Origin of the sequence: Acinetobacter sp. YH12027 (assembly GCF_013420085.1) — a bacterium.
GTDB classification, from domain to species: domain Bacteria; phylum Pseudomonadota; class Gammaproteobacteria; order Pseudomonadales; family Moraxellaceae; genus Acinetobacter; species Acinetobacter amyesii.
Genome location: NZ_VOYW01000028.1, coordinates 1 through 43310 on the forward strand (window position 1 = coordinate 1; position 43310 = coordinate 43310).

Here is a 43310-nt window from a genome sequence, read left to right on the forward strand (position 1 = left end):
TTCCTAAGCATTACTCACCCGTCCGCCGCTAGAAATCGGTAGCAAGCTACCTATTCCCGCTCGACTTGCATGTGTTAAGCCTGCCGCCAGCGTTCAATCTGAGCCATGATCAAACTCTTCAGTTTAATACTTTGTAGCACCTTAAAGGGTGCCAATCTTGGCTCATCAATTACTGACAAAAATTTGCTCAAATAAACTTCGAGTAATTTCTACCATTAATCAATGAAAATAATTTCGATCGATCAACCAGTAAAAATCCACACAAGTTGTTCTTCATAATCTCTTAATGATCTTTCTAACATCTCGTCAATGCTAGAAGCTGGACTTCGATAAACTCAACAACTCAACGCTTCGCGTTTCGTTCGTTTCCGTCTATCTCGTCGGTATGGTGCTCATTATAGGGCAATTTCTTACACGTGCAAGTGCTTTTCACTCACAAAGAACATGAGTGTTTCATTTTTATGCACCATTATGGTTCAAAAAACACACTTTATTCACATAAATACATGATATTTATTACAAATATCATGTAAAATATTTTTCCTATTTTGTGTGCTTAGTTTTTTACAGGTGCTGCTTTAATCACCACACTCTGTATAACCACTGGGTTTACAGGGACATTTTGGTGCATTCCATAGTTCGCAGTTGGAACTTTTACGATTTTATCGACGATATCCATCCCTTTAGTGACCTTACCAAAAACAGCATATCCCGCATTCATTGCACTTTTATTGAGAAAGTCATTGTCTGCAACATTAATAAAGAACTGACTACTTGCTGAATCAGGATGATTCATCCGTGCCATTGCCAATGTGCCGCGCTTATTGCTCAAGCCATTACTTGATTCATTCTTAATAGCCGCTTTTGTTGGCTTCTCCTGCATTTTGACATCCATGCCCCCACCCTGAACCATAAATCCAGGAATCACGCGATGAAAGATCGTGCCGTTATAAAATTTTTCTTTTGCATAGCTTTCAAAGTTTTTAGCTGAGATAGGTGCCTTGTCATTGAATAGCTCAATTTCAATATTGCCTTGAGAGGTTTTCATTTCGACAATAGTATTGGCAGCAAAACTGCTTAAGCTCACACAGCCAAGTGCTGCGGTAAATAAAATCTGTTTTAACATTTGCTAACTCTTCTGGTTGATCTCGTACTTGTTATTGACTGTATATTAGTCTTTGATGATTAAAAAGTAATTATTCTGCCATTATTAAAACGAGAACAATGATGACGCAAATAATACCGTCGGACACTCCATTGACACATTTACCGCCTTGGCAATTGCGTGGCGATGCTTTTATTTTGAATTATTGGATCTCCCCGAGTTTTATCAAACAAGCGCAGATGTTCCGTTTAGCAACATCTCCTTTGGGTCGTGTGGTGCAGGTGTTATTGGTCCGATACCATGATTCGCCTGTGGGCCCTTATGACGAATTGCTAATTTTAGATCACCCTTTATGGAGTAAGAAAAGGTTATGTTCGATTCCTAAGATTTATGTTTCGACAGATATCTCTGTTATTCATGGTCAAAAACTCTGGGGTATTCCTAAAGAGTTGGCAAAGTTTGAATGGCAACAACATGACAATGAAGTGGTCTGTACTATAGAAGTTGAACAACACAAAATGCAGATCCGTTTAAAAAAATCACGTTCACTGCGTTCCTTCTATATTAATAGTCATCATATCCCTGCAGCGATGTTGCAAATCAGACAAGCGTGGGAAGGTAAGCGCTATCAATTTTCACCAAAGTTTCGCGGACGGCTATCTAAACTGAAACAGGTAGAATGGCATAACACACAGGACATTTTTCCAAATTTTTCTGAAGCACGATTATTGCAAAGCTTTTATGTCCCCGAATTTAGCCTCGTATTTCCTGCTGCAAAAATCCAAGATAAATAACCCAATAAATAAAAACCCAGTGTTTCACGTGAAACACTGGGTTTACTTTATATAAAGGAATGATTAGCTACGTTTATCCCAAAATTTACGGAACTTCGTACTGATCTCGATCACGTATTTTTTAGCTCGGTGCGAAACCGGGGTTAAATTGATAAAACCATGGGTTTGATCGGTATATTCTTGATAAAACACTTTCACCCCTTGCTGACGGAGTTTATGCGAATAAATTTCACCTTCGTCATGTAAAACATCATGCCCTGCCGTCACGATATACGCGGGTGCGATACCTGCCAATTTTCCATAGGTCGGTGAAATTAATGGATCATCCAAGGCCACTGCATGTTGTTCCGCATATAAAGCGGTTACGACATCAATATCTTTTTCAGTCAGAACCAGACCATCTTTATACGCATAGAAAGATGGGTGGCGACTCTTAAAATCCACTACTGGGTAAATTAATAGCTGAGCTTGCGGGGCAAAAACTTTTTGAGCACTGCGCTGTGCAACCGCAGTAGCAATATTGCCGCCTGCACTATCCCCTGCCACCGCAATTCGATTTTTTAGAATTTTAAACTGACGACTATTTTGATAAGTCCAAGCCAATGCATCTTCACAACTTTGCATTAATTGAGCTGGGCTGGCTTCTGGTGTTAAAGGATAATCAATACTTAAAACTTGTGTTTTGGCATGCACAGCCAATAAACGACAAACTTCATCATGCGTGTCTAAACCACCCACCACAAAACCACCACCATGATAAAACACGATCATCGGTAATTTTTTATTTGGAGCAGGATGATAATGACGCGCAAACAGCGTTGCACTTTGTAAAGGTAGACGTATATCTTGCACTTGTTTCACAAAGGTCGGCTTGGTCTTGATCGACTCCATCTGTAAATCAAATAATTTACGAGACTTCACATAGTCTTCGGTCACAAAGCCTGACTTACCTTGCTTGAGTTGAGCCGCCATCATGCATTTCACCAGCGGATCTAATTCTGGAAAAATAAACGGATAATCGAGACGTTTTGCGAGGCTTTCTTTGGCAAAGTTAGGAAGACGATCAAGTAACCGAGCAGCCGTACCTTGGCCTTTATCTTTCATATTTTTAAGTGATTCATTCAATGCAAACATGCTCTATCCTTCGAATTATGCTCTTCATACTTTCTACATGATCTAGGTCAAATGTGACCATATTCACATATAAGTCTCAACATCGACATACATAGTACAAACCTAGTTAAGCTAATCTTCTTTTATAGAGTTGTCATTGACAATTTACCCAAGTTTTATGGGTTGATTATGCTAACCCATTCTCGATAAAGGATACTCACCATGGCTAAAAAGATCATCCTTCTGTCTTTTGCGACTGCTTTTTTGGCTGTAGGCTGCGTAGCATTCCCTGAAGATGGTTACTACGATGGACGTTATGATCAACGTTATGACCGCCGTTATGATAATAATGATCGACGCTATGACAATCGTTATGATCGCCGTTACGACAGTCGTTATGAACAAGACCGCCGTACATGGGAACGTCAGCAACAACAACGTAATCGTTTAGAGCTCGAACGTAGAAAGCAGCAACTTGACCAGCGTAACTGGGAACAGAATCGTAAAAATCAACAAGAGTGGGATCGTCGTAAAAACGAACTCGAACGTCAACGTCTAGAGCAACAGCGTAAATACTCTGAAGCTGAACGTCGTAAACGTGCTGAACAAGATCGTCAAAAAGTCAGCAAAGAGCGTCAGCGCTTAGAAGAACAGCGCCGTAAAGCCAGTCAAGATCGTAGAAAACAAATTGAGCAAGAGCGCAAAAAAAATTTTCAAGATTTAAGAAAGGCATCAGATCAACAACGTAAAGCGGCTGAAGAACGTCGTCGCGCGTGGGAAAATCGCCGTTAATTGTTGTTTTTGCAGATCGGTTAAAAGTAAAAAGCTCATCTACATGATGGGCTTTTTTTTCGTTCACTAAAAATAGAAAAGGTAAAAAAAGCAATAGAAAAAAAATAGACAGAAGAGGCATCCTATCTTCTGTCTATTCTTGACTGCCTGTTGTTACAGGTCAGAGAGCATTAAACAATCTTATTGCTGAACTGTAGGTTGCGGTGCAGGCGCAGATTGAACTTCAGCACCTTGAGCTGATGGATCTGCTTGAACCACAGCACCCGATTGCTCTGTCGTTACAGATGCTTCAGTTGCAGACGTTACTTGTGCGGTTTCTGGAGATTCTACAGTTTCTTGAGACGTACAACCTACCGCAGCTAAACCAAAACCTAAAACTGCAACAGCGAATAAACCAATTTTTTTCATCTTCATTATTTCCTTCATTGAATCATTAAAAGCAAAGCTCAACTTTGCCCGAGTCATAATGGAAAATAATTCTGTGAAGTTCCCACCTTCTGAGTTGTACTTTTTACGAGGCACGGTACAGCTTATGAAACGTTTTATTAATTAGGCAGTTTTCTTTCATTTTGAGGCTTTACATCATTTATTTAACTCAAGTGCTTTGTTTTTTATTAATAAAATAAATATAAATGGTTTTAAATAAAGCGTGATCAGAGCTTTTGAATACAATAAATTCCAACAAAACTTGCAACTCAGTTACTTAAGTGGCTGTTTTTATAAATTTCATGCAAAAAAAAGCCTGCTTATGAGAGAAGCAGGCCATGAAAAACACATTCGAAATAAATTCGGAAACTACAGCGATAGAATCTGAAACAAAGAATACTGTGCTGATCATTTTTTGTGAAATATTTAATAAAACTGATACTAAGAGTTTTTATGTATAAATATTAACCACTATTTTTGAGGCAAAAAAAATGCTGATTCTTGGGAAATCAGCATGGAAAAGTGTTTCTAAAATCTAGAGGTAGTCACCATATCCCTCTCTCCAGTGGATATGGTCACTTCCGATAGATAAATTATGCAAATTTTCAGGCACAAAGAGAAACCGTTAAAATTTATGATGAAAATCTATAAATCCGATCAAAATATGATTATACATTTAAATCAATAATTTATATTTTCATAGAATTTAATTTTGCAGTCGATATTTGGCTGAAAAACCATTTTTTTGAATAAAAAACTGCATTTAATCGCTGACTTCGCTTGAATTTTTATCCCCTGCCCCGATTTCTTCTATTAATCATGAATTCAAAACGCATGGCAGTTACGCATCGATGTCGTTTGAACGCACAGCTATAAGGACTGAACATGTTTAAGAACCCATTTAAACGGAGTAAATCAATGGCGACTGAGCAAAACCAAGACGCTCAAGATCTTCAACAAGAGCAAGCAGAACAGCAAACTCAAGCTGAAAACGAGCAAGCTGAAGTTTCAGTTGAAGATTTACAAGCACAAATCACCAATTTAGAAGAAAGCTTAAAACTTGAAAAAGCACGTACTGCAAATGCCGTATATGAAGCGCAAAAAAGTGTAGAGCGTATTCAACGCGAATCTGAAAAGCATAAAGACACTGTGCTGGAAAAATTTGCAAAACAATTGCTTGATTCGGTTGATAACCTTGAACGTGCCATCGCTGCGGCAGGTGATGAAAAATCAGGTTTATCTGAAGGTGTAGAACTTACACTGAAATCATTGCTCAGCACTTTAGAAAAATTTGGTGTGGTTGCTGTGGATACTGCAAATGGTTTCAATGCAGATCTTCACCAAGCTGTGGGCATCGATCCAAATGCCAAATCGAATGAAATCGGGACAGTATTGCAAAAAGGCTATAGCTTAAACGGTCGTCTATTACGTCCAGCTATGGTTATGGTTGGTGCATAAACCCAAATTTTCTGAGACGAATTAAAAATTTTAACTAATATTACTTGAAAATTTTTGATTGGCTCTCATATCGGATAACAAGTAAATCCCTTTTTATTTCCCTTTGAGAAAGGGAAGAGTTTGGGAATAAAAGAATTTTAGAGGAAACATCCAAATGGCGAAAATCATTGGTATTGACTTAGGTACTACAAACTCTTGCGTAGCAGTACTTGAAGGCGACAAAGTAAAAGTAATCGACAACGCTGAAGGCGCTCGTACAACCCCATCTATTATTGCGTATAAAGATGGCGAGATCCTTGTCGGTCAATCTGCTAAGCGTCAAGCAGTGACTAACCCTAAAAACACATTATTTGCAATCAAACGTTTGATCGGTCGTAAGTACCAAGACCAAGCTGTGCAAAAAGATATCGGCCTTGTACCTTACAAAATCATCAAAGCTGACAATGGCGATGCTTGGGTTGACGTAAACGACAAGAAACTTGCACCACAACAAATCTCTGCTGAAATCTTGAAAAAGATGAAAAAAACAGCTGAAGACTACCTTGGTGAAACAGTAACTGAAGCGGTAATTACTGTTCCTGCGTACTTTAACGATGCTCAACGTCAAGCAACGAAAGATGCAGGTAAAATTGCTGGTTTAGATGTTAAACGTATCATCAACGAACCAACGGCTGCTGCACTTGCGTTCGGTATGGACAAAAAAGAAGGCGACCGTAAAGTTGCGGTTTACGACTTAGGTGGTGGTACTTTCGACGTATCAATCATTGAAATCGCTGACCTTGATGGCGACCAACAAATCGAAGTATTGTCTACAAACGGTGATACATTCCTTGGTGGTGAAGACTTCGATAATGCATTAATTGAATACTTGGTTGAAGAGTTCAAGAAAGAACAAAGCGTAAACTTGAAACAAGATCCTCTTGCACTTCAACGTTTAAAAGAAGCTGCTGAAAAAGCAAAAATCGAGCTTTCTTCTTCGAATGCAACAGAAATCAACCTTCCATACATCACAGCAGATGCGACTGGTCCTAAACACTTAGTGATCAACGTGACTCGCTCTAAACTTGAAGGTTTAGTTGCTGAATTGGTTGCTCGTACAATTGAACCATGTAAGATTGCACTTAAAGATGCAGGTCTTTCAACCTCTGACATCTCTGACGTAATCTTGGTGGGTGGTCAGTCTCGTATGCCACTTGTACAACAAAAAGTACAAGAGTTCTTCGGCCGTGAGCCACGTAAAGACGTGAACCCAGATGAAGCTGTAGCGATGGGTGCTGCGATTCAAGGTGCAGTACTTTCAGGTGATAAAACTGACGTACTTCTTCTTGACGTAACTCCATTGACTCTTGGTATCGAAACAATGGGTGGCGTGTTAACAGCAATCATCGAGAAAAACACCACGATTCCTGCGAAGAAATCTCAAGTGTTCTCAACTGCTGCTGACAACCAACCTGCTGTAGACATTTCAGTTTACCAAGGTGAACGTAAAATGGCTCAACAAAACAAATTGTTAGGTAACTTCCAATTAGGCGATATCCCACCTGCTCCACGTGGTGTGCCACAAATTGAAGTATCTTTCGACATCAACGCTGATGGTATCTTGAAAGTATCTGCGAAAGACAAGAGCACTGGTAAAGAGCAATCAATTCAAATTAAAGCAAACTCAGGTTTGAGCGATGCTGAAATTGAAGCGATGATCAAAGATGCTGAAGCGAATGCTGAAGAAGACCGTAAATTTGAAGAATTAGCGAAAGCACGTAACGAAGCTGACGCGTTGATCTCTTCTGCTCAAAAAGCGGTGAAAGATCTTGGCGAACAAGTCACTGCAGACGAAAAAACTGCAATTGAAACTGCATCAGCTGAGCTTGAAGCGGCTACGAAAGAAAATGACGTAGAAGAAATCAAAGCGAAAACTGAAGCACTTCAAAACATCATCATGCCGATCACTCAACGTGCTTATGAAGCTGCACAAGGTCAAGGCGGTGCTGAAGGTTTTGATCCTAACGCTTTCCAAGGCGCTGAAGGTCAAGCTCAAAAAGCAGATGACGGCGTTGTAGATGCTGAGTTCACTGAAGTTAAAGATGACAAAAAATAATTTGTCGCTTTAACCGAGTTTTTCAAAGCTCAAAAAGACCGCGCGAAAGCGCGGTTTTTTTGTGGATGATTTTATCTGCATCAGGCAATATTCAAATAACACGCAAACGTTCAAACAGCCACATTCTTCTCGACTCACTATCAATCTAAACTTAGATTTGCATAGCGCTAAATTTCAGTTAAATTAATGCAAAATAATCAAGTTTTGCGACGCTATGCGTTTGATTTTAATTATTGTTGTCATCGTTTTGAGTACTTGGTGGATCTATCAAACCAAGCAGCATCCTCAACTGAAATTTAATTCAATTTCAGATCGACTTTTACACCCTCTCGATACCCGACTGCGTTATCGGGTTGCTGATGTCGATCCGCGTTTTGGATTAAGCCAGCAACAAGTCATTCAACTTAGCCAAGAAGCCGCAGAGATATGGCATAAAGGGACACTCAAACCGTTATTTATCTATGACCCAAATGCACAACTGGCGATCCATCTAATTTATGATGATCGCCAAGAACAATACAATGCCTATAAGCAAGTCCAAAAGACCTTAGCCGCAGATAAAGCCCGTAATGATTTATATGCCGAGAACTTAGCAAATTCGAGAAAAGGTCTGGAGATGAATGAGCAACAGCTCCGATCAAAACAAGCCATGATTCGTGCGGAAATCGCACAGCTGTCGCAAGAACGTATGAATTGGAGCCGAATAGAGCATGCACAAGGCCCCAATATGCAACGCGTTGAAAGAGAACTTGAGCAAGTTAAAGCACAAGCGATGCAATTAGACCAAGAAATAGATCGATTTAATCAGCAAAATGATCAATTTAACCAACAAGTCTTAAGCTATAACCAGCAAATCGATCAATATAATGCAGGCGTGATACAAGCCAGTCAGCGCTTTCCTGCTCAAGAGTTTCATAAAGGTGTCTTTATGGGCGATCAGATTCAGATTTATCAATTTGATGCCGAAGATGATTTACGCCTTACCCTTGCCCACGAACTCGGACATGCTCTCGGCTTATCTCACCATAATGACCCTGCTGCATTAATGTACCCAATCTTAGGCGCGCAACAATTAGAAAACTTTAAACTGATGCCAGCAGACCAAGGCTTACTATATTATCGTTAGAACACCCTGAGCAAAAAAAACCATACAATCTATAAGGATATTATAGGATTCACCAACAATAATTAGCATTTCATGTTATTGTTGATTTGCAATAATTCCCTTATATCAATGACATCTTACGTGGAGAGCAATGTGAGTTACTACCATATCTTAATTGAAGTGAATGACCACATCAGCACGATTGAACAAACCCGTGATATTGAGATTTTTGATATTACAGACATTCAACCTTATCTCCATGCGGTACTTTTACCCTTTTTTAATGAGCAATTAATTGAGCTCGAAGACGAAAATCTTGAGCTTAAAGATGTCTTGCATTTACAGGTCAAACAAACCCTATTGCCGATCCGTGACCTCATCGAAGAAGAACAACGCCTGCTTCCGAGTGATACCGATGTCACCATTACGGCATATGAAATTTTTAATAATTATCAATTGACTCAAGACGTGACTACCGTAATTTTAGATCTATTAGAAGCACTAAAATTTGAAGCCTAATATCGATTTTAAACATTAAAAAAGCCCTCTAAATGAGGGCTTTTTTATGGCTCAATTCATCATCGCGATTAGATCGAGAATGAAGATCCACATCCACACGTGGTTGTCGCATTCGGGTTTTGAACCACAAATCGAGAACCCTCTAAACCTTCAATATAGTCGACTGTTGAACCAACTAAATATTGATAGCTCAGTGAATCAACCAACATCTTCACATCACCATTGATAAATTCAGCATCATCTTCGTTTTGGCTTTCAGCAAAATTAAACCCATATGAGAAACCTGAACAACCACCACCAGTCACATATACACGTAACATAAGGTCTTGATTACCTTCACTCTCACGCAATTGGCGTACTTTATTGGCAGCATTGTCAGTCAGCACAAGTGCTTGAGCATTCATGATGGATTCCTCTGAGTCATTGGGGTGTCTTTAAAAAGAAAAGACCATATTTCAAGTATAACATACTCAATATATGGTCAGTCTTCACAGTTTAAAGTTAAATCAGAGTATTTTTCTCAAGATTCATTTAAAACTTATTTATAGTTTTCTTCCTGTAATGCGCATTCGAAGTTTTTAGGGTCTTGTTTACAGCGGAATTGCCATAATAGTTTCATCATTCGCTTGTCGTAGATACCACGTTTAGTCAAATCGATACGCGCTTCACGCATCATTTTTTGATAACCAGCTTTGTCTGCTGTTGGAACATCCATCCAATATTTGGCTGGAATTTCTGACTTCATTTTGCCTAATATCGTGAATGCACGAGGTAATTGTGTTTTGACCCAATCACGTGATTTTTGCCCATACCCCGCTGGGAATTTATCTGGGCGAATAATAATATTTCCCGTCACTTGTAAAATTGGATAATTAACAATTGCACCTTTACTACCTAAACCTTTATGTAACTCCAAGGGTTTAAACACCGCTGCAGGTGCACCAATAATATCCACCTGACCATTGTTAAATTTAGAGCCAAAATTGGTCACGTCAGCACTGACCGCTTGAGCCCCCACCTGTTGCACCATAATTTTCTGCGCTTCATCATAATCAAGCACCGCAATTTTTTTACCTGCTGCTTTAGCGACAGTATTGATACTACGGTCATTCACCAACAGGTAGGCATCACCTACAGGAATCACACCTACCACTTCATATTTACTATTGACCATGCTCTTTGCAAACGTTGGACTCGCAAGGCCTTGCATCACTTTAACCGCAAGTTTCAAATCTGGAATTGCACCAATCGCATCTAAAGAACCGGTAAAATTATTAAATTGACGACCACGCATACCTGTGACACTGATCCCATCACATTTACCGGCTTTAAAATCTTCCGCAATCACCGCTTCATTTTGACTGACGCGGAGCTCAATGTCTGCGCCCCAGTTTTTTGCCGCCAATTGGTAATCTCTCATCAGGGTAAAAACATCACCATTTTTACCAACCAAATCAAATACACACACCACTTGCTTTGCTTGAGCTACGCCATTCACCGCCATTAACGCAGCAGCAATACTCAATGCCTTTGTCCATTGTTTCATACTGACTTTCCTTGTTTTTTACTGTTTTTGTTTTAACCATTTTTTGATTTTTGGGTCATGCGGAGTATGATTAAATATACTCACAGCCCTCGATTTCAATTTAGATTACCTGAATATTTTGCTGACTCAATGGCGAAAATGACCTGTGCATTTGCGAAAAAAAGCCCGGATAAATCCAGGCTTTTTTCTTTAAATATCAGTTTATTCGCCGCTAAGTGAACATTCAAAATTGGCTTTATCGACAGAACAACGTGCCTTTTTCAATACTGACATCATGCCCGCATCATAAATGCCACGTTTCGTCATATCCATACGACCTTCACGCAATAATTTTTGATATTTGGTTTTATCTTCTGCACTTAAGTTAAGTTTATATTTCGCAGGAATACCCGCCTCTAAACGGTTAATCATCGCAATACTCTTCGGTAAATGTTTCACAAACCAATCACGAGATTTTTGACCAAAGCCTGCTGGGAACTGATCAGGACGAATAATAAAGTCCGCGGTCACTTGTAAAACTGGGAAGTTAAACATCGCACCATTGGTACCTAAACCTTTATAGATCTCTAATGGTTTGTAGGCATATGCAGGCGCACCCACCATATCCACCTGACCATTATTAAACTTCGCCACAAAGTTAGATACATCTGAAATCACAGCTTGAGCGCCGACACGTTGCACCATGATTTTTTGTGCTTCGTCATAGCCTAATACTGCAAACTTTTTACCTGCCGCTTTTTCAATTGAGTCAATTTTCTTGTCTTTGACAAAGATGAATGCTGAACCCAATGGGGCAATACCCGCCACTTCGTATTTCTTACCACCTAGATTGCTGACCATTTTTGCAGCATTACGTTGGTCTAATGCAAAGGTAATCGCACGTTGCGCAATCGCATTGCTCGGTGCGCCACCCAGCGCATCAATAGAGCCTGCAAATTTATTGTACTGACGGGCACGCATCGCCGTCATAAATACGCCGTCACATTTCCCTGCTTTAAAGTCATTATCAGCTACTGCTTCGTCTTGACGCGGAATTAAGTTAATTTCAGCACCCCAGCCTTTTGCTGCAAGCGCCCATTCCTGAGCCATTTGGTATGACTCACCTGACTTACCCAGTAAGTCAAATACACAGATATCTACTTTTGCTGCCTGAGCTGAACCAGCAAAGCCAATTGCAGCAAATGTAGCCAATGATAGGAGCGTTTTTTTCATTCTATTTTCCTTTCAAATCTTTTTATGGTTCAGAGGTGTCCTTACACAACGCCGATATTAAGCAAGTTAATTTAAAAAAAATAGAGCATTTACTCCATTTATTTATGTCATTTTGGCACATTCTGTTTTTTTGTGATTAATATCACTTTTTTATTTAAGGCAAAATTATAAATATAATCATCATGTTGTATGCAAAAAAGGCTTTTTGCATTTACAGCGTTTGCATCAAAATTTACAAAGAAATACAGAAAAAAGCTTATTCACCCGCCACTGAACACTCAAAATTGGTTCGCTCAATCGTACAACGGGCTTTTTTCAGTACCGTCATCATAGTGGAGTCATAGATCCCTTGTTTGGTTAAATCCATCCGTCCTTCACGCAATATTTTCTGATACTTCAACTGATCATCTTTGCTGAGATTCATCTTATATTTTGCAGGAATTTCAGCTTCCATGCGTTTTACCATGGCAAAACTTTTTGGTAATTGCTTAACGAACCATTGCCGAGAAGGCTCTGCAAAACCATCTGGGAATTTATTGTTACGAATAATCAGGTCTGCCGTGACATTCACCACAGGAAAATTAACCATCGCCCCAGTAGTGCCTAAGCCTTTTGAAATTTCGAGTGGCTTAAAGGCATAAGCCGGCGCAGCCACAATTTCAACTTCGGCCTGATTAAATTTGCGAATAAAATTGGAAATTTCCGACATGACTGGCACAGCGCCGACACGGTCGACCATCTCTTTTTGCGCATAGTCATAATGCAAAATGGCAAATTTTTTACCTTCAGCTTTTTCTAAATTATTGATATTGCGATCACGGACAAAAATATAGGCTGAACCAATTTGCCCAATCCCTGCCACTTCATAACTATCTTTACCTGAATTGGTAATCAGTCGCTTACTGTTCCGCTTATCTAAGACATAGGTAATGGCTTTTTGTGCGATGGTATTGTTCGGTACACCGCCAATGGCATCAATCGAACCAGCAAATTTGTTATACGCACGTGCCCGCATCGAGGTCATATAAAATGCGTCACATTTCCCTTCTTTAAAATCTTTATCGACTTTGGATTCATCTTGATATGAAATCAGTTGAACTTGTGCTCCCCATGCCTTACTGGCTAGAGACCACTCTTCCATTAGCTTATAAGATTCCCCTGCTTTTCCAAGTAAATCGAACACACAGACCTTCTGATTGGCATAGCTTTGTGCAGACATCACACCTGAAAGAAGCGATAAAATTAAAATCCCTTTTCTCATTTCTTATATTCCCAATATGTTTTATTAATCCATTTAAAACAACAACTTGAAATATTTTTTTAATACTAAAGCCCATTCAATATACCTAAATACGTGGAATCTGTCACATTTTTTCAGATGGTTGCGATGCTTTGTTTTTTCTTTTGCAAAGCCATCCATTAGAATAGCCTCACATTCTTCTTGTTTAGTTAGTTCCATGATTCAGTTAGACCAACTTTCCATTCGTCGCGGTGGGCGTGTTTTATTTCAAAAAGCATCTATGCAATTGCATCCAGGCTGGAAAATCGGCTTAACCGGTGTAAATGGTGCAGGTAAATCGACTCTTTTTTCTGCACTTTTAGGTGGAATGGAATCTGATGGTGGTTCATTAACTCGTCCTGCGGTATGGACCGTCGCGCATATGGCGCAAGAAATCAAAGCGCTCGATATGAAAGCGATTGATTTCGTTCTTTCAGGCGATGAAGAATATTGGGATATACAACATAAACTTGAACATCCAGAACAATTAGACAATGAAGCGCTGGCACACTTATATGGCCGATTTGATGAAATCCATGGCTATACAGCTCCATCAAAAGCCTCACAACTGATGGCCGGCCTGGGTTTCTTTGAACATCAGTCCCAGCTCAATGTTTCAAGCTTTTCAGGTGGTTGGCGTATGCGTTTAAACCTTGCGCGTACCCTAATGAGCCGTTCTGACCTGTTATTACTCGATGAGCCAACCAACCACTTAGACTTAGATGCGATTTTGTGGTTAGAAGATTGGTTAAAAGCTTACGAAGGCACACTGATCTTAATTTCACATGACCGTGATTTCTTAGATGCGGTGACTGATCATATTTTACACATCGAAAATCAAGAGCTGACGCTTTACACCGGTAACTATTCAACCTTTGAACGCACCCGTTCTGAGCGCTTGGCACAACAACAACAAGCCTATGAAAAACAACTTGAAACCCGTGCACATCTCCAAAAATTTATTGACCGTTTTAAAGCTAAAGCCACTAAAGCTAAGCAGGCTCAAAGTCGTATTAAACAATTAGAACGCATGCAGGAACTTTCTGCTGCACATGTCGATACGCCATTTACCTTTAGTTTCCGTGAGCCAACCAAAATGAGCTCACCACTGTTACAAATGGAACATGTCGACATTGGCTATGGTGACAAACTGATTGCCACCAATGTGAATTTACAGATTACCCCAAACAGTCGTATTGGTTTACTGGGAATGAATGGTGCTGGTAAATCAACCTTAATTAAATCCTTGGTTGGTGATCTTCCCTTATTACAAGGGACACGCAAAGCCTCGGAACTGTTGAATATTGGCTATTTTGCACAGCATCAAATGGATGCTTTAGATGGCAATGCCAGCCCAATGTTGCAATTATCTCGAATCGCTGACAAAAAAATCAGTGAAGCTGCATTACGTTCATTCTTAGGCAGCTTTGGTTTTAGTGGCGAACGCATGGATACACCAAGTAAAGGCTTTTCAGGCGGTGAACGAGCACGATTGGCTTTGGCTTTGATTGTTTGGCAACGTCCCAATGTTTTAATTCTAGATGAACCGACCAACCATTTAGACCTTGATATGCGTCATGCCCTAACAATGGCGCTGCAAGATTTTGAAGGTGCTGTGGTTTTGGTTTCGCATGAACGTCAATTGATTGCCAGCGTTTGTGACGAATTATTGTTGGTACATCATGGAAAATGTCGCGAATTTGATGGTGACCTCGTGGCTTATGCCGATTGGCTGCGTCAAGCACGGATTGACATGATGAAAAATAGTCAACAAGCCCCGACTCCCATCAAATCTCAAGTTGAAACTAAACCGACGATTTCCAAAGTCGATAAAGAAGCGCAGCGCAAAGAAGCTGCACGTCAGCGTGAATTGACCCGCCCGATTCGTAAAAACATTGAAAAAAATGAAGCGCAAATCAGCAAAATTCAGCCACGCTTAAACGAAATCGAGGAATTATTAGCAGACAGTGCTTTATATGAAGCCAGTCGTAAAGATGACTTACTAAAACTGATGAATGAGCAAACAGAGTTAAAAGCCAAACTCGAATCTGTCGAAGAGCAAATGCTTGAATTAATGATGGAATTAGAAGAAATGGAAAGTAGTTTTGAGGCTTAATTTAAAAAGCAAAACCCTAGATTTGCATTATTAAGAAAACCTAACTTAAGCTCAAAAAATCAATCGCCGTGAAATTTAAATGTTCCACGGCGATTTTTTATTTATACTTCATAATAATAATCACACTATAAATCTAAAAAATATTCAAAAAATCGAAAGTTCCTAGCCAGCTAGTTATTGCATCGTTAAGGCATTTTTATTCGGGAAGAAACTAAAAATTGAGCGATAGCTTTCCCCCTACTTACACAAATAAATTCAAAAGTCTACTTCACATCAAACACATTGCTATAGTTATCCACAAAAGCCACTTTTAAATTCAAATCTTGGTTTTAAATTCATTTTTATTTTTTAAATTCAAAACATCGAACCACTTTTTTGTGGATAAATATTTTTAAATGATATTATCCACAATTATAAATAACTTTGATGTTGAACACTATTAAATGTGAAAATTCACAAAACTTATCCACATTTATAAGATGGATGTGTTTTATCTCTACTGACTACATCAATTTAAACTTTTTATTGTTTAAGATAAGGCAGAAGGATGGGCTTTTTTTGCCTTTAAAAAGCGTAATTCTTGTATTTTCCAGCTTTGATCAAAATGCCAGATTTCCTGTATTTGCTGCTGTGTTTCAGCTAAACCAATTAAAATTTTGCACTCCGTTTGGTCACGATTAAACTCATATTCTTCAAATTCTACGTCTGGTTTTTGTGGTTTCCAAACCCCATTTTTCACTGCATGTGCAATACGTTCATAGCGGACATAATTACTTTCGACACGCCCGTCTTGCTCATAAACCACCTTAAAGTGCTCATCTTCGTATTCGGCTAAAACAGTATAATTTCCGGTAAAAAATGCATTTACCCAGATGTCACGAATGTGTTCAAGTTGATTGTCCATCATATATAGACCTCTTATTTTTAGCTGCTAAGTTCAAATAGATTTGAGCTTAGCATCAGAATAAGTCAATTTTATAAAACACAAATTGGCGATTTAATATTCAATTTTATTTAAGATAGCACAAAAAAAAGCACTCCGAAGAGTGCTTTTTTGAATGATTCTGTAATCAGAATTTAGGCATCAATATCCGCATTTAACGCATTTTCTTCAATGAAAGCACGACGTGGTTCCACATCATCACCCATCAAGCAAGAGAACATACGATCAGCTTCAATCGCATCCTGTACCGTTACTTGCAGCATGTTACGGTTCTCAGGATCCATCGTAGTTTCCCAAAGCTGTTCAGCATTCATCTCACCCAAACCTTTATAGCGCTGAATCATCATGCCACGGCGTGAGTCTTGTAAGATGTTTTGCCAAACCTGATGGAAGCTGCTCACTGGAATTTTGCGCTCGCCTTTTTGTAGGTAAGCACCTTCTTCCAATAAGGTGAACCAACTCTTCGAATTTTTGAGTAAACGCGCATATTCACCTGAACCCAATAGACCTGAATCTAACAAGTATTGGTGCGGTAAATTATGAACATAGATGGTAATACGCGGGAAATAGGTCGCTGACTTATTGCCTTCAGTATCTTCATGCTCAAACGTTTCTAAGCTTAATTCAGGACGTAAGCTTGGTTGAGTTTTCTCAATATTGGCACGTAGTTGCTCACCCCAAGTCTGTACATAGTCTTGGTTATTTGCTTGATCTAACTTAAAGCCTTCTACTGCCAATAAACCATCCAACACACTTGCAGGATAACGTACAGTCAGACGATGCAAACTCTTTTGAGAGGTTTGATAATCCGCAATCACACCCGCTAAAGCCTCACCACGAATGGCAGGTGCTTCTGCACTGATGTGTAATTCAAGCTCATCAATTGCATTTGAAATCAGGTAAGTCTCAAGTGCATCATTATCTTTAATGTACTGTTCTTGCTTGCCTTTTTTCAGCTTATACAACGGTGGCTGTGCAATATAAATATATCCACGTTCCACAAGTTCTGGCATTTGACGGAAGAAGAAGGTCAATAGTAGCGTACGAATGTGCGAACCATCGACGTCGGCATCGGTCATGATGATGATTTTGTGATAACGCAGTTTGTCTGGGTTATATTCCTCACGGCCAATACCACAGCCTAAAGCGGTAATCAATGTTCCCACTTCTTGAGAAGAAATCATCTTGTCAAAACGTGCACGTTCCACGTTGAGGATTTTACCTTTCAGCGGCAAAATCGCTTGCATCTTACGGTTACGGCCTTGTTTTGCAGAACCGCCCGCAGAGTCACCTTCGACTAAGTAAAGTTCAGACAATGCAGGATCTTTTTCCTGACAATCGGCCAATTTACCTGGCAAACCAGCAATATCCAGCGCACTCTTACGACGTGTCATTTCACGTGCTTTACGTGCTGCATCACGCGCACGTGCTGCATCAATAATCTTGCCTGCAATCGATTTAGCGGCTTGTGGGTTCTCTAAAAGATATTCAGAGAACGATTTATTCATGGCTTGCTCAACCGCAGTTTTCACTTCGCTCGACACCAATTTTTCTTTGGTTTGCGAAGAGAATTTTGGATCAGGCACTTTCACCGAAACAATCGCAGTTAAACCTTCACGTGCATCATCACCAGAAACCGCCACTTTCTCTTTTTTGAGTAAGTTTTCGCTTTCCATGTAGCTGTTTAAGCCACGGGTTAATGCAGCACGGAAACCCGCTAAATGCGTACCGCCATCTTTTTGTGGAATGTTGTTGGTAAAGCAACGAACATTTTCCTGATAAGAATCGTTCCACTGCAATGCAACTTCTACACCAATGCCATTATCCGCTTGAGTGGTAAAATGGAAGATATCATTCAGATGAGTTTTGCCTTGGTTGATATATTTCACAAACTCAGACAAACCACCTTCATAGTCATAAACGTGCTCTAAATTGATACGTTCGTCACGTAGCACAATTCGCACACCTGCATTCAGGAACGATAATTCACGTAAACGACGCGCCAAAATATCGACATTAAAAATCGTTTGACTGAAGGTTTCAGCACTTGGCCAGAAACGTACACGTGTACCTGTACGATCTGTCTCACCCACCACTTTTAATGGATACACGGAATCACCGTGTTTATATTCTTGCTGGTGGATTTGACCTGCACGATGAATGGTTAATTCGAGCTTGCTTGAAAGCGCATTCACCACGGATACACCTACACCGTGTAGACCGCCTGAAACTTTATAGCTGTTATCGTCAAATTTACCGCCCGCATGCAGAATCGTCAAAATCACTTCTGCTGCAGAAACACCTTCTTCTGGGTGAATGTCGGTAGGAATACCACGACCGTTATCCGATACGCTTACAGATTCATCTTCATGAATGGTTACATTGATCTCGTCACAATGACCTGCCAACGCTTCATCAATTGAGTTATCGACAACTTCAAACACCATGTGGTGTAGGCCAGTACCATCGTCAGTATCACCAATATACATGCCCGGACGCTTACGTACAGCGTCTAGACCACGTAATACTTTGATGCTAGAGGAATCATAAGCTTTTTCTATGGTTTGTTCTGTTTGAGAAGCAGCTTGATCTTCTGAACTCATGGTTTCTCCCTAGTGAAAAATAGGTCTATCCAAAGGTGGTATTTCATTGCACAACAGCCTGCACCGTACCATTTTCAACTTTGAATAATTGATAAGAAATAGATAAATCATGTAAGTGTTTTTGCACTGAATCATGGTCTAAAGTGGTAATAAAAACTTGACTACCAAGATGGCTTAAACGCTCAATTAAACGCTGTTGTGCGGTTAAATCTAATTCTGCTGTCAGATCATCTAATAATACCACAGTTTCCTTATTACAAGCATGTAGCATTGCAATCTGTGACAGTTTTAACGCCATGATCAATAACTTTTTTTGCCCACGAGAGAGTACAACATCTGCATCCCCCATAGCGGTTTTTAACCTTAAATCTGCACGGTGCGGACCATACTCGGTATAGCCACGCTCGCAGTCTTTAAAATGCTGATTGGTCAGATCATTCAACAGCCCTGTTTCGGCATGAAAGCCTGCATTGTATTCCAGTGTCACTGTTAAATCAGGCAATAAGGCTTCTAGATCTTGTTGAAAATATCGAATCCACTGTTCCACCACATTACTGCGCAGACTATGTAATATCTCACCATAATCACTGAGCATTTTGTTCCACGGTTCTAAGTCAGACAGACTCAAATGACGTCGTGATTTCAGCAAACTATTCCGCTGTTTTAATGCCCGTGCATAATATTGCCATGCATGGTAAAACTCCGGTTCCACGTGGAACATCAACCAATCTAAAAGTTGACGTCGTGGCTTCGCACCATGATCAATAATATCGGTACTTTGTGGATCGATGAGTTGTAGCGGTAAAATCTTGGCCAACTGCCCTTGTGTCCCCACAAGGTCGCCATTGATTTTTATCACTTGCTCGCCCGACTGCATTTTTTGCATACCAATGCGGTCTGTTGCAGACTGCGCAAAGACGACAGCGTCAGGGCTGTTATTTTGAATATAATTTTTCGGAATATGGGTTCGAAAAGAACGTCCAGTTGCCAGCAAATGTACTGCTTCTAATACAGAAGTTTTGCCTGAACCATTTTGCCCATAAAAGACATTAAACGGTTGCAACCCAGAGAGTGCAACCGTCTTTAAATTTCGAACACGTTCTACATGTAAACGCGTGATATGCATAATAATTGAGACGTCAGTCCGAATTAAACACGCATTGGCATCACAACATAGGTTTGATCTTGTTGTTGTGGATCTTGTACCAATACAGATTGGTTGGCTTCTGTCATGGTCATTGCAACATCATCACCATCCAATACATTCAGAACTTCCAATAAGTACTGTGCATTGAATGACATTTCCATCGGTGCATCAGCATATTGAATTGCGAGATCTTCGATAGCTTCATCTTGCTCAGGGTTATTGGCACGAAGTTGTAAAGTGTCCGCATCAAACTTCAAGAATACGCCGCGCAATTTTTCATTACTTAAAATCGCCACACGTTGTAGTGATTGTTTAAATACATCATGTGCAATGCGCACATTTTTATCACCACCACGTGGAATCACACGGCGGTAGTCAGGGAATTTACCATCGATCAATTTTGTGGTGAAACGTACGGTAATATCACCCTGCTCTTTATCACGGCTGGCAATGGTAATCGTTACATTTAATAATTCACGACCAATCAACAACGATAATTGCTCGTCTTCAACACTCAATAGACGCTGCAATTCACCTACAGCTTTACGTGGAACAATCGCTTGCATTGCTTGTGTCGCATTCGAGCTTGCCACTGTTTCACACATCGCTAAACGGTGACCATCGGTCGTTACTGCACGCAATTGATTTTCATCAATTTCAAGCAAAGTACCCGTCAAATAAAAACGCACATCTTGAACCGCCATGGCAAAAGACGTTTTTTCAAATAAACGCTTTAACTCACGTTGAGTCACACCGACTTGAGTGCCTTGAGTATTTTCAGTGGTTAATAATGGATAGTCTTCTGCAGGCAAAGTACCCAATACAAAACGACTGTTGCCAGATTTTAAAATACAACGTTGATCTTCAGTAATTTGCAAATCAATCAATGCCGCTGACGGTAATGATTTACAGATATCCATCAATTTACGTGCAGGAACAGTCGTCACTCCTGCTTGTAAACATGCACCTTCAGTAAGTGGTGTGCTTGCAACCAGTTCAACTTCAAGATCTGAACCGGTAATGGTCAAAGCTTGCTCAGTTACCTGTACTTTTACATTGGATAAAATATTTAAGGTATGGCGACGTTCAACCGCTCCTACGACATGTGATAGTACATTCAGTAAGCTTTCTTTCGCGATTTTTAAACGCACGATACATTCCTCTAAAAACTGAAGATAGACAAAATAAATTAATTTTTTAGCAGTGTACTATGCGGCAGAATATACCGCATTGCAAGAACAGAATTTGAACGAAAAGACTTAACTTTGCAGCAGACGTTGCAAGTTTTTATAGTCCTCATTGAAGATTGGATCTTCTTCACGCAGGCTTTGTACTTTTTCACAGGCATGCATCACAGTACTGTGGTCACGATTACCAAAAGCCATACCAATTTCAGGGAAACTATCCCCTGTCAGTTCACGTGCTAGCCCCATAGCCAACTGACGTGGACGTGCATAAATACGTGTACGTTTTGGACCAACCAATTCTTTCAATGGAATACGGAAATATTCACTCACCACACGCTGAATGTTTTCAGTACTGATGGTGCGCGCACGAATTGCCAACACATCTTTTAACGATTCACGCACCACATCTAGATCGATTGGGGTGCCTTTAAAACGAGAAATGGCTACGACTTTATTCAGCGCACCTTCTAGTTCACGGACATTGGCAACCACTTGTTGAGCAATAAACAGCGCACAATTCCGTGGAAGTTCCACCCCATTGCTTTCCGCTTTTTTCAGTAAAATTTCAATACGGGTTTCAATATCAGGTGGTTCCACACCCACCGATAAGCCCCACGAAAAACGTGAAACCAAACGTGGATCAAGTTCAGTCAGTTCTTTTGGATAACGATCTGAGGTTAAAATGATTTGCTTAGATTCATCTAATAACGCGTTGAAGGTATAGAAAAACTCAACCAAGCTGGCCTCTTTACCCGCCAACAAATGAATATCATCCACCAATAACAAATCTAATGAACGACAGTTTTTCTTAAATTCTTCGACCTTACCTTGCTGTAGCGAGCTCACAAAGTCTTGTACAAAACTTTCAGCCGTCATGTACATCACACGTGCATTCGGCTTCGCTTGCAATAATGCATTACCTACGGCTTGCATTAAATGGGTTTTACCTAAACCAGTCGGTCCATATAAAAATAACGGGTTATGCTGCGAAGCACCGGGCTGCGTCAAGACTTTACGACAGGTTTCTGCCGCCATCTGATTGGAACGGCCTTCAACAAACAAGGAAAAGGTAAATAATGGGTTAAGCTGACGCTTACGGTTATTTTTTGAAGACGTCTCTTCTTTTTCTTTTTTAGGACGAGTCGGTACCAATACTTGTGGTGTTGACTCTAATGCTGCGGTGGTTGTTGCTGGTTGTTCAGCTGCAGATAAAATTGCACCAGGCCGTGAATCAACCAAAATCTCAACTTTACGTACCCGACCTTCAGACAACTGTTCCGCTAAAATTGAAATCAGTTCTAAATGGTGCTCTTGAATATAGCGCGTCCAATACGGATTCGGTGCATAGAGTTTTAGACTATCACCTGCATCTTCTGCCACCAGTGGGCGTATCCACATTGTATAGACATTTCCTGAAAGCTCTTGTCGCAAGCGAGTTAAGCAGTCTGTCCAAAGCATGTGAAACCCCTATTTCAGTCCATTGTACGTAAAAAAATAATTCAACCCCGCCTAAGCGGGCAGCCATTCTAACCATCTTATCCACATCTGTCATGAACAAATCAGTCGAAATCGATCAAAAAAACGCAAATTGAGTTTAAATTTAAATTTAAATCACGTGTGGATAAGTTTATCCGCAAGCTGTGGATAAATTGTAGCACAAAGTTATCCACAAACTATCAAAATTATAAAAACATCGTTATCCACAATATAATTATTTGTTTTTTAAATCTAAAAATGCGTTTTCCACAGAAAATATCAACACTAATAGTAATAAATTTAAATTTTAAAATTTGAATTTATTTATAAGATCGACCCATTCTGGGGATAACTCGAGGGTTGGTTTAAATTCAAATTTAAATTCATAAAAACCAATTCACAAATTTGAGGTTGTGGATAAATCTGTGAGTAAACTTGAAGATAACTTAAATAATTAATATATACAATGATTTAGTTTGTGGATATTTTAATTTAAAACTTTCTGACTGATTTCTAATCCTTATATTATCTTGATATATCACAGCCTAGATTTTGAAAGAAAGCGTGTTTTTCATTGACAGCTCAAGCAATGAGCACTAAAATCGCGAACCTTTACTGAAAGATCATTTGTGGAGTTTCGATATGAAACGTACTTTCCAACCTTCTGAGTTGAAACGTAAACGCGTTCATGGTTTCCGTGCTCGCATGGCTACTAAAGCTGGCCGTCAAGTATTAGCGCGTCGTCGTGCAAAAGGTCGTCACAGCTTAACTGTTTAATTTCAGTTAAGACTGTCAAGACTTGGGTGTTATGACAACACTTTACGGCTTTAGCACAGATGTGCGAATACACTGTGCTGCCGATTATAAAAGTGTGTTCGATGGTGCGCTTTTTAAAGTGCATCAACCCCATTTCTTATTTCTAGCAAAAATCTCCGAACAGCCGAATAGCCGTTTGGGTATTGTTGTTGCTAAGAAAAAAGTGCGCCGCGCACATGAAAGAAATCGAGTAAAACGACTTGCACGCGAAAGTTTTCGCCTGCATCAACAGCAGTCTAATGTATTAGATATTGTCGTTATGCCAAAAATGGGCATAGAGGCGGTACCGAATGCAGAGTTGCATCAGCAATTACAATTTGCTTGGCAAAAATTGCAGCGCCTTGCAAATAAGCATAAAAAAATAGCTACCTCCCCACAAGCGTAGAGATGACCAATGGTTCGTTTACTGCATTGGCTTATTCGTTTCTATCAGATTGCGATTAGTCCTTTATTGGGACCACGCTGTCGTTATATTCCAACATGTTCTCAATATTCTTTGGAAGCAGTCCATCAACATGGTGCTGTACGTGGAGTGTGTCTAGCTGTTCAGCGTATTTGCCGTTGTCATCCTTGGGGCGGTTCAGGCTATGATCCTGTTCCATCAAAAGCAATTCGTTTTATTTCATTTCAGCAAATAGATTCTCAAACGCTTCACGTTGCTGTACCCTTTCGTGAACGTTTATTGAACCAAAATCACTCTAACCATTTGGGGTAATACCTATGCAACAATGGGCCAGGATTGCAATTCTAGGGGCCATGTTTGTTGTCGCATATTTGCTCATTTTGGCTTGGCAGAAAGATTATGGAAATGCGGAACAAAAACCTCAGCAAAATGCTGCGGTGGTAACGCATGAAGTATCTGCCGATTTACCAAATGGCCAGACAGCTACGGCTGCTACTGATGTGCCGCAAGCAAATAATGCTGCTACACAACAAACAACAGATGCCACTGCACCTGTTAGTCAACAGTTAATTTCAGTACAAACTGACCTTTACCATCTTTGGATTAATCCAAAGGGTGGCGATATTGTTCGTATTGAATTACTCAATCATGACAAAAATAAAGACAGCGACGAACCGTTTGTAATGCTTGAAAGCGATGCAAAACGTACTTATGTTGCTCAGTCTGGCTTAATTGGTCTTAATGGCCCTGACAGCAATCCGAAAGGACGTCCAACCTATGAGATTGAAAAATCTTCATATACGTTGAATGACGCAAAAGCTGTGAAGGGTAAAGATGGCCAAACAGCAAAAGTTTTGTCAGTACCAATGGTTTATAAAACAGCAGATGGTGTAGAGGTTATTAAAACCTTTAACTTCACTGAAGGTGAATACCCTGTTGTCGTGAATCATAAAATCGTGAACCGCAGTGCTCAGAACTGGCAAGGTCAGATGTTTGGTCAGCTTAAACGCGACAACTCTGAAGATCCAGGTAAATCTGATCAAGGTATTTTCACTTTAGGTACATTCCTTGGTGGTGCATGGGGTTCGCCTGAAGAACATTACAACAAACTTAAATTTGCTAACTTCAATGAAGAAAAATTGAATGTTGAAGCAACTGGCGGTTGGGTTGCAATGGTTCAGCATTACTTCGTGAGTGCGTGGATTCCTGGACAGATCAAATTAACGCAAGCCAATGGTCAACCTTATGCTGCGAAACTTGAGTCACGTAAATCTACCGATGATATGAACATTATTCAGTTCACTTCACCTGCAATCAATGTTCCTGCAGGAACTGTGGCAGAAGTAGATGCAACGTTCTATTCAGGTCCAAAAATCCAATCTGAATTAAAAGAATTGGCGGTTGGTTTAAACCAAACTGTAGACTACGGTTGGTTATGGCCTATTGCGAAATTATTGTTTGTCGGTCTTGAGTTTTTCCACGGTTTAGTGGGTAACTGGGGTTGGTCAATTATTCTATTGACGATTCTGGTGAAACTGATCTTGTGGCCATTGTCGTCGAAGAGCTACCGCTCTATGGCGAAAATGCGTGTGATTGCACCTGAAATGCAACGCATGAAAGAAGAGTTCGGTGAAGACCGTATGCGCTTCTCGCAAGAAATGATGGCATTGTATAAACGTGAACAAGTGAACCCACTATCAGGTTGCTTGCCGTTATTGCTCCAAATGCCGATCTTCCTTGCTTTGTACTGGGTATTGATGGAGTCTGTTGAACTACGTCATGCGCCATGGTTAGGTTGGATTCAAGATTTATCTGCGATGGATCCATGGTTTATTTTGCCGCTATTAATGGGCTTGACCATGTTCATTCAGCAAAGTTTGAACCCACAACCGGCTGATCCAATGCAGGCGAAAGTCTTCAAAATCATGCCAGTGATCTTTACGGTATTTATGTTGTTCTTCCCTGCGGGCCTTGTGCTTTACTGGATCTGTAACAACAGTATTACTATTCTTCAACAAGGTTTGATTAACAAATCAGTTGAAAAAGACCGTTTAAAACGAGAAGCGGCTGACTCAGCAAACTAAGCATTGCTGATGGGCTGAATAAATCCGCTTAAGATGGTAATCTTAAGCGGATTTTTCTTTATCTGTCGTTTGAAAATTTTTAGGTGAATTTTATGTTAAACCGAACCACCATCGCAGCAATTGCCACACCGCCGGGTCGTGGTGGTGTCGGCGTGATTCGCCTGTCTGGTCCCAAATCTTATGCCATTGCAGAAGCATTAACGCAGAAATCCCTGCCTCAAGCTCGTTTTGCTGGTTTCCGTAAGTTTTATGATGCATCCAATGAAATCATGGATGAAGGTTTGGTGATTTGCTTTCCGAATCCGCACTCTTTTACGGGGGAGGATGTGGTGGAACTTCAAGGTCATGGCGGACCCGTTATTCAAAATGCATTATTGGCGCGGTTGCTAGAATTAGGTGCTATTGCTGCGAAAGCGGGCGAATTTTCGATGCGCGCCTTTGAAAATGGCAAAATGGACTTGGTGCAAGCCGAGGCGATTGCCGACTTGATTGATGCTACCTCGCAAGCGGCGGCACGTTCTGCGGTACGTTCATTACAAGGTGCCTTTTCGAGCAAGGTCAATACGGTGCTAGAAAAACTTATCCATTTGCGTTTGCATGTGGAAGCAGCGATTGATTTTCCTGAAGAAGAAATCGATTTTTTGGCAGATGGTAAGATTTTGGGCTTATTAGATGAAGTTGCAAGCTCGGTCCATGCTGTGCAGCAGTCTGCCCGTCAAGGTCAGCTACTGCGTGAAGGTCTACAAGTGGTGATTGCCGGCAAACCTAATGCAGGTAAGTCTTCTCTACTCAATGCTTTGGCGGGTGTGGAACGTGCGATTGTGACGGATATTGCCGGTACGACACGTGATGTCTTACATGAAAAAATCAGCCTCAATGGTTTGCCGATTACCTTGACCGATACCGCTGGTTTACGTGAAACCGGTGATATCGTCGAAAAAGAAGGGATTCGCCGCGCAATTAAAGAAATTGAGCAAGCTGACTTGTTACTTTTGGTCTATGACTTAAGTCAGGGTGAAGATCCACTACAATTGGCTCAAGCGTACTTCGCCGATCATATTGAACCGAAGCGTTTGATGCTGATTGGTAATAAATGCGATTTGACGGGATCTACCGCAGAAATGACCGATTTAAACGGTTTTCGACATATTCGTGTTTCGGCTAAACAAGAAACCGGCGTTCAAGCGCTTATTGATGCGATTACAGCGCATGCAGGCTTTCAACCAGAAGAAGATACCTTTATTGCTCGAACACGCCATTTAGACGCAATGAAGCGCACGCAGCGCTATCTTGCAGAAGCACGTGAGCAGTTGGTGGTTTATCATGCGGGTGAGTTGGTAGCCGAGTCTCTACGTTTGGCGCAAAATGCCTTAGGTGAAATTACGGGCGATTTCAGTGCGGATGATTTGCTAGGGAAGATTTTTGGATCGTTCTGTATTGGCAAGTAATAAAACGATTGAGCTCCTCATTTCACCTATGGATAGATCCATCCAAAGCACGATATTCGAAAACATCGTGCTTTTTTTACATCGTTTAGCGTGGGTTTGAGCCAAAAATGATTTTAAAGATTGTTCTCAGCACATCTTTTATTTTCATCCCATAAAAAGGATTGATTGCTGCTCTTTTTGAAGCTGCTTCAACTTTGACTTTGAGTGTTGCATAGTCTGGAAATTGTTGCTGTTGCGAGGATTTTTCGACCGCTGACAAAATATCAATTAAAAAAGCACGATTGATTATTGAACTTAATGGAATGGATTGATACCACTGTTTTTCAAAGCGACGATCTAAAAAGATATCGGGAATTTCGGGGCTAGTGGCATAAAACATGGCTTTGGTGCGCATACATTTACTGCATTGACCACAATTTTTTGGTCGAGCCCTATAGTCCACACAAATCGACAGGGTTTGTAAATCTAAGTCAGATTGGCTTAAAAATGCGGTTTTTGTGATCGCGTGACATCATCGTCGAGGGTGATTAAGACCCCAGATCGGTTCTTCATCAATCGGTTGGATGCCGTATTTGAGCCATAGGGATGAACGAATAATTGTTGATCTAAACGGTAATCGGCTGAAATTCGATATTGCTGGTAATGTTCAAAAATCGAAGCGCAGGAAAACAGCGAAAAGATATGTGTGACATGCGAACCTTTAGGGTTACAGCCATATTTACTGTACAGCGTGTAAGCATCGGTTTTTACCACGCGACTTTGCTTAAAAACTTGGCTTCTAAAGTCATGGGTCTGATCCATTAAGGCCTGAAATTTTTCATGGTCATCAAATTTATAATCCATTCCATGCACAGTGAGACAATCAGAGTCTTGCCCATTTTCAAGAAAAGCTTTGTATGTACTATATGTGGAGTCAATTCCACCGCTAAAAAAGCTTAAATTTTGAGTGGTTTGGTATGCCGGTGGTGTTTGGATAATTGATGCAGCACTGAGCATGACTGGTTGATATAAATCAGGTAACCAAGCGGCCCAGACAGTTGAAACCTCCCGTGCGGAGTGGAGGGTTTGTATTGAAATAGGTCCTTCTATATGCAGCGGGATGCCAAGGCGCATGGCAATGGGTAAAAAGCCCCAAACGATAAAATCATAAGTTTCTAATTGCGGTAAGGATTCAAAGGGTAAAATATAGTGAATATTCCCGTATTCGCTGCTGGCGATGATTTGATTTTCCGCAGTGTTAATTTGACATTGAATTTTTAGCATTTTTTAAATTATTGAATCACATCACACAAGATCTTAATTTAATTTGATTGATTTTTATAGGGTTTCTTAATTGTTTTTGGGTTTAAGAAGCACCTAATACAAGATGCTTCTTGAATACGATCCGTGGTTAATTGGTGTTCAGACTACGGTGCCAAAGCAATAAGCCGATACACAATAAACCTACGCCAATACAAAAACCTAAAACACCGACCATCAAGCCAAAATGATCAGATAAATAACCAGCCGCAATAATTGGAATAATGGTTCCTAAATATCCGATAAACAAATAGGTCGAGATCACCGCAGCACGGTTTTGATTGTTGGTCATTTGATGAACTAAGCCAAATGCGCCTAAAAGCCCTAGACCATGCCCTACACCGACTAAAATATCGCTAATAAAAAACAATGCACTCCAGTGTTGGGTCATACATAGCGCAAGGAGCGCATAGCTCAGTATTAACACTATTAAGCCGGCATTGACACATTTTGCAGAAGGAATCGATTTCGCCATAAATTGCACGACAGCGGAAACCAGCAAGATACTTGCAATGGCACTACCACTGACCAAAGGGCCATGCCATGGGATCGCATCTTTGACGAAAGAGGGTGCGAGTGATGCAAATAAGCTGAAGGAGCCAAAGGCACAAAAGGCAGTCAGTCCAGCGATATAAAATCGTGAATGATCACGCTTTTCAGGCAATTCCAAATGTGGTGCCACTGAAAAAGGCTGTGGCTCAAAATTCGGTGTGCGAATAAAAAATAACCCCATTAAACACGCCACCCCCCCAAAGATCACAGGGATATAAGGGGTGACTAAAGGCTGTTCCGAAAATTGGGCAATCACTCCACCAATAAATGGGCCAAGACCAAAACCAATCACGGTAATGATTGAACTCCACTGTGGAGCATTATTTTTATGCGGTTCAGGAATGGTATAGACCAAACCAAGCATGGCTGAGGTGCTGATTAAACCCGAGGCAATCCCGATAATAAAGCGCCCGATAGATAACCACAGTGCATTACTGGCAAACACTGATAAGCTTAAACCTAAGATGATGCACGCCATACCGATTTGCAGGGTTCTTAAAAAACCAAAACTGTTACTGGTACGACCTAAAAACAGCAAGGTCGCTAGGCAACCAAACATGTAGGCAACAAAGATATAGGTGATATGACTCGGCAGCAGTCCCCAAAGTTGTTGATAAATGGGATACAGAGGACTAGCTAGCGCTGTACCAATAGTGCCCATACAGAGTGCAAGGCTCACCATGATAAACGGTCGCCAAGAGGGAGATGTGGTCATTTTAAAGTCGCAGAGGTACAGCCAATAGGGTCAATATTGTGCTGTATGAGAAAGAAGAATATATGGACTCAGTTTAATGCCGATTGTTTTCCATGGTCAAATCACAGTTGTAACGTTATCCATAGCGTTTAAGCAGTTTTACAAATTCTTCCAGTTCTGCTTCATTGATTTCAACATCTTGAGGCAATACATGATGGCGTAAATGTGCTTCGATTAATTCATTCATTAATCCATTCACTGCACCCTTGATGGCCGCAACCTGTTGTAAAACCTCGATACACCCTGCTTCGGGTTGCTGTAAAGCCAGTTCGACCGCATTGACCTGACCTTGTAGACGTTTAACCCGATTTAAAATCTTTTTGTCCTGATGTAAATGACTCAACACTTTCTCCCGAAAATAAATATACTATGGGGGAGTATATTTAAGCATAGAACCTAATGAAAACTTCCCCATCCATCCGAATTCATCATCATCAATTTGATGAAGGTAATCCACTCGCACAAAAACGGATCTTAATTGCCACTATTTTAACGGCAGTCATGATGTTGTTAGAAGTTATTGGCGGATGGATTTTTAATTCGATGGCATTATTGGCTGATGGTTGGCATATGAGTTCACATATGTTGGCATTAGGTTTGGCTTATTTTGCCTATCGTGCGGCACGCCACTATGCCCAAGACGCTCGTTTTAGCTTTGGAACTTGGAAAATTGAAATTTTAGCGGGCTATAGCAGCGCGATATTATTGATGGTCGTTGCTGCATTTATGGCTTTTCATTCGGTGGAACGCTTATTCAACCCGGTCCAAATTCATTATAACGAAGCAATCCCTATTGCGATTTTAGGTCTGGTGGTGAACTTGATCTGTGCTTGGTTATTGCATGATGACCATCACCATCACCATCACCATCACCATCACCATCATAGCCATGAGGAGCAGCATGATCATCATCACGACCTCAATCAGAAAGCAGCCTTCATGCATGTGGTTGCTGATGCGGTGACTTCTGTGTTGGCGATTGTGGCTTTATTTGCTGGAAAATGGATGGGCTGGGGATTTTTAGATGCGCTATTGGGGATTGTTGGTGCGGTACTTGTTGGTAAGTGGGCCATTGGGCTGATGAAAGAAACTGGACAAACATTACTGGATGCGGAAATGGATCACCCTGTCGTTGATGAGATTCGAGAGATTTTAATGCAATTACCTGTCGACGTCGATGTAACTGATTTACATGTATGGAAAGTGGGTAAAGGTCAGTTTTCATGTATTGTGGCCTTAGAAACCAGTCAGGCATTGAGCGCAGATGAAGTGCGTCAAGCGCTGTCGATTCATGAAGAAATTGTACATGTGTCTGTTGAAATTAATTCACCTGATGCAGCTTAATATGTTCCACGTGAAACGGCATGTAGCTATTGCGTAATGAACTGAAAAAAGCCCAAAACTTTCACACGTTAGGGCTTAGAATGCTCAATCAATTAAATGTTGAAGTTCTGTCTATGTTGAAAAAAGTATGTGCGTTGGCGTTGAGTACCACCCTTTCGACTTTTGCTTTAGCAGATGCGGCACAGGTTCAAAAGCTCTTGGCAGAAAAGCACCCCAGTTTAAAAATTGAAAATATTCAAAGTACCGAAATGCCGGGCATATATAGTGGCTTTGTTGAAGATCAAGTTTTGTATTTGAGTGAAAATGCGGATTATGTGATCGCAGGTTCTATGATTCGTTTAAAAGATCAAAAAAATCTGACCAAACAATTGATCCTCAGTCAGCAAAAAACTGAGTGGAATAAACTTCCATTACAAGATGCGATTAAAACAGTCAGGGGGAATGGGAAGCGCCAAATCGCGATCTTTTCTGACCCAAATTGCCCATATTGTAAGAAGCTTGAAGTAGAACTGGCAAAACTCAATGATGTGACCATTTATACTTTTGTCACAGCGATAAAACCACAGTCGTTGGCGCCATCGAAGCAGATTTTTTGTGAGTCAAACCCTGCTATGGCCTGGAATAATTTAATCAATAAGGGAATTCAACCGAAGTCAGCGAAAAGCTGTGCAAACCCGATTGAGCGAAATTTAAAATTAGCAAAAAGCTTAAAATTAAATGGTACACCGGGAATTGTGTTTGCTAATGGTTCGATTTTAACAGGTGCATACCCGACTGCTGAATTAGAATCAATTTTAAAAGAGATTAAATAATTTCAAGCTGTACGATGAATAAAGTACAATTAAAAAAATACCCGTCTATAGGCGGGTATTTTAATGGCGTTATAAAAAAAACTAGACACGGGTTTTTTTCGTAACGAGATTATAGATAAACAACACGATAATCGCACCAATAACGGATGCGATAAATCCAGCGGCAGAATTTTCTCCATATAGACCTAATAAACGTCCGCCATAGGTCGCAAGTAAGGAACCTGCTATCCCGAGAAGGGTGGTCATAATGAAACCCGCTTTGTCATCTCCAGGATGGATCGCACGTGCAATTAAACCAGCAATAAAACCAACAACAATCGCAACAATGAGTGACCACATAGTAACTCTCCTTTTGTTATCATGTATTTGTTTTTTACGACATGTTCAATCTTTATCTTTAATCAAAACTAAGCTGAGCTACAGCCTAAACATGCAAAAAACTGTTGTTTTTTTGTTCTGAAATAGCAAGAAAAGTAAAAAAAAAGTGGCCTTCGGCCACTCTTAAGTATCTGATCTTGCTTAGAGACCAATTTCGCCAATAAATGGAATGTGACGATATTTTTGATCATAGTCCAGACCATAACCTACGATAAATTTATCTTCGACTTCAAAACCTAAAAATTTCACTTCGAGTTCAATCTCACGACGTGAAGGCTTGCTAACCAAAGTACAAAGCTCGATTGAATTTGGATTGCGCGTCTGTAAAATTTCTAAAACTTTGCTTAAGGTATTTCCTGAATCGATAATATCTTCAACCACCAAGACATCTTTATCTTTAATGTCGCCGTCTAAGTCTTTTAAGATTTTTACATCACGAGTAGATACGGTCCCACCGCCATAACTTGAAACGGTCATGAAGTCGAGTTCATGCGGTTTTGAAATTGCGCGGCAAAGGTCAGCCATAAAAATAACAGAACCGCGTAAAAGACCGATTAACACCAACTCTTTGTCGCTGTTAGCATAGTGTGCATCAATTTTTGCGCCAAGCTCTTTCACTTTAGCTTGAATTTCTTCAGTGGAAATCAGTACGCTCATTTGAACAGACATGGGTAGATACCTAAAAAAGCAAATCAAAAAAATAAAAAAGGTGTTGACTTGCAACACCTCTAAAGATGAACCAATTTTAATACATCTGGCTCGCAGATGCATCTTTTTTGCCGTTGAAAATGTAATCAGTTTTTCTTGGAAGTGCTGTCACGCTTGAGTAAGCACAAACAAGCGACGGCAATCAGTCCAATTTTCAACGCTGTTTTTCGTCTCGGTCGAGCCGTTTTATGCTTTGACATACGCACATTGTCCAAACACATAGGTGGCATGGATATTACGATCATCACCCATCAGCATGAGGGCAAATAAAGCATCTTCCAGATTTTTGGTATGTTGTTGACGTAGGGCTTGTAGCGCAGTGGCTTTTAAATCGAGCACCACAAAATCTGCTTCTTTGCCCAAATCAAAGTTTCCAAGTTTGTCCTCTAGATCTAAGGCTTTTGCTCCCCCTAAAGTGGCATGGTACAGCGCTTCAAATGCGGATAGTTTATCGCCTTGAAGTTGTTGAACTTTGTAGGCTTCATTGATGGTTTGTAGTTGGTTAAATGAGGTGCCTGCACCAATGTCTGTGCCTAAGCCGACTTTCACCTGTTTTTCCCATGTTTTCTTTAATGGAAATAAACCACTGCCTAAGAACAAATTCGAGGTTGGACAAAACGCAATGGCAGAGTTGGTCTGATGCATACAGTCCCATTCGGCATCTTCCAAATGCACGCAGTGCGCAAACACGGAACGTGATCCGGTCAGACCATAATGATGATAAACGTCTAAATAGCCTTTTTGCTCAGGGAATAATGATTTGACCCACGCAATTTCATTTTTATTTTCACTCAAATGCGTATGCACATAAACATCAGGATACTCGGCTTTTAGCTCCCCTGCCCGTGCCAATTGTTCAGGCGTTGAGGTTGGGGCAAAACGAGGCGTGATGGCATACAGGTTACGGCCCTTGCCATGCCACTTTTCGATGAGTACTTTGGAGTCGTTGTAGCCACTCTCAGCTGTGTCACATAATGCTTCAGGGGCATGTCGATCCATCATGACCTTACCGGCAATTAAGCGCATCTGATGCTGTTCTGCAGCTTTAAATAAAGCATCGACCGATTGTGGATGAACGGTACAAAAAACAAGAGCTGTTGTGGTTCCGTTTTTGAGTAACTCGTTTACAAAGAACTGTGCAATTTGCTCTGCATAAGCCGGATCTTCAAATTGGATTTCAGTTGGAAAGGTATAGGTATCAAGCCATTCCAGTAGCTGTTCACCATAAGCCCCCATCATTTCCGTTTGTGGATAATGGATGTGGGTATCGATGAAACCCGGAACAATCAATTGATCTGGATAATGCTGTACTTCAACCTGATCTGGGAGATGGTGTTGTCCCTCAGACCATGGACCGAACCATTGAATTTTTCCGGCTTGCGTAATCAGCAAACCATCTTCGAAATAGCGCACTTGGTCGTGAATTTCACGTGCTTGGGCAACTGTATTCTGAATATCTAGAAAGCGACCACGGATCGCTGTAGATGCGATAACAGAAGACATGACATACCTGCAGTTTAGAATTTTTTCGGTTGATTGTAGCCCAATTTGGTTCAAAATACCGTTAGAGTAATTGTGAAAATGTGTTCTAAAAAATAGAACAGCTGTTTATGAGTGATTCTGTTTTTTTGTTCATTGTGTTTGATTTGAATAATACAAAAGCATTGAGCTGTATACATTGCATCGATGAATGAATAAAGACCATGAGTCGCAACGCTTGCTATATTGATCTCAAGAGCGCCCTTTAAAAAACGACAATGAACCCTTTAATGTACATGCGTTATTCAGACCAATTAAAACATGACCTATTGCAGCATCAAGGCATCATGCAGATTTTACATGCCCTGTATGCCATAGATACACAGGCTTATTTGGCTGCAGGCGTGGTTCGTAATTTGATTTGGTCACAGCGACATCAACAACACTATGCACTGGAAGGCACAGAAGTCGATGTGATTTATTATGCGGAACATGATGATGGAACACAGGGTTACAGGATTCAACAGCAGATGCAGTTGGATTTTCCTCACATTCATTGGGATGTCACCAACCAAGCGACAGTACACCAGTGGTATCGCTTGGAAAATGGCGAGCCGATACAGGCGCTCAAGTCGATTGAGCATGCGCTATCTTTGTGGCCAGAAACTGCCACTGCCATCGCCGTTAAATTGGATGATCAACAACAAATACAGCTGATTGCTCCTTTGGGTTTAGATGATTTATTTGAGTTAAATGTCCGTTGGAACCCACGTTTAGTCAGTCAGGCGACTTTTTTGCAGCGTGTGCAGCAAAAACAATTTTTACAACGCTGGCCGAAACTCAAACTCTTGATGACGCCTGAAGCTTAGCTCATGGCTTTATTACAGAATAAAAAAGCCTTCTCGAAAGAAGGCTTTTAATCATCTAAGTGTTTTAAAGCATGGTTTCATGGTACTTCTTGCTGTGTCGGATCGATAACCACGCGGTGATAGTTAAGGTCACCACAATAAAGCCGAGTGAAATCCAAATTGGCATGTGGAACACATCAAGCAACAGCATCTTAGCGCCAATAAATACCAGGATAATGCCCAGACCATATGGTAAGTAATGCATTTTCGATGCAGCACCAGACAAGAGGAAGAACATGGCACGTAGACCCAAAATCGCCATCAAGTTTGCAGTCAGTACAATAAACGGGTCAGAGGTAACCGCAAAGATTGCTGGGATTGAGTCCACCGCAAAAATCACGTCCGATGCTTCAACCAAGATCAACACTAAAAAGAGCGGCGTTGCCCACAAGACACCATTTTGACGAACGAAGAATTTATCTTCATGCATTTGAGGGGTAATACGCATGTGTTTACGTAGCCACTTCAAAATTGCCATATCTTCGATATCTTTGTCGTCTTCGTCTGAACCCTTAAGGAATTTAAAGCCGGTATACACCAAGAACGCACCGAAGAAGTACAGCACCCAAGAGAATTCTTGAACGAACCATGCCCCAATAAAAATAAAGATGGTACGCAGTACAATTGCGCCGAGGACACCGTAGAGCAACAGTTTACGCTGCAAAGCAGGTGGAATGGCAAAGGCAGCAAAGATCATGAGCCAGACAAAAACGTTATCAATTGCGAGTGATTTTTCGAGCAGATAACCAGCGAAATATTCCATGACTTTGGTATTTGCAACAGCAACACCAGCGGTTTGCTGTAAGTAGAGCCACAGTGCACCACCGAATAAGGTAGCCACAGAGACCCATGCAATACTCCAATAGGCAGCGGTTTTGACTTTGATTTCTTGGCCTTTGTTATTTTTAAAGCCTAAAAAGTCGATGAGTAGCATGATGGTGACTAAACCGAAAAATGCCAGATATAGCCATAATGAGCCAATCGTTTCCATGTGTATTCTCCACATCTAACAACCAGCCATAAAAAAACCTCGACCAGTTGCCAGACGAAATAAAACGCCTGAGACAACATGATCAAGGTCTTGCCTACATCGTACTGTAATGATTTGCAGCAGCGATGCTCAGATACCGACTTTTTGCAAAGTGTAATGACGATATTCTGACACGTAAAACAAGGTTTACGTTTGGAGGAGGCTACTCCCCTTGTTCAAATTTTGTTTTGGACACTGTCCAAATATGCGGCAAAGCATGACAGTTTTTAGTACAAAGTGCAATCGGCAATTTGCGAATTCATTTAATGTGCCACAGGAGGGTTAAAATCACCACGGTGTACTAACGCTAAGGCTAAAAGTGTGCCGATCACGGCGATGATTCCTCCGATCACACCAATATAACTCAAACCGAAATGAACGCTGACGATACCGCCCAAGAGTGCACCACCGCCAATCCCGACATTATAAAGTCCCGAATAAATAGCCATGGCGACATCGGTGGCGTCGGATGCGAGATGTAGTGTCTTTGACTGTAATGCGAGACTAAATCCAATGATACTCATGCCCCACAATAAGCACACTGCACTTACACCTGCAAAACTGAAAGAAACAGGAAGCAACAGCAGCATGGATAAAGCCAGTGTGGCTGTACTTAAAGGAATCGCAACTTTGGGATATTTCCCACCAAATTTTCCAAAGAGATAAGAACCTAGAAAGCCTGCTGCACCAAAGATTAATAACAACGTGGTGGTTTGCATGGAGCTGAATGCAGCAATGTTGAGCGAGAACGGTTCGATATAGCTATATGCGGTAAATTGCGCGCTAATTACGATAATGGTTAATGCAAAGACCATCATTAAGCTTGGACGGCGAATAAACTGTTTTAGGCTGCTCAGCGAGCCAGAGTTCAAACTCGGCAGTATCGGCAGCGTTTTGGCTAAAATCAGGCAAACGATACTGGCGCCAATGCCAATCAGAGCAAAGGTATTTCGCCAACCATAGGCTTCTCCGACCATACGCCCAAACGGAATACCGAGAACCATTGCCAAAGCTGTGCCTGTGGCTAAAAGTCCCAAGGCTTGAAATTCTTTGCCTTTCGGTGCAACACGAACTGCCAGCGACGCAGTAATTGACCAAAAAAGTGCATGCGAGAAAGCAATGCCAATTCGACTGAGCAATAAAGTATTAAAGCTCCATGCGAAATACGACAGAATATGGCTGACAATAAACACCATAAATAAGCAAATCAGGAGTGAACGACGTTCAATATTTTTGGTCAATAACATGATCGGCAAAGAAATCGGAGCAACCACCCATGCATAGAGCGTAATCATGATGCCGACATCGGTCGCTGCCAAGCTAAAGGTTTTGCCAATATCGCTGAGCAACGCGACAGGTACAAATTCAGTGGTATTAAAAATAAATGCTGCGAAAGCCAAAGCAATCACAGCCGTCCAAGAGCCAGAAGAAGCCGTTTCGGAGGGAGAGGCAGACATGAGTGTCTTCAAATAAATAAAGTGGCTTATTTTACTATGCTCTATACACGAGCAGGAACAGATTTAAGCCCCGTGCATGCGGTTTAAATTAATACAAAAACAACAGAGTTGACCTGCATTACATGCCAATTTATAAAAAAATGGAGGAAATTTAAGATGTTTGTACAACAAGATGATGATCAAAAAAAAGGAGCTTTCTTTGTTGAGCAAGATGGGGAGCGTTTGGCAGAGATGACTTACTCATGGGCAGGCGATGATAAATTTATTATTGATCATACCGATGTCAGTGACAGCTTGCGAGGACAAGGTGTTGGACGACATCTCCTCGATGCAGCAGTGAATTTTGCTCGGGAAAAGAACGTGAAAATTATTCCACTCTGCCCTTTTGCAAAATCTGTATTTGATAAAGATGAATCGATTCGTGATGTTCTACGCTAAATTGTATAGCGTGATGTAGATTAATCATTTGGATAAATAAAAATAGCCTGATCGTATTGCAATCAGGCTGTTTTTATTTGAAATCTAGCTATGAAATTGAATTAAGATCGTGATTTATACAGCGATACAACCAAGCATGCTGCAGCAATCAGTAATACAAAGATAGCGACAAGATAAAGGTCCATAATAAAAATATCCGGCAAGTGTGATTTAATTGTTTTTTAATTAATGTGAAAGGTGTACGGATTTATTATCACCTACAGTTGAATATAGGTTGTTTAAGTTCTGTACCAATCACTTTCTCGTTTGTTACACGGTGTATTTTTTCATAAAAAGGAAGAAAAAACAGTGACTATGCAACATCAAGATAATGGTCAAAAAGGTGAATTTTTTCAGTTAAATGCTGAGGGTGTACGCCTTGCAGAAATGAGTTATCTATGGCGTGATGAACATACCATTGTGGCAAATCACACGTGGGTAGATGATTCATTGCGTGGGCAAGGGGTTGCTCGTGTACTATTGGATCATTTGGTGGAATTCGCTCGTGAGAAACACTTAATAATTATTCCAACCTGTTCTTATGTAGAGGTGATGTTTCGCCGAGACAAGACATTAGCCGATGTTCAAGCCTAAAAAAGCCCGCGATGCGGGCGTTTTATCAGTATGAAAATTTAAAAACTGCTTTGTGCTCAATTGAGCTTGAGTTTCAACACCGTTGATGGTGTTTTGACGATATGTGGCCACAATTGTAACAAAATCGAGCAGATCAATATTCCTAAAACCAAGCTTAAACACATGATATTTAATAAAGCAAAATCATTCAGCACGAAATAAATACTGCCAATGGTCATCATCATTAGTAAATAAATAAGATAGTGAGGAATCACGGTGCGCAGTGTTATTCCTAAAATAAATGAGCAAATAACGACATTAAAAAAATCTGAAACGCCAAAATTATTCAGTATGATCAAGGCAGCAAAATATACACAAGTGATCGATAAAAAAATGAGTAAATTTTTAAGCATGGTCGGCCTCTTTATTCATCTTCAAATGGAAATAATTTCATTGTTTTAATATGTATAAGTTTAAAAAAATGAAGGTGATATCGGTATACGTGATCTTGGTTTTGTGTTGTAAGTTAAAAAGCACATTTGATTAAAAAATATACAAACATTTTACTCATTCTGTAGCGATTTCTACGTTAAAATCGTGCAAATACTTTAAGAATAAACACAATGATACAACTCTGTTATGCCAGTACACGTGTAGAACAACAATTTGATTTAATACAAGATTTAAGTGATATTTTGGTGAGAGCCCGCAGCTTTAATACTGAAAAAAATATTTTTGGCGTGCTGTACTATGCCGAAGGCCGGTTCTTCCAATGCCTGCAAGGTGAGCAAGCGGCTCTCGAACAGCTTTTTCAGCATATTGCGAAAGATACTCGCCATCGGGATATTGTGCGTTATCCTGATCAAAATATTGATCAAATCGATTTTTCAAAATGGTCGATGAAATATGTCAACCGACATAGTGAAATTGCTAGTTTGTTTCAGCGCTTTGGATATTCAAGCTTTCAACCCGACGTGCTCAATCTAGAACAAATTCAGGCGTTTTTAACGACATTGTTAAGATTAGAGAATGTTGAACAGCCGGTTAAGCTGGATTTAGGCTATAAAAACCGAGGCTATCAGCATTATTTTTAAGCTGAGTGTGAATAAAAAAAAGCCCGCGCAGCGGGCTTTTTTTTATTTTATCTAGTGGGTTTAGGCTTTTAATGCACTGATCAACTTCTGATGTAAACCACCAAAACCGCCATTCGACATAATCACCACAGCATCGCCCTCGCCTGCCTCGCTTACGATGGTTTGAATGATCTCATCCAGTGAACGAGCCACCACAGCTTTATTCGCAGCAGCTTCAATCACAGGTTGTAGATCCCAATCCAAACCTTCAGGTTGATACCAAATCACTTCATCTGCTAAGCGTGCAGAATGTGCAAGCCCATCTTTATGGCTACCCATGCGCATGGTATTAGAACGTGGCTCGATTACCGCCCAAAGCTTACGTTCACCCAAGCGCTTACGTGCACCTTCCAGTGTGGTATCAATTGCAGTTGGGTGATGTGCAAAGTCGTCATAAACTTCAACGCCACGTACGGTACCCAAAAGTTCCATACGACGTTTTACACCACCAAAGTTCGAAAGCGCCTCACACGCCGTTTCAATCGAAACACCGACATGTTCAGCCGCAGCAATGGTTGCCAAAGCATTGGCTACACTGTGTTGCCCAGTCATATTCCATTTGACTTCGCCTTTCACGACACCATGCTGAAGCACTTTGAAATGTGAACCGTCAGCAGACAATTGCTCTGCATACAGCTCAGATTTGTCATTGGCATCTAAAGATGTACGCACTACAGGTGTCCAGCAGCCCATTTCCAAGACTTCATCAATATTTGTCTCTGTGATGGGCGCAATGATACGGCCTTCACTTGGAATAGTACGAACCAGATGATGGAATTGCTTTTGAATCGCCGCCAAGTCATCGAAGATATCGGCATGGTCAAATTCAAGGTTATTTAAAATCGCCGTTTTTGGATGATAATGCACGAACTTCGAACGTTTGTCGAAGAATGCAGAATCGTATTCATCGGCTTCTACACAGAAGTATTTTCCACCGCCTAAACGTGCACTCTCAGTGAAACCCAATGGCACACCGCCAATCAAAAAGCCTGGTTCTAAACCTGCTTGATCGAGGACCCAAGCGAGCATGGTCGTTGTTGTCGTTTTACCATGGGTGCCTGCAACACCTAAGACATGTTTACCTTGTAGCACGTGGTCTGCAAGGAACTGTGGGCCAGAAATATAAGGCAGGCCTTCGTTCAGCATGTATTCCACTGCATCAATGCCACGTTTCATTGCATTGCCGACAATCACGAGATCTGGGTGTGGTTGAAGGTGGCTACGGTCATAGCCTTGCATTAAGGTAATGCCTGCATTTTCCAATTGGGTAGACATTGGTGGGTAAACGTTTTGGTCTGAACCCGTCACCTTATGTCCTAAATCACGCGCCAAGAGCGCCAATGAACCCATAAAGGTGCCACAAATACCCAAGATATGCAGATGCATTCGTTCTAACTCCACTGCTTTTATCGACACATCACTTTGTTATTGTGGTGTTGTCATTATAGATTTGGTTGAAAAGGTTAATTTCATTTGAGAGCAACCATAGCAAGGGTCTTAGCGAAAAGATAGATTTTTTTGTATGAGATCGTGCAAAAAGATTGAGCACGTAACTGATCAAATGTACGCAATTTTCTTGAGGATAAAAACACGGAAAATAGGCGCGAAATCATGATGAAAAACGTACAATAAGCGCAATTTTTTGCGATCTTGATTGCTTATGTCACTTGCCCTATTTTTATTGATTATCTCCAACTGTTTTATGACTTTGGCCTGGTATGGACATCTGAAATTTCTACATGATGCGCCGCTCTGGCAAGCGATTTTATTTGGATGGGCTATAGCATTACTCGAATATAGTTTTATGATCCCAGCAACGCGACTGTTGGCCAAACATGGGTGGTCTTTGGGTCAAATGAAAATCACACAAGAAGTCGTGACGCTATTGGTCTTCGTTCCATTTATGATTTTCCTTTTTAAACAACCCTTTAAGTTGGACTATTTGTGGGCAGGTTTATGCCTTTTTGGATGTGTCTATTTCGTGTTTCGCAGTGCTTAACTGATCCAATGCTGCATGGCTCTGATCATTTAAGTGAGGCGTGTTTGCAGGCATTTTTGAGGACTTTACTAAACTCACGGTCTCGTGGAGTGGGATCTTCATAGTCAAAGGCATAATCACTCTCATTGGTTAGTACAGTCTTTGACCGTCTGCTTCAAAGTCCATGAGTGCAAAACCAAAGCTTTGGTCATCACAATACACACGATATTCTGAAATTGAATACATGTTATCACGGCCATCATCTGCTTTGTAATAGCCTGTCATCTTGAACGACTCACGTTCATCAATGATCGATTTGCCAGTGACTAAAAATTTTTCGTGGATGTAGCCATTACTCTTAATCTGGCTGTTATAGCCTTTTTGTTTCTGTAAGAGGTTAAATTCTATTTCAAATTGGCTGGTATTGAGTTGAACCAGTTGGGCAAAACTCTGAGAGCTTAAGGCTAAAGTGAGCAGGATGAAGATCTGTTTCATCTTTAAAGTGTCTTATAAATATTGATTTAATAAAAGTTTTTATAAAATTGAAAAAAATAAAAATAATTTTATAAAAATATTATGGAGTTTTCTCTTTAAAGACAACCGTTAAATTTTATCAAATGGAGCTTAAAACTCAGTCCTTCAGGTCAGAGATATAAGCGACACGACATGAAGTGTCGTTTGATTTAACTAAGGACTATTTTCCTTGAGTTTTGATTGTTAATATAAGTACATGAAAACCCTTAAATTACGTATAAAAGACA

The 43310-nt window shown here is 40.6% G+C and carries 43 protein-coding genes and 1 rRNA gene; 20 read left to right on the forward strand and 24 right to left on the reverse strand.

Annotated elements, in window-relative coordinates; translation table 11 throughout:
* Positions 1-125: ribosomal RNA gene (locus FTT94_RS10985) — 16S ribosomal RNA — on the reverse strand; the annotation flags it as partial.
* A gap of 431 nt (positions 126-556) precedes the next feature.
* Entirely contained in the window at positions 557-1126 is a 570-nt protein-coding gene (locus FTT94_RS10990; RefSeq protein WP_180005529.1) for a peptidylprolyl isomerase, read from the reverse strand.
* A 101-nt stretch (positions 1127-1227) separates the two neighbouring features.
* Between FTT94_RS10990 and FTT94_RS10995 the strand changes: the two genes are divergently transcribed.
* A complete protein-coding gene (locus FTT94_RS10995) occupies positions 1228-1899 on the forward strand; it encodes an acetoacetate decarboxylase family protein (protein ID WP_180170808.1) in 672 nt (223 codons plus the stop codon).
* Positions 1900-1962: 63 nt separating this feature from the next.
* On the opposite strand, the gene FTT94_RS11000 is transcribed toward FTT94_RS10995, so the two are convergent.
* Entirely contained in the window at positions 1963-3033 is a 1071-nt protein-coding gene (locus FTT94_RS11000; protein ID WP_180027164.1) for an alpha/beta hydrolase, read from the reverse strand.
* 201 nt (positions 3034-3234) lie between these two features.
* Between FTT94_RS11000 and FTT94_RS11005 the strand changes: the two genes are divergently transcribed.
* Positions 3235-3804, forward strand: coding sequence for a hypothetical protein (locus tag FTT94_RS11005; RefSeq protein WP_180170795.1), 570 nt, complete (start codon positions 3235-3237; stop codon positions 3802-3804).
* Positions 3805-3984: 180 nt separating this feature from the next.
* Here the strand turns inward: FTT94_RS11005 and FTT94_RS11010 are convergent, their stop codons facing one another.
* Positions 3985-4212, reverse strand: coding sequence for a hypothetical protein (locus FTT94_RS11010; protein ID WP_228144800.1), 228 nt, complete (start codon positions 4210-4212; stop codon positions 3985-3987).
* Between the two features lie 936 nt (positions 4213-5148).
* Here FTT94_RS11010 and grpE point away from each other — a divergent pair.
* From grpE to FTT94_RS11030, 4 genes are all read left to right on the forward strand, one after another.
* Positions 5149-5688: a nucleotide exchange factor GrpE gene (gene grpE / locus FTT94_RS11015; protein WP_078189495.1), complete on the forward strand. Its 540-nt coding sequence runs from the start codon at positions 5149-5151 to the stop codon at positions 5686-5688.
* 154 nt (positions 5689-5842) lie between these two features.
* The gene (dnaK, locus tag FTT94_RS11020) at positions 5843-7783 is read left to right on the forward strand and encodes a molecular chaperone DnaK (RefSeq protein WP_168379527.1); all 1941 of its coding nucleotides are present in this window, start codon (positions 5843-5845) and stop codon (positions 7781-7783) included.
* A 214-nt stretch (positions 7784-7997) separates the two neighbouring features.
* Positions 7998-8909: a matrixin family metalloprotease gene (locus FTT94_RS11025; RefSeq protein ID WP_180170796.1), complete on the forward strand. Its 912-nt coding sequence runs from the start codon at positions 7998-8000 to the stop codon at positions 8907-8909.
* A 120-nt stretch (positions 8910-9029) separates the two neighbouring features.
* Positions 9030-9407 carry a hypothetical protein gene (locus FTT94_RS11030; RefSeq protein ID WP_180170797.1) on the forward strand — a complete coding sequence of 126 codons (378 nt, stop codon included), beginning with the start codon at positions 9030-9032 and terminating at the stop codon, positions 9405-9407.
* Between the two features lie 68 nt (positions 9408-9475).
* On the opposite strand, the gene erpA is transcribed toward FTT94_RS11030, so the two are convergent.
* The 4 genes from erpA to FTT94_RS11050 all read right to left on the reverse strand — a co-directional run bounded on the left by erpA (position 9476) and on the right by FTT94_RS11050 (position 13426).
* Positions 9476-9811: an iron-sulfur cluster insertion protein ErpA gene (gene erpA / locus FTT94_RS11035; protein WP_078194440.1), complete on the reverse strand. Its 336-nt coding sequence runs from the start codon at positions 9809-9811 to the stop codon at positions 9476-9478.
* Between the two features lie 134 nt (positions 9812-9945).
* Positions 9946-10953: a putative solute-binding protein gene (locus FTT94_RS11040; protein ID WP_180074173.1), complete on the reverse strand. Its 1008-nt coding sequence runs from the start codon at positions 10951-10953 to the stop codon at positions 9946-9948.
* A gap of 201 nt (positions 10954-11154) precedes the next feature.
* Entirely contained in the window at positions 11155-12165 is a 1011-nt protein-coding gene (locus FTT94_RS11045) for a putative solute-binding protein (RefSeq protein ID WP_180170798.1), read from the reverse strand.
* Positions 12166-12421: 256 nt separating this feature from the next.
* Positions 12422-13426, reverse strand: a complete 1005-nt coding sequence (locus FTT94_RS11050) for a putative solute-binding protein (RefSeq protein ID WP_180022815.1) — start codon at positions 13424-13426, stop codon at positions 12422-12424.
* Between the two features lie 196 nt (positions 13427-13622).
* Between FTT94_RS11050 and FTT94_RS11055 the strand changes: the two genes are divergently transcribed.
* Positions 13623-15560, forward strand: a complete 1938-nt coding sequence (locus FTT94_RS11055) for an ATP-binding cassette domain-containing protein (RefSeq protein ID WP_180170799.1) — start codon at positions 13623-13625, stop codon at positions 15558-15560.
* A 529-nt stretch (positions 15561-16089) separates the two neighbouring features.
* Here the strand turns inward: FTT94_RS11055 and FTT94_RS11060 are convergent.
* The 5 genes from FTT94_RS11060 to dnaA all read right to left on the reverse strand — a co-directional run bounded on the left by FTT94_RS11060 (position 16090) and on the right by dnaA (position 22898).
* A complete protein-coding gene (locus FTT94_RS11060) occupies positions 16090-16467 on the reverse strand; it encodes a hypothetical protein (RefSeq protein WP_180065692.1) in 378 nt (125 codons plus the stop codon).
* Between the two features lie 170 nt (positions 16468-16637).
* Positions 16638-19106: a DNA topoisomerase (ATP-hydrolyzing) subunit B gene (gene gyrB, locus FTT94_RS11065; protein WP_180005501.1), complete on the reverse strand. Its 2469-nt coding sequence runs from the start codon at positions 19104-19106 to the stop codon at positions 16638-16640.
* Between the two features lie 43 nt (positions 19107-19149).
* Positions 19150-20232 carry a DNA replication/repair protein RecF gene (gene recF, locus FTT94_RS11070; RefSeq protein ID WP_180170800.1) on the reverse strand — a complete coding sequence of 361 codons (1083 nt, stop codon included), beginning with the start codon at positions 20230-20232 and terminating at the stop codon, positions 19150-19152.
* A 23-nt stretch (positions 20233-20255) separates the two neighbouring features.
* Positions 20256-21404 carry a DNA polymerase III subunit beta gene (gene dnaN, locus FTT94_RS11075; protein WP_180005503.1) on the reverse strand — a complete coding sequence of 383 codons (1149 nt, stop codon included), beginning with the start codon at positions 21402-21404 and terminating at the stop codon, positions 20256-20258.
* 108 nt (positions 21405-21512) lie between these two features.
* Positions 21513-22898 (reverse strand): chromosomal replication initiator protein DnaA, encoded by a 1386-nt coding sequence (gene dnaA / locus FTT94_RS11080; RefSeq protein ID WP_180170801.1) that lies wholly within the window; start codon positions 22896-22898, stop codon positions 21513-21515.
* A gap of 660 nt (positions 22899-23558) precedes the next feature.
* On the opposite strand from dnaA, the gene rpmH reads away from it, so the two are divergent.
* From rpmH to mnmE, 5 genes are all read left to right on the forward strand, one after another.
* Positions 23559-23693: a 50S ribosomal protein L34 gene (gene rpmH, locus FTT94_RS11085; RefSeq protein ID WP_000831329.1), complete on the forward strand. Its 135-nt coding sequence runs from the start codon at positions 23559-23561 to the stop codon at positions 23691-23693.
* A 31-nt stretch (positions 23694-23724) separates the two neighbouring features.
* Entirely contained in the window at positions 23725-24117 is a 393-nt protein-coding gene (gene rnpA / locus FTT94_RS11090) for a ribonuclease P protein component (RefSeq protein ID WP_078189509.1), read from the forward strand.
* A gap of 9 nt (positions 24118-24126) precedes the next feature.
* Positions 24127-24447, forward strand: a complete 321-nt coding sequence (yidD, locus tag FTT94_RS11095) for a membrane protein insertion efficiency factor YidD (protein WP_078189510.1) — start codon at positions 24127-24129, stop codon at positions 24445-24447.
* A 5-nt stretch (positions 24448-24452) separates the two neighbouring features.
* Entirely contained in the window at positions 24453-26219 is a 1767-nt protein-coding gene (gene yidC / locus FTT94_RS11100; protein WP_180022819.1) for a membrane protein insertase YidC, read from the forward strand.
* A gap of 92 nt (positions 26220-26311) precedes the next feature.
* Positions 26312-27667 (forward strand): tRNA uridine-5-carboxymethylaminomethyl(34) synthesis GTPase MnmE, encoded by a 1356-nt coding sequence (gene mnmE / locus FTT94_RS11105; protein WP_168379513.1) that lies wholly within the window; start codon positions 26312-26314, stop codon positions 27665-27667.
* 85 nt (positions 27668-27752) lie between these two features.
* On the opposite strand, the gene FTT94_RS11110 is transcribed toward mnmE, so the two are convergent.
* The 4 genes from FTT94_RS11110 to FTT94_RS11125 all read right to left on the reverse strand — a co-directional run bounded on the left by FTT94_RS11110 (position 27753) and on the right by FTT94_RS11125 (position 30615).
* The gene (locus FTT94_RS11110; RefSeq protein ID WP_180170802.1) at positions 27753-28061 is read right to left on the reverse strand and encodes a hypothetical protein; all 309 of its coding nucleotides are present in this window, start codon (positions 28059-28061) and stop codon (positions 27753-27755) included.
* Between the two features lie 86 nt (positions 28062-28147).
* Positions 28148-28930, reverse strand: coding sequence for a hypothetical protein (locus FTT94_RS11115; protein ID WP_180170803.1), 783 nt, complete (start codon positions 28928-28930; stop codon positions 28148-28150).
* A gap of 127 nt (positions 28931-29057) precedes the next feature.
* A complete protein-coding gene (locus tag FTT94_RS11120; RefSeq protein WP_257231403.1) occupies positions 29058-30233 on the reverse strand; it encodes an MFS transporter in 1176 nt (391 codons plus the stop codon).
* Between the two features lie 115 nt (positions 30234-30348).
* The gene (locus tag FTT94_RS11125; protein ID WP_180009138.1) at positions 30349-30615 is read right to left on the reverse strand and encodes a metal/formaldehyde-sensitive transcriptional repressor; all 267 of its coding nucleotides are present in this window, start codon (positions 30613-30615) and stop codon (positions 30349-30351) included.
* 56 nt (positions 30616-30671) lie between these two features.
* On the opposite strand from FTT94_RS11125, the gene dmeF reads away from it, so the two are divergent.
* Entirely contained in the window at positions 30672-31616 is a 945-nt protein-coding gene (dmeF, locus tag FTT94_RS11130; protein ID WP_180170804.1) for a CDF family Co(II)/Ni(II) efflux transporter DmeF, read from the forward strand.
* Between the two features lie 113 nt (positions 31617-31729).
* Positions 31730-32428: a DsbC family protein gene (locus FTT94_RS11135; RefSeq protein WP_180118273.1), complete on the forward strand. Its 699-nt coding sequence runs from the start codon at positions 31730-31732 to the stop codon at positions 32426-32428.
* Positions 32429-32509: 81 nt separating this feature from the next.
* On the opposite strand, the gene FTT94_RS11140 is transcribed toward FTT94_RS11135, so the two are convergent.
* The 3 genes from FTT94_RS11140 to guaD form a co-directional block, all read right to left on the reverse strand.
* A complete protein-coding gene (locus FTT94_RS11140) occupies positions 32510-32767 on the reverse strand; it encodes a GlsB/YeaQ/YmgE family stress response membrane protein (protein ID WP_180027157.1) in 258 nt (85 codons plus the stop codon).
* Positions 32768-32947: 180 nt separating this feature from the next.
* Positions 32948-33475, reverse strand: coding sequence for a hypoxanthine phosphoribosyltransferase (hpt, locus tag FTT94_RS11145; protein ID WP_078194457.1), 528 nt, complete (start codon positions 33473-33475; stop codon positions 32948-32950).
* Between the two features lie 225 nt (positions 33476-33700).
* Positions 33701-35017, reverse strand: a complete 1317-nt coding sequence (guaD, locus tag FTT94_RS11150; protein ID WP_180170805.1) for a guanine deaminase — start codon at positions 35015-35017, stop codon at positions 33701-33703.
* A gap of 266 nt (positions 35018-35283) precedes the next feature.
* On the opposite strand from guaD, the gene FTT94_RS11155 reads away from it, so the two are divergent.
* Positions 35284-35862, forward strand: coding sequence for a nucleotidyltransferase family protein (locus FTT94_RS11155; RefSeq protein ID WP_180022824.1), 579 nt, complete (start codon positions 35284-35286; stop codon positions 35860-35862).
* Between the two features lie 64 nt (positions 35863-35926).
* Here FTT94_RS11155 and FTT94_RS11160 read toward each other — a convergent pair whose 3' ends face one another.
* Together FTT94_RS11160 and FTT94_RS11165 are read right to left on the reverse strand one after the other, a co-directional pair.
* The gene (locus FTT94_RS11160; RefSeq protein ID WP_180170806.1) at positions 35927-36892 is read right to left on the reverse strand and encodes a TerC family protein; all 966 of its coding nucleotides are present in this window, start codon (positions 36890-36892) and stop codon (positions 35927-35929) included.
* 302 nt (positions 36893-37194) lie between these two features.
* Positions 37195-38388: a sugar transporter gene (locus FTT94_RS11165; protein ID WP_180036059.1), complete on the reverse strand. Its 1194-nt coding sequence runs from the start codon at positions 38386-38388 to the stop codon at positions 37195-37197.
* Positions 38389-38520: 132 nt separating this feature from the next.
* Between FTT94_RS11165 and FTT94_RS11170 the strand changes: the two genes are divergently transcribed.
* The 4 genes from FTT94_RS11170 to FTT94_RS11185 all read left to right on the forward strand — a co-directional run bounded on the left by FTT94_RS11170 (position 38521) and on the right by FTT94_RS11185 (position 40532).
* A complete protein-coding gene (locus FTT94_RS11170; protein WP_347269446.1) occupies positions 38521-38826 on the forward strand; it encodes a GNAT family N-acetyltransferase in 306 nt (101 codons plus the stop codon).
* 306 nt (positions 38827-39132) lie between these two features.
* Positions 39133-39459, forward strand: coding sequence for a GNAT family N-acetyltransferase (locus FTT94_RS11175; RefSeq protein WP_257225408.1), 327 nt, complete (start codon positions 39133-39135; stop codon positions 39457-39459).
* A 255-nt stretch (positions 39460-39714) separates the two neighbouring features.
* A complete protein-coding gene (locus FTT94_RS11180; RefSeq protein ID WP_180005551.1) occupies positions 39715-39900 on the forward strand; it encodes a hypothetical protein in 186 nt (61 codons plus the stop codon).
* A 161-nt stretch (positions 39901-40061) separates the two neighbouring features.
* Positions 40062-40532, forward strand: coding sequence for a BLUF domain-containing protein (locus FTT94_RS11185; RefSeq protein WP_180170807.1), 471 nt, complete (start codon positions 40062-40064; stop codon positions 40530-40532).
* A 60-nt stretch (positions 40533-40592) separates the two neighbouring features.
* On the opposite strand, the gene mpl is transcribed toward FTT94_RS11185, so the two are convergent.
* The gene (mpl, locus tag FTT94_RS11190) at positions 40593-41957 is read right to left on the reverse strand and encodes a UDP-N-acetylmuramate:L-alanyl-gamma-D-glutamyl-meso-diaminopimelate ligase (protein WP_180106614.1); all 1365 of its coding nucleotides are present in this window, start codon (positions 41955-41957) and stop codon (positions 40593-40595) included.
* A gap of 274 nt (positions 41958-42231) precedes the next feature.
* Between mpl and FTT94_RS11195 the strand changes: the two genes are divergently transcribed.
* Positions 42232-42570 carry a DMT family protein gene (locus FTT94_RS11195; protein WP_078189529.1) on the forward strand — a complete coding sequence of 113 codons (339 nt, stop codon included), beginning with the start codon at positions 42232-42234 and terminating at the stop codon, positions 42568-42570.
* A gap of 129 nt (positions 42571-42699) precedes the next feature.
* On the opposite strand, the gene FTT94_RS11200 is transcribed toward FTT94_RS11195, so the two are convergent.
* A complete protein-coding gene (locus tag FTT94_RS11200; protein ID WP_228157220.1) occupies positions 42700-43044 on the reverse strand; it encodes a hypothetical protein in 345 nt (114 codons plus the stop codon).
* Between the last annotated feature and the right edge of the window lie 266 nt (positions 43045-43310).

Bases quoted from the DNA above. Each gene is read 5' to 3' on its own strand.
- FTT94_RS10990 (WP_180005529.1), bottom strand. From the start codon at position 1,126: ATGTTAAAACAGATTTTATTTACCGCAGCACTTGGCTGTGTGAGCTTA.
- FTT94_RS10995 (WP_180170808.1), top strand. From the start codon at position 1,228: ATGACGCAAATAATACCGTCGGACACTCCATTGACACATTTACCGCCT.
- FTT94_RS11000 (WP_180027164.1), bottom strand. From the start codon at position 3,033: ATGTTTGCATTGAATGAATCACTTAAAAATATGAAAGATAAAGGCCAA.
- FTT94_RS11005 (WP_180170795.1), top strand. From the start codon at position 3,235: ATGGCTAAAAAGATCATCCTTCTGTCTTTTGCGACTGCTTTTTTGGCT.
- FTT94_RS11010 (WP_228144800.1), bottom strand. From the start codon at position 4,212: ATGAAAAAAATTGGTTTATTCGCTGTTGCAGTTTTAGGTTTTGGTTTA.
- grpE (WP_078189495.1), top strand. From the start codon at position 5,149: ATGGCGACTGAGCAAAACCAAGACGCTCAAGATCTTCAACAAGAGCAA.
- dnaK (WP_168379527.1), top strand. From the start codon at position 5,843: ATGGCGAAAATCATTGGTATTGACTTAGGTACTACAAACTCTTGCGTA.
- FTT94_RS11025 (WP_180170796.1), top strand. From the start codon at position 7,998: ATGCGTTTGATTTTAATTATTGTTGTCATCGTTTTGAGTACTTGGTGG.
- erpA (WP_078194440.1), bottom strand. From the start codon at position 9,811: ATGAATGCTCAAGCACTTGTGCTGACTGACAATGCTGCCAATAAAGTA.
- FTT94_RS11040 (WP_180074173.1), bottom strand. From the start codon at position 10,953: ATGAAACAATGGACAAAGGCATTGAGTATTGCTGCTGCGTTAATGGCG.
- FTT94_RS11045 (WP_180170798.1), bottom strand. From the start codon at position 12,165: ATGAAAAAAACGCTCCTATCATTGGCTACATTTGCTGCAATTGGCTTT.
- FTT94_RS11050 (WP_180022815.1), bottom strand. From the start codon at position 13,426: ATGAGAAAAGGGATTTTAATTTTATCGCTTCTTTCAGGTGTGATGTCT.
- FTT94_RS11055 (WP_180170799.1), top strand. From the start codon at position 13,623: ATGATTCAGTTAGACCAACTTTCCATTCGTCGCGGTGGGCGTGTTTTA.
- FTT94_RS11060 (WP_180065692.1), bottom strand. From the start codon at position 16,467: ATGATGGACAATCAACTTGAACACATTCGTGACATCTGGGTAAATGCA.
- gyrB (WP_180005501.1), bottom strand. From the start codon at position 19,106: ATGAGTTCAGAAGATCAAGCTGCTTCTCAAACAGAACAAACCATAGAA.
- recF (WP_180170800.1), bottom strand. From the start codon at position 20,232: ATGCATATCACGCGTTTACATGTAGAACGTGTTCGAAATTTAAAGACG.
- dnaA (WP_180170801.1), bottom strand. From the start codon at position 22,898: ATGCTTTGGACAGACTGCTTAACTCGCTTGCGACAAGAGCTTTCAGGA.
- rpmH (WP_000831329.1), top strand. From the start codon at position 23,559: ATGAAACGTACTTTCCAACCTTCTGAGTTGAAACGTAAACGCGTTCAT.
- rnpA (WP_078189509.1), top strand. From the start codon at position 23,725: ATGACAACACTTTACGGCTTTAGCACAGATGTGCGAATACACTGTGCT.
- yidD (WP_078189510.1), top strand. From the start codon at position 24,127: ATGGTTCGTTTACTGCATTGGCTTATTCGTTTCTATCAGATTGCGATT.
- yidC (WP_180022819.1), top strand. From the start codon at position 24,453: ATGCAACAATGGGCCAGGATTGCAATTCTAGGGGCCATGTTTGTTGTC.
- mnmE (WP_168379513.1), top strand. From the start codon at position 26,312: ATGTTAAACCGAACCACCATCGCAGCAATTGCCACACCGCCGGGTCGT.
- FTT94_RS11110 (WP_180170802.1), bottom strand. From the start codon at position 28,061: ATGCGCACCAAAGCCATGTTTTATGCCACTAGCCCCGAAATTCCCGAT.
- FTT94_RS11115 (WP_180170803.1), bottom strand. From the start codon at position 28,930: ATGCTAAAAATTCAATGTCAAATTAACACTGCGGAAAATCAAATCATC.
- FTT94_RS11120 (WP_257231403.1), bottom strand. From the start codon at position 30,233: ATGACCACATCTCCCTCTTGGCGACCGTTTATCATGGTGAGCCTTGCA.
- dmeF (WP_180170804.1), top strand. From the start codon at position 30,672: ATGAAAACTTCCCCATCCATCCGAATTCATCATCATCAATTTGATGAA.
- FTT94_RS11135 (WP_180118273.1), top strand. From the start codon at position 31,730: ATGTTGAAAAAAGTATGTGCGTTGGCGTTGAGTACCACCCTTTCGACT.
- FTT94_RS11140 (WP_180027157.1), bottom strand. From the start codon at position 32,767: ATGTGGTCACTCATTGTTGCGATTGTTGTTGGTTTTATTGCTGGTTTA.
- hpt (WP_078194457.1), bottom strand. From the start codon at position 33,475: ATGTCTGTTCAAATGAGCGTACTGATTTCCACTGAAGAAATTCAAGCT.
- guaD (WP_180170805.1), bottom strand. From the start codon at position 35,017: ATGTCTTCTGTTATCGCATCTACAGCGATCCGTGGTCGCTTTCTAGAT.
- FTT94_RS11155 (WP_180022824.1), top strand. From the start codon at position 35,284: ATGTACATGCGTTATTCAGACCAATTAAAACATGACCTATTGCAGCAT.
- FTT94_RS11160 (WP_180170806.1), bottom strand. From the start codon at position 36,892: ATGGAAACGATTGGCTCATTATGGCTATATCTGGCATTTTTCGGTTTA.
- FTT94_RS11165 (WP_180036059.1), bottom strand. From the start codon at position 38,388: ATGTCTGCCTCTCCCTCCGAAACGGCTTCTTCTGGCTCTTGGACGGCT.
- FTT94_RS11185 (WP_180170807.1), top strand. From the start codon at position 40,062: ATGATACAACTCTGTTATGCCAGTACACGTGTAGAACAACAATTTGAT.
- mpl (WP_180106614.1), bottom strand. From the start codon at position 41,957: ATGCATCTGCATATCTTGGGTATTTGTGGCACCTTTATGGGTTCATTG.
- FTT94_RS11195 (WP_078189529.1), top strand. From the start codon at position 42,232: ATGTCACTTGCCCTATTTTTATTGATTATCTCCAACTGTTTTATGACT.
- FTT94_RS11200 (WP_228157220.1), bottom strand. From the start codon at position 43,044: ATGAAACAGATCTTCATCCTGCTCACTTTAGCCTTAAGCTCTCAGAGT.